The organism is Virgibacillus sp. L01 (genome assembly GCF_052246775.1).
Taxonomy (GTDB): Bacteria; Bacillota; Bacilli; order Bacillales; family Amphibacillaceae; genus Lentibacillus.
Window position 1 is genome coordinate 57,672 of the sequence record NZ_JBQQCP010000004.1, and the last position, 57,671, is coordinate 115,342.

The 57,671-nt window shown below is 36.8% G+C and carries 52 protein-coding genes, 6 tRNA genes and 1 other annotated feature (1 of these 59 only partly in view); of the genes, 56 read left to right on the top strand and 2 right to left on the bottom strand.

What is annotated here, in order from left to right; all coding sequences use genetic code 11:
• The 38 genes from spoIIP to ACTWQM_RS09220 all read left to right on the top strand — a co-directional run.
• Positions 1–1,187 carry the 3' portion of a stage II sporulation protein P gene (gene spoIIP / locus ACTWQM_RS09035; RefSeq protein ID WP_443257861.1) on the top strand. 10 nt of this gene lie to the left of the window's left edge, so only the last 1,187 of its 1,197 coding nucleotides appear in the window; its start codon lies beyond the left edge, outside the window; the stop codon is at positions 1,185–1,187.
• An 11-nt stretch (positions 1,188–1,198) separates the two neighbouring features.
• Positions 1,199–1,501: a hypothetical protein gene (locus ACTWQM_RS09040; protein WP_443257862.1), complete on the top strand. Its 303-nt coding sequence runs from the start codon at positions 1,199–1,201 to the stop codon at positions 1,499–1,501.
• 137 nt (positions 1,502–1,638) lie between these two features.
• Complete coding sequence (lepA, locus tag ACTWQM_RS09045; protein ID WP_443257863.1) at positions 1,639–3,447, top strand: translation elongation factor 4; 1,809 nt, start codon at positions 1,639–1,641, stop codon at positions 3,445–3,447.
• A 229-nt stretch (positions 3,448–3,676) separates the two neighbouring features.
• Positions 3,677–4,837: a radical SAM family heme chaperone HemW gene (gene hemW, locus ACTWQM_RS09050; RefSeq protein WP_443258107.1), complete on the top strand. Its 1,161-nt coding sequence runs from the start codon at positions 3,677–3,679 to the stop codon at positions 4,835–4,837.
• A gap of 76 nt (positions 4,838–4,913) precedes the next feature.
• A complete protein-coding gene (gene hrcA, locus ACTWQM_RS09055) occupies positions 4,914–5,948 on the top strand; it encodes a heat-inducible transcriptional repressor HrcA (protein ID WP_443257864.1) in 1,035 nt (344 codons plus the stop codon).
• Positions 5,949–6,079: 131 nt separating this feature from the next.
• Positions 6,080–6,667 (top strand): nucleotide exchange factor GrpE, encoded by a 588-nt coding sequence (gene grpE / locus ACTWQM_RS09060; RefSeq protein WP_443257865.1) that lies wholly within the window; start codon positions 6,080–6,082, stop codon positions 6,665–6,667.
• A gap of 30 nt (positions 6,668–6,697) precedes the next feature.
• Positions 6,698–8,530, top strand: coding sequence for a molecular chaperone DnaK (gene dnaK / locus ACTWQM_RS09065; RefSeq protein ID WP_443257866.1), 1,833 nt, complete (start codon positions 6,698–6,700; stop codon positions 8,528–8,530).
• 142 nt (positions 8,531–8,672) lie between these two features.
• Complete coding sequence (gene dnaJ, locus ACTWQM_RS09070; RefSeq protein ID WP_443257867.1) at positions 8,673–9,788, top strand: molecular chaperone DnaJ; 1,116 nt, start codon at positions 8,673–8,675, stop codon at positions 9,786–9,788.
• Between the two features lie 638 nt (positions 9,789–10,426).
• Positions 10,427–11,368, top strand: a complete 942-nt coding sequence (prmA, locus tag ACTWQM_RS09075; protein WP_443257868.1) for a 50S ribosomal protein L11 methyltransferase — start codon at positions 10,427–10,429, stop codon at positions 11,366–11,368.
• A gap of 17 nt (positions 11,369–11,385) precedes the next feature.
• Complete coding sequence (locus ACTWQM_RS09080; protein ID WP_443257869.1) at positions 11,386–12,144, top strand: 16S rRNA (uracil(1498)-N(3))-methyltransferase; 759 nt, start codon at positions 11,386–11,388, stop codon at positions 12,142–12,144.
• Positions 12,144–13,496 carry a tRNA (N(6)-L-threonylcarbamoyladenosine(37)-C(2))-methylthiotransferase MtaB gene (mtaB, locus tag ACTWQM_RS09085; RefSeq protein WP_443257870.1) on the top strand — a complete coding sequence of 451 codons (1,353 nt, stop codon included), beginning with the start codon at positions 12,144–12,146 and terminating at the stop codon, positions 13,494–13,496. The genes ACTWQM_RS09080 and mtaB overlap by 1 nt, the downstream gene beginning before the upstream one ends.
• 88 nt (positions 13,497–13,584) lie before the next feature.
• Positions 13,585–14,256, top strand: a complete 672-nt coding sequence (gene deoC, locus ACTWQM_RS09090; protein WP_443257871.1) for a deoxyribose-phosphate aldolase — start codon at positions 13,585–13,587, stop codon at positions 14,254–14,256.
• A gap of 245 nt (positions 14,257–14,501) precedes the next feature.
• On the top strand, positions 14,502–14,678 hold the full coding sequence (gene rpsU / locus ACTWQM_RS09095; protein ID WP_092492519.1) for a 30S ribosomal protein S21: 177 nt from the start codon (positions 14,502–14,504) through the stop codon (positions 14,676–14,678).
• A gap of 15 nt (positions 14,679–14,693) precedes the next feature.
• Positions 14,694–15,140 carry a GatB/YqeY domain-containing protein gene (locus ACTWQM_RS09100; protein ID WP_443257872.1) on the top strand — a complete coding sequence of 149 codons (447 nt, stop codon included), beginning with the start codon at positions 14,694–14,696 and terminating at the stop codon, positions 15,138–15,140.
• A 175-nt stretch (positions 15,141–15,315) separates the two neighbouring features.
• Complete coding sequence (locus tag ACTWQM_RS09105; protein WP_443257873.1) at positions 15,316–16,650, top strand: NfeD family protein; 1,335 nt, start codon at positions 15,316–15,318, stop codon at positions 16,648–16,650.
• Between the two features lie 30 nt (positions 16,651–16,680).
• Positions 16,681–17,676 carry a flotillin-like protein FloA gene (floA, locus tag ACTWQM_RS09110; RefSeq protein ID WP_443257874.1) on the top strand — a complete coding sequence of 332 codons (996 nt, stop codon included), beginning with the start codon at positions 16,681–16,683 and terminating at the stop codon, positions 17,674–17,676.
• Between the two features lie 27 nt (positions 17,677–17,703).
• Positions 17,704–18,177, top strand: a complete 474-nt coding sequence (locus ACTWQM_RS09115) for a hypothetical protein (RefSeq protein ID WP_443257875.1) — start codon at positions 17,704–17,706, stop codon at positions 18,175–18,177.
• Between the two features lie 123 nt (positions 18,178–18,300).
• A complete protein-coding gene (yqfC, locus tag ACTWQM_RS09120; RefSeq protein ID WP_443257876.1) occupies positions 18,301–18,582 on the top strand; it encodes a sporulation protein YqfC in 282 nt (93 codons plus the stop codon).
• A gap of 24 nt (positions 18,583–18,606) precedes the next feature.
• Positions 18,607–19,809: a sporulation protein YqfD gene (yqfD, locus tag ACTWQM_RS09125; RefSeq protein ID WP_443257877.1), complete on the top strand. Its 1,203-nt coding sequence runs from the start codon at positions 18,607–18,609 to the stop codon at positions 19,807–19,809.
• 2 nt (positions 19,810–19,811) lie between these two features.
• Complete coding sequence (locus ACTWQM_RS09130; RefSeq protein WP_443257878.1) at positions 19,812–20,771, top strand: PhoH family protein; 960 nt, start codon at positions 19,812–19,814, stop codon at positions 20,769–20,771.
• 80 nt (positions 20,772–20,851) lie between these two features.
• Entirely contained in the window at positions 20,852–22,996 is a 2,145-nt protein-coding gene (locus ACTWQM_RS09135) for an HD family phosphohydrolase (RefSeq protein ID WP_443257879.1), read from the top strand.
• 1 nt (position 22,997) lies between these two features.
• A complete protein-coding gene (gene ybeY / locus ACTWQM_RS09140; RefSeq protein WP_443257880.1) occupies positions 22,998–23,462 on the top strand; it encodes an rRNA maturation RNase YbeY in 465 nt (154 codons plus the stop codon).
• The gene (locus ACTWQM_RS09145) at positions 23,452–23,820 is read left to right on the top strand and encodes a diacylglycerol kinase family protein (RefSeq protein WP_443257881.1); all 369 of its coding nucleotides are present in this window, start codon (positions 23,452–23,454) and stop codon (positions 23,818–23,820) included. Before ybeY ends, ACTWQM_RS09145 begins: the two co-directional genes overlap by 11 nt.
• A 942-nt stretch (positions 23,821–24,762) precedes the next feature.
• Positions 24,763–25,665, top strand: a complete 903-nt coding sequence (gene era / locus ACTWQM_RS09150) for a GTPase Era (protein WP_443257882.1) — start codon at positions 24,763–24,765, stop codon at positions 25,663–25,665.
• 95 nt (positions 25,666–25,760) lie between these two features.
• Complete coding sequence (locus tag ACTWQM_RS09155) at positions 25,761–25,910, top strand: YqzL family protein (protein ID WP_443257883.1); 150 nt, start codon at positions 25,761–25,763, stop codon at positions 25,908–25,910.
• A gap of 44 nt (positions 25,911–25,954) precedes the next feature.
• A complete protein-coding gene (gene recO, locus ACTWQM_RS09160; RefSeq protein WP_443257884.1) occupies positions 25,955–26,704 on the top strand; it encodes a DNA repair protein RecO in 750 nt (249 codons plus the stop codon).
• A 63-nt stretch (positions 26,705–26,767) separates the two neighbouring features.
• Positions 26,768–26,941 (top strand) — a binding site (T-box leader).
• A 240-nt stretch (positions 26,942–27,181) separates the two neighbouring features.
• Positions 27,182–28,060 carry a glycine--tRNA ligase subunit alpha gene (gene glyQ, locus ACTWQM_RS09165; RefSeq protein WP_443257885.1) on the top strand — a complete coding sequence of 293 codons (879 nt, stop codon included), beginning with the start codon at positions 27,182–27,184 and terminating at the stop codon, positions 28,058–28,060.
• Positions 28,060–30,138 carry a glycine--tRNA ligase subunit beta gene (gene glyS / locus ACTWQM_RS09170; RefSeq protein ID WP_443257886.1) on the top strand — a complete coding sequence of 693 codons (2,079 nt, stop codon included), beginning with the start codon at positions 28,060–28,062 and terminating at the stop codon, positions 30,136–30,138. Before glyQ ends, glyS begins: the two co-directional genes overlap by 1 nt.
• Before the next feature lie 136 nt (positions 30,139–30,274).
• Complete coding sequence (locus ACTWQM_RS09175; RefSeq protein ID WP_443257887.1) at positions 30,275–30,904, top strand: helix-turn-helix transcriptional regulator; 630 nt, start codon at positions 30,275–30,277, stop codon at positions 30,902–30,904.
• 15 nt (positions 30,905–30,919) lie between these two features.
• Positions 30,920–31,723 (top strand): pyruvate, water dikinase regulatory protein, encoded by an 804-nt coding sequence (locus tag ACTWQM_RS09180; protein ID WP_443257888.1) that lies wholly within the window; start codon positions 30,920–30,922, stop codon positions 31,721–31,723.
• Between the two features lie 390 nt (positions 31,724–32,113).
• The gene (gene dnaG / locus ACTWQM_RS09185) at positions 32,114–33,928 is read left to right on the top strand and encodes a DNA primase (protein ID WP_443257889.1); all 1,815 of its coding nucleotides are present in this window, start codon (positions 32,114–32,116) and stop codon (positions 33,926–33,928) included.
• Positions 33,929–33,958: 30 nt separating this feature from the next.
• Positions 33,959–35,080, top strand: coding sequence for an RNA polymerase sigma factor RpoD (gene rpoD, locus ACTWQM_RS09190; RefSeq protein WP_443257890.1), 1,122 nt, complete (start codon positions 33,959–33,961; stop codon positions 35,078–35,080).
• A 156-nt stretch (positions 35,081–35,236) separates the two neighbouring features.
• Complete coding sequence (locus ACTWQM_RS09195; RefSeq protein WP_443257891.1) at positions 35,237–35,797, top strand: hypothetical protein; 561 nt, start codon at positions 35,237–35,239, stop codon at positions 35,795–35,797.
• Positions 35,798–35,878: 81 nt separating this feature from the next.
• A complete protein-coding gene (gene cccA / locus ACTWQM_RS09200) occupies positions 35,879–36,265 on the top strand; it encodes a cytochrome c550 (protein ID WP_443257892.1) in 387 nt (128 codons plus the stop codon).
• 110 nt (positions 36,266–36,375) lie between these two features.
• Positions 36,376–37,098: a tRNA (adenine(22)-N(1))-methyltransferase gene (locus ACTWQM_RS09205; protein ID WP_443257893.1), complete on the top strand. Its 723-nt coding sequence runs from the start codon at positions 36,376–36,378 to the stop codon at positions 37,096–37,098.
• Positions 37,082–38,188, top strand: a complete 1,107-nt coding sequence (locus ACTWQM_RS09210; protein ID WP_443257894.1) for a Nif3-like dinuclear metal center hexameric protein — start codon at positions 37,082–37,084, stop codon at positions 38,186–38,188. Before ACTWQM_RS09205 ends, ACTWQM_RS09210 begins: the two co-directional genes overlap by 17 nt.
• A 358-nt stretch (positions 38,189–38,546) precedes the next feature.
• Positions 38,547–39,860, top strand: coding sequence for a DEAD/DEAH box helicase (locus ACTWQM_RS09215; RefSeq protein WP_443257895.1), 1,314 nt, complete (start codon positions 38,547–38,549; stop codon positions 39,858–39,860).
• Between the two features lie 15 nt (positions 39,861–39,875).
• Positions 39,876–40,769 carry a deoxyribonuclease IV gene (locus tag ACTWQM_RS09220; protein ID WP_443257896.1) on the top strand — a complete coding sequence of 298 codons (894 nt, stop codon included), beginning with the start codon at positions 39,876–39,878 and terminating at the stop codon, positions 40,767–40,769.
• A gap of 488 nt (positions 40,770–41,257) precedes the next feature.
• On the opposite strand, the gene ACTWQM_RS09225 is transcribed toward ACTWQM_RS09220, so the two are convergent.
• Positions 41,258–41,542, bottom strand: a complete 285-nt coding sequence (locus ACTWQM_RS09225; protein WP_443257897.1) for a DUF2624 family protein — start codon at positions 41,540–41,542, stop codon at positions 41,258–41,260.
• An 87-nt stretch (positions 41,543–41,629) separates the two neighbouring features.
• On the opposite strand from ACTWQM_RS09225, the gene ACTWQM_RS09230 reads away from it, so the two are divergent.
• Entirely contained in the window at positions 41,630–42,340 is a 711-nt protein-coding gene (locus ACTWQM_RS09230; protein WP_443257898.1) for a lytic transglycosylase domain-containing protein, read from the top strand.
• Positions 42,341–42,428: 88 nt separating this feature from the next.
• Entirely contained in the window at positions 42,429–42,866 is a 438-nt protein-coding gene (locus ACTWQM_RS09235; protein ID WP_443257899.1) for a hypothetical protein, read from the top strand.
• Positions 42,867–42,885: 19 nt separating this feature from the next.
• Here the strand turns inward: ACTWQM_RS09235 and ACTWQM_RS09240 are convergent, their stop codons facing one another.
• Positions 42,886–43,233, bottom strand: a complete 348-nt coding sequence (locus tag ACTWQM_RS09240) for a LysM peptidoglycan-binding domain-containing protein (RefSeq protein WP_443257900.1) — start codon at positions 43,231–43,233, stop codon at positions 42,886–42,888.
• Between the two features lie 75 nt (positions 43,234–43,308).
• On the opposite strand from ACTWQM_RS09240, the gene ACTWQM_RS09245 reads away from it, so the two are divergent.
• The 16 genes from ACTWQM_RS09245 (at position 43,309) to phoU (ending at position 56,924) form a co-directional block, all read left to right on the top strand.
• A complete protein-coding gene (locus ACTWQM_RS09245; protein WP_443257901.1) occupies positions 43,309–43,944 on the top strand; it encodes an NfeD family protein in 636 nt (211 codons plus the stop codon).
• A gap of 469 nt (positions 43,945–44,413) precedes the next feature.
• The gene (locus ACTWQM_RS09250; protein WP_443257902.1) at positions 44,414–46,039 is read left to right on the top strand and encodes a Na/Pi cotransporter family protein; all 1,626 of its coding nucleotides are present in this window, start codon (positions 44,414–44,416) and stop codon (positions 46,037–46,039) included.
• A 556-nt stretch (positions 46,040–46,595) separates the two neighbouring features.
• Positions 46,596–46,670: transfer RNA gene (locus ACTWQM_RS09255), tRNA-Asn, on the top strand.
• Positions 46,671–46,673: 3 nt separating this feature from the next.
• Positions 46,674–46,750: transfer RNA gene (locus tag ACTWQM_RS09260), tRNA-Met, on the top strand.
• 14 nt (positions 46,751–46,764) lie between these two features.
• Positions 46,765–46,840 (top strand) — tRNA-His (locus tag ACTWQM_RS09265).
• A gap of 15 nt (positions 46,841–46,855) precedes the next feature.
• Positions 46,856–46,932: transfer RNA gene (locus ACTWQM_RS09270), tRNA-Ile, on the top strand.
• Between the two features lie 9 nt (positions 46,933–46,941).
• Positions 46,942–47,034 (top strand) — tRNA-Ser (locus ACTWQM_RS09275).
• Positions 47,035–47,164: 130 nt separating this feature from the next.
• A tRNA-Phe gene (locus ACTWQM_RS09280) sits at positions 47,165–47,237 on the top strand.
• 214 nt (positions 47,238–47,451) lie between these two features.
• On the top strand, positions 47,452–48,063 hold the full coding sequence (locus ACTWQM_RS09285; protein WP_443257903.1) for a superoxide dismutase: 612 nt from the start codon (positions 47,452–47,454) through the stop codon (positions 48,061–48,063).
• A 108-nt stretch (positions 48,064–48,171) separates the two neighbouring features.
• Complete coding sequence (locus ACTWQM_RS09290) at positions 48,172–49,443, top strand: MFS transporter (protein ID WP_443257904.1); 1,272 nt, start codon at positions 48,172–48,174, stop codon at positions 49,441–49,443.
• A gap of 70 nt (positions 49,444–49,513) precedes the next feature.
• Complete coding sequence (locus ACTWQM_RS09295; protein WP_443257905.1) at positions 49,514–51,580, top strand: peptidoglycan D,D-transpeptidase FtsI family protein; 2,067 nt, start codon at positions 49,514–49,516, stop codon at positions 51,578–51,580.
• Positions 51,581–52,489: 909 nt separating this feature from the next.
• Positions 52,490–53,452: a PstS family phosphate ABC transporter substrate-binding protein gene (locus ACTWQM_RS09300; RefSeq protein ID WP_443257906.1), complete on the top strand. Its 963-nt coding sequence runs from the start codon at positions 52,490–52,492 to the stop codon at positions 53,450–53,452.
• A 150-nt stretch (positions 53,453–53,602) separates the two neighbouring features.
• Complete coding sequence (gene pstC, locus ACTWQM_RS09305) at positions 53,603–54,529, top strand: phosphate ABC transporter permease subunit PstC (RefSeq protein WP_443257907.1); 927 nt, start codon at positions 53,603–53,605, stop codon at positions 54,527–54,529.
• Between the two features lies 1 nt (position 54,530).
• A complete protein-coding gene (pstA, locus tag ACTWQM_RS09310) occupies positions 54,531–55,409 on the top strand; it encodes a phosphate ABC transporter permease PstA (protein ID WP_443257908.1) in 879 nt (292 codons plus the stop codon).
• Between the two features lie 12 nt (positions 55,410–55,421).
• Positions 55,422–56,246 (top strand): phosphate ABC transporter ATP-binding protein PstB, encoded by an 825-nt coding sequence (gene pstB, locus ACTWQM_RS09315; protein WP_443257909.1) that lies wholly within the window; start codon positions 55,422–55,424, stop codon positions 56,244–56,246.
• 21 nt (positions 56,247–56,267) lie between these two features.
• On the top strand, positions 56,268–56,924 hold the full coding sequence (gene phoU, locus ACTWQM_RS09320; RefSeq protein WP_443257910.1) for a phosphate signaling complex protein PhoU: 657 nt from the start codon (positions 56,268–56,270) through the stop codon (positions 56,922–56,924).
• Positions 56,925–57,671 lie beyond the last annotated feature (747 nt).

Consider the following 57,671-nt stretch of genomic DNA (forward strand, 5'->3'; position numbering starts at 1 on the left):
GGAATAAACATAATAACGGGAAGAAAAGGGTATTTAATCATTTCTATAAAAAAAGTGGCATTTACCTTATATGTGTAATTATCTTATTTGTTGTTATAGGGTTTTTAACTACAGTAGCACCTGCGTATCGATTCTCTTCTCATACGATAACAACCTGGACTAGTGACCTTGATAGTTCCACCTTTCTCTATCTGATGGGAATGGAGAATAGAGCATTTAAGGAAGCATATCCGGCAGATAAGGATTTGCCTAACTTGTCAAGTGTCGTATTTCAAATGGCAACAAGTATAAAACCTAATGACACACGAAGTTTACTGGGGCGAGAGTTCCCAGGACTCTCAACTTTTGAAAATGAAATAATAATTGCTGGTGAGGGGACTGATTATACCAACTTACCAGTTGAGTCCGCACCCCCTCTTGATGAAATTTTAAAAGATAGAGAAGCGGTTATCGATGAATCAAACGAACCTGAAGATACAAAAAAGGAATCTGAAACAGAAAAAGAAAACCAAGACGACCAGTTGAATACAGGCGATAAAGACGTTGTGTTTATTTATAATACTCATAACAGAGAATCTTTTTTACCACATTTGCCTGATGTCACTGACCCTGATTTGGCACAACATGGTGAAGTGAATATTACCAAAGTCAGTGATAGGCTCGCTAAATCATTAGAATCAAATGGCATAGGGTCAAGCGTTGACAATACAGATATCATGAAAATATTAAACAATAACGGATGGGAATATGGCCAATCGTATACGGCATCAAGGAAAGTCGTGAAAGAAGCCTTTGCATCCAATGAAGCGATTCAATATGTATTTGATTTACATCGTGATTCCCAACGACGGGACAAAACAACGATTGAAATCAACGGAAAATCTTATGCACGAATAGCTTTTGTAGTTGGAGCAGAATATCCAAGTTACGAGAAAAATCTATCATTGGCAAATGACCTTCATAAACTAATTGAGAAAAAATACCCGGGTCTAAGCAGAGCAGTCTTTACAAAAAAGGGCCCTAGAAGTAATGGTGTGTATAATCAGGACCTATCTCAAAACTCTCTTGTGATTGAGTTCGGAGGGGTTGACAATAATCTGAAGGAACTATATCGGACAGCAGATGCGGTTGCGGATGTATTTAGTGAACTGTATTGGGATGCTGAAAAGGTAAATAAGAATCAGTAGGAGGAGATTATATGCGTTCTCTAGTTGTTCTGTTGTTACTTGCATTGTTCTTTCTGGTTGGTATAGTAGTGGGATTAGATCGAGGAAAAAATGCAACTGACACAACCCAAAGTACTGAAAATACTATAATTCAAGAAAAAGTGGATGAAAAACAGGTTATGGCAGTGGAAAAAACAACTAGTGAAGATATAATGACAGCAGAAGCGCCAGTACATTTCACCCAGAAAATGGCTACATTCTTAGAAGCTAGTGTACAAGGATTTTATGAAATTGTCGTAGAAGTTATTTATCAGATTGTTCAAGTCTTTTTTTAAAGGGAATTCTGTTACTCACTCCTTTAGTCCTTGAATGTATGTGATGCAGTTGCTATAATCAATGCTAGTTATTGACGTCTTAAATTTGCACTTTTATTGGTGAAACGGTAAAAGACAAGTAGGAGTGAGCATCACTTATGGTGAAGAAACAAAGTAATGTACGTAATTTTTCGATCATAGCGCATATTGATCACGGAAAATCAACCTTGGCTGATCGAATTCTTGAAAACACAAAAGCACTGACGCAGCGGGAAATGAAAGAACAGTTTCTTGATGCAATGGACTTAGAACGGGAACGTGGTATAACAATCAAATTGAATGCTGTGCAGCTTCATTATGAAAACAAAACAGGTGAAGATTATACATTTCATCTAATAGATACACCTGGACATGTCGATTTTACATATGAAGTATCGAGAAGTCTTGCGGCATGTGAAGGTGCAATACTGGTTGTTGATGCGGCTCAGGGAATTGAAGCCCAGACTTTAGCGAATGTTTACCTTGCATTGGATAATGAATTGGAAATCATACCTGTTATTAACAAAATAGACCTTCCAAATGCTGATCCAGAACGGGTTGCCCAGGAGCTTGAAGATGTCATTGGGATTGATAAGGACGACGTTATTTTAGCTTCTGCGAAAGATAATATTGGGGTTGATGAAATACTGAATCGGATTGTTACAGATATACCTGCTCCTTCCGGTGATCCAGACTCCCCTTTAAAGGCACTTATCTTTGATTCACTGTATGATTCTTATCGCGGTGTGATAGCTTATGTCTGTATTAAGGATGGTTCCGTAAAGGTTGGCGACAAAATTAAAATGATGGCAACCGAAAAGGAATTTGAAGTGAACGAAATTGGTGTCTTTACACCAAAACCAGTAGCAAAAGATGAATTAACTGTTGGTGATGTAGGGTTTCTTACAGCATCTATTAAAAATGTGGGTGATACGCAGGTTGGTGATACCGTTACACATACCAATAACCAGGCTGAAACACCACTACCTGGTTACCGCAGATTAAATCCTATGGTATTTTGCGGACTATTCCCGATAGATTCAAACAAATATAATGATTTACGTGAAGCACTAGAACGATTGGAGTTAAACGACTCATCATTGCAATATGAAGCAGAGACTTCGCAGGCACTAGGGTTCGGATTCCGCTGTGGTTTTCTGGGTTTATTGCATATGGAAATAATTCAGGAAAGAATCGAACGAGAATTTAATATCGACTTAATAACAACAGCACCAAGCGTAATATATGAAGTAGAGCAGACGGATGACACGACGATAGTAGTGGATAATCCATCTGTTATGCCAGACCCGCAAATTATAAAAGAAATTCATGAACCATTCGTAAAGGCGACCATCATGGTTCCAAATGATTTTGTTGGGCCTGTAATGGAAATTGCCCAAAAAAAGCGTGGGCAATTTATCGACATGGAATATTTGGATGATGTACGTGTTAACGTCGTTTATCAAATTCCTCTTTCAGAAATTGTGTATGACTTCTTTGATCAATTAAAATCTCACACAAAAGGCTATGCCTCCTTTGATTATGATTTGATTGGCTATCATCCATCAAACCTTGTGAAGATGGATATATGGCTGAATGGTGAAACGATTGACGCATTATCGTTTATTGTGCACCGCGATTTTGCCTATGAACGAGGGAAGCTGATTGTTGATAAATTGAAAGATCTCATTCCAAGACAGCAATTTGAAGTACCTGTCCAGGCGGCAATCGGAAATAAAATTGTCGCACGGTCGACTATTAAAGCAATGCGTAAGAATGTTTTATCTAAATGTTACGGTGGAGACATAACACGTAAACGTAAATTATTGGAAAAACAAAAAGAAGGTAAAAAGCGTATGAAAATGGTAGGATCGGTTGAGGTTCCACAAGAAGCGTTTATGGCTGTTTTACAAATGGATGATGATTAATTTATTTATTTATTAAGGGATAACTTATGGCATTCCTGCTTAAAGTTCATCCCTTTTCATAATAGTAGGGAAGTGAAAATCTTTTCTTACTGTATATGTGCAATTAAGGCTTAACTGTAATAAAGCTTGTACTCCAGGGATGGAGATAAGGGGTTCTAAGAAAGTGAAATACGCTTTCGTGAGAATCCCTTTAACGTTAATCCTGGTTTTCTAAGTATTGGAGAGGATAATTGTGATTAAATCCGTTTATATTCATATACCGTTTTGTCAGCAAATTTGTCATTATTGTGATTTCACTAAGTTTTTTTATAATGAGAAATTAGCTACAGAATATATAGAGGCACTTTCAAATGAAATAAACACAAATGTTACTGGCACGAAGAACAAAGTAAATACAATATTTATCGGTGGAGGCACGCCTACCTCATTAAATATGGATCAATTACGTTCCTTAATGAAAATGATTGACCAAAAGTTTGATATTGAGAACTGTCAGGAATTCACAATTGAATCAAATCCTGGCGATTTTGATGAAGAGAAAATTAAATTGTTACGAAGTTATGGTGTCAACAGGGTTTCTTTGGGTGTACAAGTGTTTGATGACAAAATGCTGGAAGAATTAGGCCGACTGCATAAGGTGAAAGACGTATATACTACCATTAATCAATTACAGCAGCATGGATTTTATAACATCAGTATTGACCTTATTTATGCACTGCCGAACCAGACAGTCGAACAGTTTAAGAAATCGTTGGATGAAGCAGTATCGTTCGGACTGCCCCATTATTCGACATACGCCCTGCAAATCGAACCCAAAACGGTCTTTTACCAACGTCATAAGAAAGGAAAACTGCACCGACCTCCAGAAGAGTCAGAAGTGCAAATGTATGAGGTTTTAAAAGAAACGATGCGGGCAGAAGGTGTCAACCACTATGAAATAAGTAATTTTGCCAAACCAGGCTACGAAAGTCAGCATAACCTGACTTATTGGAATAATGAACATTATTACGGGTTTGGGGCTGGAGCTCACGGATATCTCCCTGGTAAACGGACAGGAAATATTAGACCGCTACCTGCCTATGTAAAAAAAGCTATGGAAACAGGGAAGCCGGTATTAAATACAGAGGAAATCAGCATTAAAGAAATGATTGAAGAAGAAATGTTTCTTGGGCTAAGGAAAATGGAAGGAATAAACAAGAATCGTTTTCACGAAAGATTCGGTTTTTCCTATGAAAAACTCTATAGAAGTGCTGTGTCATCATTAAAACGTAAAGGTTGGCTGGCTGAGAATGAAACTAATCTTCATTTGACCGACCAAGGAATGTTATTTGGTAATGAGGTTTTTGCACAATTTTTATTAGAAGAAAAAGATTTAATGCTTGTGCGTTGACAAAAAAATAAGGATTTGATAATTTATTATTAGCATTAGCACTCGAGCGGATGGAGTGCTAACAGAGGTGATCATCATGTTAACTGAAAGACAATTACAGATATTACAAGTCATAATTGATGATTTCATAGAGTCAGCGCAACCAGTAGGCTCACGTGCTATATCTAAAAAAGGGGACATAACCTTCAGCTCTGCCACGATACGAAATGTGATGGCTGATTTGGAAGAGATGGGTTTCTTGGAAAAAACACATTCATCATCTGGTCGTATTCCTTCTGAAAAGGGCTACCGCTACTATGTCGATCACCTAGTCTCACCACAAGTAACAGAAGGTGATAAAAAGCTTATAAATAACGTTATACAAGATGGTTTTTTTGAGTTCGAACAGGTTGTACAAAAATCTGCCCAGATATTATCCGATATTACTAATTATACTTCAATAATATTAGGGCCAGAAGTATTTGAGACGAAATTGAAACAATTGCAGATTGTTACATTGTCATCACAAACAGCTGTTGCAATATTAGTCACTAATACGGGGCATGTGGAGCATCGTTCATTTTCTATCCCGGAAGAAATAAGCGCATCAGATTTAGAAAAAATGGTAAACATTTTGAATGATCGGTTGTATGGTGTACCAATTGTAAGGTTACCTGAAAAGTTAAATACGGAAATTCTCGATCTTATGAATAAGTATATAACTGATTTTGAGAAATCGTATGATTATTTGAAGGCTGCCTTTTTTAATGATGATAATCCTGTAAAATTATATTTTGGCGGTAAAACAAATATTCTAATGCAGCCTGAATTCAAGGATGTTGACAAAATACGTTCATTTTATTCCATGATGGAAAAGGAAGATGAAATAGCTAACCTGCTTAAGGACACTACTAATGGCATTAAAGTAAGAATAGGTCATGAGAACAAAGTAGATGCCATCAAAGATTTGAGTCTAATCACGGCTACGTATCAATTAAATGAAGAACAAATGGGTACAATAGCACTACTAGGTCCTACCCGTATGGAGTATAAGAGGGTTGTTAATTTACTAAACACATTATCACATGAAATGTCAGATGCATTGTATATGTGGTATAAAAATAATGAGTGAAGCAAGTCTCTAGAGAGTACATTGAATTGATGGGAGGCTATTCCCATCACTTCTTCATGTATATATGTTTATTTATAAAGCTATTCGTGATATATTCTAACGTGGCAATTTTATACGAGGAGGTGGCAGAAATGGAAGAACAGAATAGGGATACAACGCAAACAACTGAAAAAGTTGAGGGAAATGAGGAAAATATTACTGAGGTAATCGACAATACTGATCAAGATGGAGTGCAGCAAATGGGCTCAGATGAAAGCAAGATGGAAAACCTAAAAGCAGAAGTAGACCAACTCAAACAGGAGAAAGAAGAACTTCATCAGCGAGTGCTTCGAACACAAGCGGAATTTGATAACTTCAAAAAACGTTCGCAAAAAGAAAAAGAGGCAGAACGTAAATATAAAGCAGAAGTTCTCGTGAATGAATTACTTCCTGCAATTGACAATTTTGAGCGAGCATTACAGGTGGAAGTAAACGATGTTGGTGAAGGGTTTGTTGATGGCATATCGATGGTCTACAGACAATTAAAAGACGCATTAAAAGCACAAGGTGTTGAAGAAATAGAATGCGTAGGCGATACATTTGACCCAACTGTACATCACGCTGTTATGCAAGTAGAAGACGAAGATATGGAATCTAATACAGTTACGGAAGAGTTACAAAAAGGGTATATGTTAAAAGATAAAGTTATTCGACCAGCAATGGTTAAAGTAAATAAGTAAATGGATAAGTAGTGAAGGAGGAAGTTTATCATGAGTAAAATAATTGGAATTGATTTAGGTACAACAAATTCATGTGTGTCAGTAATGGAAGGTGGAGAAGCGGTAGTCATCCCGAATCCAGAAGGTAACCGTACTACACCATCAGTAGTAGCATTTAAAAATGGCGAGCGTCAAGTTGGGGAAGTAGCAAAACGTCAAGCAATTACGAACCCTAACACAATTCAATCAATTAAACGTCATATGGGTACAGACTATAAAGTGAAAATTGAAGATAAAGAGTATACACCACAGGAAGTGTCAGCAATTATCTTGCAGCACATCAAATCCTATGCAGAAGATTACTTAGGTGAAGAAGTAGAAAAAGCTGTTATTACTGTTCCTGCATACTTTAATGATGCAGAACGCCAAGCAACAAAAGATGCTGGTAAAATCGCTGGTTTGGAAGTTGAACGTATTATCAACGAACCGACAGCTGCAGCATTAGCATACGGAATTGATAAAGAAGATCAAGATCAAACAATTCTTGTATATGATTTAGGTGGAGGAACATTTGACGTGTCCATCTTGGATATTGGTGATGGTACGTTTGAAGTTGTTTCAACAGCTGGCGATAATCGCTTAGGTGGGGATGACTTTGACGAAGTTATCATGGACCACATGGTTAAAGAATTCAAAAAAGAGAATGGTATTGACCTTTCCCAGGATAAAATGGCTAAACAACGCTTGAAAGATGCAGCAGAAAAGGCTAAAAAAGATTTATCAGGCGTATCACAAACTCAAATTTCACTTCCATTTATCACTGCAGGTGACGCTGGTCCATTGCATATGGAAATGAACTTGACTCGTGCTAAATTCGATGAACTATCTTCTGATTTGGTTGAACGTACAATGAAACCAACTCGTAAAGCACTAAAAGACGCTGATTTATCAGCAGGTAAGATTAATAAAGTAATTCTTGTTGGTGGATCAACACGAATTCCAGCAGTTCAGGACGCAATTAAGCGTGAAATTGGCAGTGAACCATCTAAAGGTGTAAACCCTGATGAAGTTGTTGCACTAGGTGCTGCAATTCAAGGTGGCGTGCTTCAAGGTGATGTAAAAGATGTTGTATTATTGGATGTGACCCCACTTTCATTAGGTATTGAAACAATGGGTTCTGTAACTACCAAGTTAATTGAGCGTAATACAACAATTCCAACAAGTGAGTCACAAGTATTCTCGACTGCTGCAGATAATCAAACTGCCGTAGATATTCATGTACTCCAGGGTGAACGTGAAATGGCCGCAGATAATAAAACATTAGGTCGTTTCCAATTAACAGACATCCCACCAGCACCAAGAGGTGTACCTCAAATCGAAGTGTCATTCGATATTGATGCTAATGGTATCGTAAATGTTCGTGCCAAAGATAAGGGTACAAACAAAGAGCAGTCTATCACAATTAAATCTTCTTCAGGCTTATCTGATGAAGAAGTTGAACAAATGGTCCAAGATGCAGAAGAGAATGCTGAGGAAGATAAGAAACGCCGTGAAGAAATAGAGTTGCGTAATGAAGCAGAACAGCTTATCTTCACTACGGATAAGACAATTAAAGATCTTGGTGAAAAAGTATCTGATGAAGAAAAACAAAGTGCGGAAGACGCAAAAGATGAACTGCAAAAAGCAATAGATGCAGATGATATTGAACAAATTAAAGAAAAGAAAGAAACTTTACAAGAACAAGTACAACAACTTTCTGTTAAATTATATGAACAAATGCAACAAGATGCAGAAGCAGAACAGGGTCAAGAAGAAGGACAAGGTTCTGAAGATGTAGAAGACGCAGATTACAAAGAAGTTGACGACGAAGAGAATAAAAAATAATTAAGCTGAATCAATTGATTAAAGTCAAAGTCAGGAGTCTCTTGGCTTTGACTTTTACTCTTTTAAATGTTTATTTGCTATAAAGGAGCAATTGATGATAAGATAAAATTTATGCAATAGTGTCCGGGAGAGTGATTTACAAGTGAGTAAGCGCGATTATTATGAAGTACTTGGAATTGAAAAAGGTGCTTCCAAAGATGAAATAAAAAAAGCATATCGTAAATTGGCAAGACAGTATCACCCAGATGTAAACAGTGAAGAAGACTCAGCGGAGAAGTTTAAAGAGGCAAAAGAAGCATATGAAGTACTAAGCAATGAACAAAAACGTCAACAATATGATCAATTTGGTCATGCTAGTACACAAGGTCAAGGCTTCGGCGGTGGTGCACAGGACTTTGGTGGTTTTGGAGATATTTTCGATATGTTCTTTGGTGGCGGTGGTCGCAGACGTGACCCAAATGCTCCGCAACAAGGTGCTGATTTACAATATTCTATGATTTTAGAATTTGAAGAAGCTATCTTTGGCAAAGAGACAGATGTCAGTATACCAAAAGAAGAAGAATGTGATACGTGTGATGGATCTGGAGCTAAACCTGGTACAAAGACAAAAACATGTTCACATTGCGAGGGGTCAGGCCAATTAAATACGGAACAAAATACTCCATTTGGCCGTGTTGTTAACCGACGTGTATGTCATCATTGTAATGGTACAGGTAGAATTATTCCTGAAAAGTGTAATACGTGTGGTGGAGCAGGTAAGGTAAGAAAGCAAAATAAAATCCATATCTCTATCCCTGCAGGAATTGATGAGGGACAGCAAATTCGTGTCTCTGGCAAAGGCGAAGCTGGCGTTAACGGTGGACCACCAGGAGATTTGTATGTTGTGATTCAAGTTAAAACACATGAATTCTTTGAGCGTGAAGGGGATCATATATTCTGTGAATTACCTGTAACCTTCGTTCAGGCAGCACTTGGTGATGAAATAGAAGTGCCAACTGTACATGGTAATGTTATGCTGAAAATAACAGCCGGAACACAAACAGGTAAAGTCTTTCGACTGAAGGGCAAAGGTGCGCCAAATGTTAGAGGAACTGGTCACGGTGATCAACATGTACAGGTACGAGTAATTACACCAAATAAATTAACAGATCGTCAAAAAGAATTATTACGTGAATTTAATGATATTAGTGGAAACGAAGCAACAGATGAACAAGAAGGTTCCTTTTTCCAACGGTTTAAGAACGCATTTAAAAGCTAAATGATTGTTACACTTTTTCTATAAATTGCGAAGTAGTGAAAAACTTTTTTAGGCTGCTTTCCCTTTTTTTTAATGAAGTTGAGTGCTTCGATTCGTTCCGGCAGAATACCTGGCTTTCCATGGGCACGATCTCATTTAGTTGCTTCTTCCGAGGTCTTCGGAACGTGCTGTTCCCATAGGATAAGGAAAGCTTCGGCAGCATTACATCGCACGAAGAAAATTGGTTTTTATTTTCGAGGAGTCTACGTATTCTGCCACCACTGGAAGAGGCTTCTTGATTAGAAGTTGAATTGTTCCCTATGGCTAAGAAACAACGTCACAATAAGCATTGATAAATTTACAGGACAAAGTGAGAATAACCCAGCGGAGGAAATACACGGAGACTCCTGGGGGAGAAGAGTCCTAGATGAGACATCTGAGTGCGTCAGCACGAAGAGGGCTCAACAGCCGCCCCCGGATAGCGAAGTGTATTTTCGAAGCGGTGTTACTGCACCTAACCACTGTGACGCATTTTATATCAACTGCGAAGATTTTATAGGAGCAAAACTTATGAAAAGATACAAGAATTAAGAGCGGTGTTACTGCAACACCGCATACATAAACGATATTTTATTTTCTAAAGAAATGAGTGGATTGATTTGAAATGGTCAGAAATATGCATTCATACGACTAATGAGGCTATTGAACCAATTTCTAATATTCTACATGAAACCGGATCAAGCGGTGTTGTTATTGAAGACCCACTTGATCTGACAGCTGAACGTGATGATTTTTTTGGTGAGATTTATGAATTAAATGCGGATGAATACCCAGAAGAGGGTGTCTATATAAAGGCGTACTTACCAGTGAACAGTTTTTTAGGTGAAACAGTTAACGAAATTAAGCAAGCTATTAATAACTTATTACTCTACGATATTAATTTAGGCAGAAACCAGATAACCTTAAGCGAAATACATGAAGAAGAATGGGCAACAGCATGGAAAAAATACTACAAACCAGTTAAAATATCAAAAAAGATTACGATCATCCCAACCTGGGAAGATTATGAAGCTGTATCGAGTGATGAAGTCATTATCGAGCTTGATCCAGGTATGGCCTTTGGTACTGGAACACACCCGACAACTGTTTTAAGTATTCAGGGTATAGAACGTTATATAGAGGAAAATGATAATGTAATAGATGTGGGTTGTGGTTCCGGGGTATTAAGCATTGCTTCAGGCTTATTGGGTGCCAAGGAAGTTTATGCATTTGATTTGGATGATATAGCAGTAAAGAGCACCAAATTAAACGCAAAACTGAATAAGGCAGATAAAAAAATTATTACGAAACAGAATAATTTGCTTGATCGTGTTAATATGAATGCGGATATGATTGTTTCCAATATTTTAGCTGAGATAATCGTAAGGTTTGTGGAGGATGCATGGAATAATCTGAAACCGAACGGTATATTTATTACATCTGGCATTATCCAAGCAAAGAAACAAATGGTGATTGATAAACTGAACCAACAGGGTTTTCGTATTTTGGAAATAAATGAAATGGAAGATTGGGTTTCTATAATAGCTAGAAAGAATCAATAGAAAAGTGGTGCTTAGCTTTGCAACGCTATTTTGTTCCCGAAACTAATTGGGGAAAAGAAGAAGTTATTATTAAGGCAGATGATGCACATCATATTAATCGCGTGATGAGATTACAAGCCGGGGACGAAATTATATGTAATCACCCGGATGGTAAAGCAGCACTATGTGAAATAACATCCTTAGATAATGATGGTGTCCAGTTGGATATAATGGAATGGTTGGACGAGTCGTCCGAACTTCCACTTGAGGTTACAATTGCTCAGGGATTGCCCAAAAGTGATAAGTTTGAATTAGTATTGCAAAAAGGTACAGAACTTGGTGCAACTGCATTTACACCGTTACAAGCAGAACGTTCTGTAGTCATTTGGGATGCTAAAAAAGCTGAAAAGAAACTCAAACGTTATTCTAAAATTGTCAAAGAAGCAAGTGAACAAAGTCACCGAACCAAAATACCACAAATTAATAGCGTCACAACCATAGAAAAGTTAGTTGAAGAAAGTTCTGTGTATGATATAAAATTGTTTGCGTATGAAGAAGAAGCTAAAACTTCGGAATTCCAATCATTTGGAGCGATTATAAGTGACATGGAGCCCGGGAATCGAGTATTAGTGTGTATTGGCCCAGAAGGTGGTTTCTCAGAAAAAGAGGCAGATCAATTAAAACAGCATGGTTTTACTTCCGTTCGGTTAGGACCACGTATATTACGAACTGAAACAGCTCCTTTATATGTGTTAGCGAGTATTTCTTACCAATTTGAAGAGTTGAGGTGTAAATAATGCCGACAGTAGCATTTCATACTTTAGGATGCAAAGTGAATCACTATGAGACTGAAGGAATTTGGAACATGTTTAAAGATAATGGCTATGAGCGTGTTGATTTTAATAATCAGTCTGACGTATATGTAATTAATACATGTACAGTAACAAACACAGGAGACAAAAAAAGTAGACAAGTAATCAGAAGGGCTGTCCGAAAAAACCCTGAAGCGGTTATTTGTGTAACAGGCTGCTATGCCCAAACTTCTCCAGGCGAGATAATGGAGATACCGGGTGTTGACGTTATTGTCGGGACACAAAACAGAAAACAAATGATTAACTACATTGAAGAACACCAAAAAACACGTGAACCGATTAATGGTGTAACAAACATAATGAAAAACCGCGTATTTGAGGAAATGGATGTACCTGAATTTACTGATCGGACACGTGCATCGCTAAAAATTCAAGAGGGTTGCAACAATTTTTGTACATTCTGTATTATTCCTTGGTCAAGAGGATTGTTACGGTCAAGAGACCCTGAAAATGTCGTATCACAAGCTCAGAAATTAGTTGACGCAGGGTATAAGGAAATTGTTCTAACCGGTATTCATACTGCAGGGTATGGGGAAGATATGAATGACTATAATTTTGCAAAACTACTTCATGAATTAGAAGCAAATGTTGATGGACTTAAACGGATTCGTATTTCATCTATCGAAGCAAGCCAGATTACAGATGAAGTGATCGATGTACTTGATAAATCAACTAAAATTGTCCGTCACTTGCACATTCCTCTGCAATCAGGTTCTGACTCAGTACTAAATCGTATGAGGAGAAAGTATTCCAGCGCATTTTATAAACAGAAGGTAGACAAAATCCGTAAAGCTCTACCAGGCTTGGCAATCACATCAGATGTAATTGTTGGCTTTCCAGGCGAAACAGATGAAGAGTTTATGGAAACTTACCACTTTATTAAAGATGTTGGCTATTCAGAGCTGCACGTCTTTCCATTTTCGAGAAGGACAGGTACACCCGCAGCACGCATGAAAGATCAAGTTGACGAGGACGTAAAAAACCACCGTGTACACCAAATGATTGAACTTTCAAACCAATTAGCAAAAGAATATGCTTCAGACTATGAAAATGAAGTACTGGAAGTTATACCGGAAGAACGTGTATCTGAAGAGGAAACAGACTATTTGGTTGGCTATACAGATAACTATTTAAAAGTGCGTTTCAAGGGTACACAAGATCTAATTGGAAAAATCGTTCGAATAAAAATAACAAAATCTGGCTATCCGTATAACGACGGTATATTTGTCCGTGTTATGGACAGTGCCACAAACTCAAATATTAAAGCAACTTCTTAAGACCGAACACTTTTTCGCGTTTTATAAATGCTATGCAAGATAAATAGGATCTAGTGCCGTATATACCATACATGAAAGGAAGATATACATGAATATGGATTTAGCGAAATATATTGATCACACCCAATTAAAACCAGACACAAAAAAAGAAAAGATTGCCCAGATTGTAAAAGAAGCAAGTGAAAACGGTTTTGCTTCAGTTTGTGTTAATCCGTATTGGGTACCTTTTTGTTATGAGAATTTAAAGAATACTGAAGTTAAAGTATGTACTGTTATTGGTTTTCCGTTAGGAGCTACATCTACTGAAACAAAAGTGTTTGAAACAAAGCAAGCTATTAAAGATGGGGCAACAGAAGTGGATATGGTTATTAATGTTGGGGAACTGAAGTCGAACAATGATGAAGCAGTCAAAAATGATATTGAAGCTGTAGTTAAAGCAGCAGAAGGGAATGCACTAACAAAGGTTATCATAGAGACTTCTTTGTTGAACGATGATGAAAAAGTACGAGCTTGTAAACTTGCTAAACAAGTTGGAGCAGATTTTGTGAAAACTTCCACAGGATTTTCCGGTGGTGGTGCATCTGTTCATGATATTAAGCTTATGCGTGAAACTGTTGGAAGTGAAATGGGTGTTAAGGCTTCAGGTGGCGTACGTGACCTTGAATCTACAAAAGCCATGATCAATGCTGGTGCCACAAGAATTGGTGCTAGCGCAGGTGTCGATATTATTGCTGGAAATAAAGGGACAGATAACTATTAAAAACTAAATTCTAAAGGTTTATTGTTGATATCCCGTGGAAATCAAAAAGATTTTCAGTAGTGGATTAAACAACCGAAGAAAGTCAACTCTTAATAAAAGAGCCTCTTTAAAAACAGGTTAACAAGTGATAAAGTATTATTTTTAAGTTGACCTGTAATTAGGGTTATATTATAATTAGCAGAGACATGAGATATTATTCATGTTTGTACATTTTTGTTTTTTGCTTCGGAGGGAGGGAAATTAGCATGTCAAATACAACTCGCATTCGTAAAAACGAGAATCTTGAGGATGCTCTTCGTCGCTTTAAGCGTAGTGTGTCAAAAAGTGGTACACTACAAGAATATCGTAAGCGTGAACACTATGAAAAGCCTAGTGTTAAACGCAAGAAGAAGTCTGAAGCTGCTAGAAAGCGTAAATTCTAAAGAGGGTGCAAGAGCATGACAATATTAGAACAGCTGAACCAAGATATGAAGCAAGCCATGAAAAACAAAGATAAAGATACCCTTAGTGTTGTTAGAATGGTGAAAGCTTCAATCCAAAATGAATCGATTAAACTTGGTAACAAAGAACTTTCTGAGGAAGAAGAAATAACGGTTCTCTCTAGAGAGTTAAAGCAAAGGAAAGATTCCCTCCAAGAATTTAAATCAGCTGGACGCGATGATCTTGTTAAAAAACTTGAAATTGAAATCAATATTTTACAAGAATATATGCCAGAACAGATATCAGAAACTGAGTTAGAGGCATTAGTTCAGTCTACGATTCAGGAAGTTAATGCAACTTCCAAAAAAGATATGGGGAAAGTTATGAGTGCAATTATGCCTAAAGTAAAGGGTCAGGCTGATGGAGCACAGATTAACAGGCTTGTTCAAAAAAACTTAAATTAACTAATGATTCAAAAAGCCTTGTCAGATTTGACGAGGCTTTTTCATTTATTTTTTTAGAAAAGTATCATCTTTTTATCTGTTTGTGATACTATTTAACTAATATGGCTAAAATGAAACCATTTACATATATAAATCGTATGTAAACTGATTGGGTAATAGAAAGGGGGGATGCTGTGTGCCTGGTAGCAGATTTAGACCATACATAATTTCAGCACTTGTATTATTAATTTCGGTTTCATTGTTTACTACTATTCCAATGGTTAATGCACAGGATAGTGGCGATGGAAAACTAGTTTATATCATTCCAATAGAAAATGAAGTTGAAGCTGGACTGGAGGCTTTCCTTTCGCGAACGACAAAAGAGGCAGAGGCAGCTGGCGCCGATCATATAATATTTGAAATCGACACCCCTGGGGGAAGGGTTGATTCCGCCAGACAAATTGCGGAACTATTACAAGACCTTGAACTTACAACTACTTCCTTTATCGTTAATCAGGCATTATCAGCAGGTTCTTATATAGCATTAAACACAGATAATATCTATATGAAACCACAGGCCAATATGGGAGCGAGTGGTGTCATAAATCAGGATGGAACTGCGGCTAATAAGAAGGCACAGTCCGCATGGCTAAGTGCAATGAAAAGCGCAGCTGAATCAAAGGGAAGAGATAAATTGTATGCAGCTGCAATGGCAGACCCAAGTATAGATCTTCCGAAATATGGTGCTGGGGAAGGAAAGTATCTTACTCTGGATCCAGACTCAGCTGTAGAGGTCGGTTATTCAAATGCCACTGTTGAAGACAGAACAGAATTGTTAAATGAACTTGGATTAAACAATGCGACTATTGTTGAGAAAGAACCCACAATAGCTGAAAATATAGCCCGGTTTATAACTAACCCGGTTGTAGTTCCGATATTATTGTCAGTTGCAAGTCTTGGGTTGATTGTAGAGTTGTATTCTCCCGGTTTTGGAATTCCAGGTATAATGGGCTTGTTATCGTTAATTTTGTTTTTCTATGGACATGTCGTTGCAGGTTTGGCTGGGATGGAAGCCATTATCTTACTAATCTTAGGTTTGGTATTAATCATAGCAGAGTTTTTTGTCCCCGGAGGAATAGTCGGTTTACTTGGAGTTGGATCTGTGGTTGGGTCATTGCTTATATCAGGTCAGGATATCGGCCACATGTCAATGAGTATTGGTATAGCTTTCATAGTAGCCATAATAGCTGCTATTATACTGTTTAAGTCAATGGGGATGGAAAAAGGATTTTTTCGCCATATTATATTAAAGGATCAGACATCAACTGAACTTGGATATGTTTCTTCTGTTAATCGGTTGGAGTTAATAGGGTTGGAAGGTGTAACAGTAACTCAGTTACGTCCATCAGGTACAGCGATATTCGATGATGAACGATTAGATGTTGTATCAGAAGGAGGGTTTATTCAAAGTAATAAACCTGTCAAGGTGGTTAAGGTAGAAGGGGTTCGTGTGGTAGTAAGAGAAGTATAATTTTGAGATGAATATATAGGAGGAATTTACATGGATTTAGAACAACTTATGCCGGTCATAATAATAGCGGTAATATTAATTGTTGTAGCAGTATTATTTACATTTATTCCAGTAATGCTATGGATTAGCGCTTTGGCTGCAGGTGTTAAAGTAGGTATCTTCACACTTGTTGGGATGCGATTACGTAGGGTTGTGCCTTCAAGGGTAATTAATCCGTTAATTAAGGCACATAAAGCAGGATTGGAATTAACCACAAATCAGCTGGAAAGTCATTACTTAGCGGGTGGTAATGTAGATAGAGTGGTCAACGCACTTATCGCTGCACATAGAGCAAATATCGAACTATCCTTTGAACGAGGAGCAGCGATTGACTTAGCTGGTCGTGACGTTTTAGAAGCTGTTCAAATGAGTGTTAATCCAAAAGTTATTGAAACGCCATTTATTGCAGGTATCGCGATGGATGGTATTGAAGTGAAAGCAAAGGCACGAATTACTGTACGTGCTAACATTGACCGCCTTGTCGGTGGTGCTGGAGAAGAAACAGTAATTGCCCGTGTAGGTGAAGGTGTTGTTAGTACGATTGGTAGTTCAGAAGCACATACAAAAGTACTGGAAAACCCTGATTCAATCTCACAAAATGTTTTAAGCAAAGGGTTGGATGCGGGAACAGCATTTGAAATTCTCTCAATTGACATTGCTGATGTGGATATTGGTAAAAATATCGGGGCAATCCTGCAAACCGATCAGGCTGAAGCAGATAAAAATATTGCTCAAGCTAAGGCGGAAGAAAGAAGAGCAATGGCTGTTGCACAGGAACAGGAAATGGTCGCACGAGTTGAAGAAATGCGTGCAAAAGTTGTCGAAGCAGAAGCAGATGTTCCACTTGCACTTGCTGAGGCACTACGATCAGGAAATCTTGGCGTAATGGATTATATGAACTATAAAAATATAGATGCTGATACAGATATGCGTGATACTATTGGGAAATTGTCAGATAATGATAAAGAAGACAATGACAATAAATAATGTATTAGCCTGTACAGGAGGGTTATTATGGATGTCATTCTCATAATCCTTGCAATTATTGGGGGACTTGCAGGTTTTTTAAAAGATAAGTCTGATAAAGATACCAATAAACAGAAACGAACAGTTAATTCGCCTAACCCCTCACCAACTCCTTCCGGGGGTGGTGGAATGGCGAGAAGTGATTACCAAACGCAAGTTTCAGAAGAAAAAACCTCAATTGAGGAACAGCAGCAGGAACAACGTGAACGTCTTGCCGATCGCATGAATACAGCTACCCAAAAGGCAATCGAAGAACGCAAGCATGATGCAATCATTAATGAAAATGATAACATCAACCAAACTGGTAATAAGTTATCAGTTGAACAAAAACGATTTAAAAGACGGATAAAAAATAATTTAAATCAACAAGGTCTGGTAAACGGCGTTATCATGGCAGAAGTTTTAGGGTCGCCGAGAGCTAAGGAACCATATCAAAGTATTGTGAAACAGCGAAGAAAATAACTAATTCAAATAAAGAACCACTACTTATTGAGCTATAGATGCTTAACTGGGTAGTGGTTCTTTTTTCTTGTTCTTATCCTGTCGTTAATTTCATAAATATGAATGTGAGAGGGGGCCACATCAGTGAAAAAATGGCAACAACGAATCGGTCCATGGTTTATGAAACATTTTGCACTTCCAACTGATGTCATGTTGGAGTTGCCGAGAATAACAATGATTGGCCAAATACATGTCTATATTGAGAATCATAAAGGACTGATTGTTTATTCAGATACCGAATTAAAGCTTAAAACCAATAAGGGGTATGTACAGATATCAGGATCATCATTTGTGTTGAAAATGATGGTACCTGAAGAGATTTTACTGGAAGGTTTGATAACTGAAGTTAGATTTATTCCAGATTAAATAAGATAATAAAAGGAGGAGGACATGAAACATATACAGGGGTCGTTTTTTACTGGTTTTGTAACAATTTTAATAAAGGGTCAAAATCCTGAACTTTTCTTTCAATATTGTATTGATCAAGGTATTACAGTGTGGGATATTAAAAAGGAATCTGAAACAGCGTGTAAAGGTAATGTTAAACTAAGTGATATTGATATACTAAAGGATATTAAACGTCGGACAAGTTATAAAGTGACCTTTTTAAATAAAAAAGGTTTGCCATTTTTATTTAAGCAATTCACCCGTAAAAAAGAAGTTGTGCTTGGCTTGTTGTTTAGTGTTATGCTAATTTTTTTTCTGTCGAATATTATTTGGGAAGTTAGAATAATAGGCGTGCCAAAAGATATAGAGGAAAAAATAAACAAACAGCTGACGGAATATGGTATTCATCAAGGTGCATGGACTTTTACACTGGATTCACCTAGCGAAGTACAACAACAATTAGTAAATGATGTACCTGAATTACTGTGGGTTGGCGTGCATCAAAAAGGGACATCCTATGTTCTTGAAGGAGTAGAAAAAACGATAGTAAAAGAAAAAGAGGTACAGGGACCCAGAAATTTAGTAGCTACAAAAAAAGGTGTCATTCAGAAAATGTATGTATCTAAAGGGCTCCCTAAGGTTAGAGTCAATGATTATGTTGAACCTGGACAAGTTCTTGTTTCCGGAAAGCTCAACTTTGATGATAGCGAAGAGGACAAAAAATATGACTTAATAGCCGCCGAGGGAGAAATAATTGCGAAAACATGGTATGAAACAGAGGTGACCATTCCGCTAGAAGCAAGTCATGAACTATTGACCGGAAATCGTGAACGTAAATACCATTTAAGTATCAATGATTTCGAGGTGCCTGTATGGGGATTCAGTTCACCTGATTATAATGAAATACATCGGGAAAGAATTGAAAAAGACCTGTATTTTTTGAAATGGAAGCTTCCGGTACAAATAATTGAAACTATTTTAAGTGAAAAAAGGTATAATAAAGTAGAGAGAAGTAAGAAAGATGCAATTAATATTGGAATTGAACAGGCAAAAAACGAGTTAATGCTACGACTGGGACCTGATGCGAAGATTGTTTCTGAAAAAATTTTGCATGAAACAATTGAGAATGGTAAAGTTAAACTAATCTTATATATGGCTGTGGAAGAAAATATTGTTAAAGAAGAATCAATAGATCAAGGAGATTGATTATGTCAGAAAACTTGAAAACAATTGAGTTACAATTAACCAATCCTAATGAAGCATTAGCTTTGTTTGGTACAAATGATAAATATTTGAAACAAATAGAACAGCAATTAAATGTATCGATTGTTACAAGAGGAGAGCAAGTAGGTGTTTCTGGCACAAATGAAGAAATTGAACTTGTAGAAGAGATTTTGTCTACTCTTCTTACAATAGTGAGAAAAGGATTGGATATAACGGAACGAGATGTTGTCTATTCAGTCGATCTCGCAAAAAAAGGAAAAATTAACCAATTTGAAACTCTTTTTGAAGATGAAATAACCAAAAATGTTAAGGGAAAATCAATCAGGGTAAAAACATTAGGACAAAAAAATTATGTGTCAGCAATTAAGTCTCATGACCTTGTATTTGGTATTGGTCCCGCTGGTACAGGAAAAACGTATTTAGCTGTCGTAATGGCTGTTCATGCTTTAAAAAACGGCGAAGTGAAAAGAATTGTTTTAACACGCCCTGCAGTAGAAGCTGGTGAAAGCCTTGGATTTTTACCTGGTGATCTAAAAGAAAAGGTTGATCCGTATTTGAGGCCATTATATGATGCATTACATGATGTTCTTGGAGCGGAGCATACGATGCGCTTAATCGAGAGGGATACAATTGAAATTGCTCCATTAGCTTACATGCGTGGACGTACACTTGATGATGCATTTGTTATATTGGATGAGGCGCAGAATACTACACCAGAACAAATGAAAATGTTTCTGACACGTCTAGGTTTCGGCTCCAAAATGATAATTACCGGTGACATCACTCAGATTGATTTACCTAAAGGTGTGAAATCAGGGTTACAGGTAGCAAATCAACTATTGTCATCTGTCCACGGAATTTCAATTATTCATTTAAATCAAACTGATGTTGTAAGACATCCACTGGTACAAAAAATTATTGATGCCTATGAAAAAATAAATTAACTCATAGTGTAAGACCCCCAAAAGCGGGTCTTATTTCTGTATTACATAGCTAATTGCTTATCAGTTATGAGGTGAAAATTATGACTAAGTTGCTGCAAAACTTTGTAAAGACACTATTTAAGATCCGGATAAAATGGGTAACAGTTGTTTTGCCGGTGGTTATTTTAGGTGTCTTTTTTTTCCTTGTAACTGTTAACAACGTATTTACAGAAACATATGATATTGAACGGTTTTCCAGTGCTAAGGAAACAATTCATTCGCCAATTACTATTGAAAATGAACAGGAAACACAACGAAAAACCCGGGAAACTGTTCAAGCTGTTGAAGATAGATTTGACATATCAACTGAAACTACTGAAGAACAAGTAGAATATGTGGAAGAAATATTTGATGCAATTGAAAAATTGGAAGCAGAAGAGGTAAAAAATTTACCAGAGTCGCCTAGTGAGAATAATGCAGGTGTAATGCCGAGCCAGGTGAAAGTACAGCGATTAAAGCAGATATTGTCGCCTGAGATAACTGAAGAAGTCAATGATGGAGTATTTTATGAACTTGTTGAAGTAAGTCCACAAGTACGTATAGAAGGCAAAGAAATGTTTGTTGCTTCACTGAAAGAGGTATTAAGGAATGGTGTCCGTGTTGAAAATATCCAAAGCGGTATTGCCAAGATGGAACAAGATATAAAGTATTCCAATATATCAGACAGTTTAAAAGAAGCCCTCGTAAAATTAAGCGAGTTTGCAGTAGTGGAAAATTCATTTTTTGATGTTGAAAAAACAATGGATGCACGAAAGGATGCAGCAAGCAGCGTCGAGCCTGTTGTAATTCGAGCAGGTGAAATAATTGTCAGAGAAGGCCAAGTAATTACTAATGAATACTACCAGGACCTAAAGTTAGCTGGTTTGTTGGATAAAGAACGAAATGTTTATCCAGTCATAGGATTGGCTTTATTAATATTTTTAATAATCTCGGTTGTTGGTTATGAGATGAACCTGCTTTCCAAAGGTAATCACTTAGATAAAGGTAAAATTGCTTCCATAATATTAATAAGTTTTATAGTTGTAGCACTAATGAAAGTGGTAAGTATGATAACCGTTCCGGTAAGCCAGTTATTTTTTGCAGTTCCAGTTGCATTAGGAGCCTTACTTGTAAAACAATTACTCAGTGAAAGGTTTGCAATCGTTCTCTCAATATTATATGCAATTTTGGGAAGCATAATTTTTAACGAACAAATCCCGGGTGCATTAAATATAGAGGCCGGTATTTACTTCTTCTTCTCGCAAATGGCTGGTATTATTTTCCTTTCGGACGTTAAGGATCGGTTGGCTATTCTTAAGGCAGGCGCAGGTGTTACTGCAATTAATATTATTATTGTAGTATTGTTTCTTTTCCTCTCATTTGAAAAGTATTCGTTAGGAGATTTATTAATCCATTCTGGTTTTGGAGTTGCTTCTGCCTTTCTTTCAGCAGTTTTAGCTATTGGCTTATTACCAATCTTCGAGACCGGATTAGGTATCTTATCAGATATAAAATTACTTTCATTAGCAAGCCCTAATCAGCCATTGCTTCGAAAAATTCTAACTGAGTCACCAGGTACGTATCATCATTCCGTAATGGTGGCCAATCTTAGTGAATCAGCCTGTGAGGTTATCGGTGCAAATGGTCTTCTAGCAAGGGTTGGTGCGTATTATCATGATATTGGTAAGACAGTAAGGCCACATTATTTTATTGAGAATCAGTTATCGATTTCTAATCCTCATGATATAATTGAGCCAAGACAAAGTGCAGAAATTATTATTAACCATCCATATGATGGAGCAGCGATGCTTAAAAAACATAAACTTCCAAAAGAAATTATAAATATTGCGATGCAGCATCATGGAACTACTTTATTAAAATATTTTTATTATAAAGAAAAGGAAAGTAACCGCTATGTGAAGGAAAATAACTTCAGGTATCCTGGTCCAAAGCCGCAAACGAAAGAAGCTGCAATAATATGTATATGTGATTCTGTGGAGGCTGCAGTAAGGTCATTGAATGAGCCTACAGAGGAAAAGATTGAAGAAATAGTATCCTCCATTGTAAATGATCGTCTTATGGATGGACAATTAAATGAATGTCCACTTACATTAATGGAATTGGATAAAGTTCACCAAACTATCTGTAAATCATTAAAAGGGATTTTTCATTCAAGAATCCAGTACCCTATGAAGGAGGCAAAATAAAATGTATATCGATTTTCATGACCAAACTAATTCTGTACCTACCGATTATATTGATATGTTGCAACGATTACTTATTTTCACTGCAAAAAAAGAAGCAATCTCCATGGAAGCTGAAGTATCGATAAATTTTGTCAATAACAGTGAAATTCAGGAAATTAACCGGAATTACCGACAGCTTAACAAACCTACTGATGTATTATCGTTTGCAATGCAGGAACAAACTGATGATGAACTGGACATTGTTGGCGAAGATATTCCGTTAGTTCTTGGTGATATTGTGATATCTGTCGAAAAAGCGGAGGAGCAGGCGAAAGATTATGACCATTCGCTTGAGAGGGAACTGGGATTTTTAACGGTACATGGCTTCTTGCATTTACTTGGTTATGACCACATGGATAAAGAGGATGAACTGAAAATGTTTAAAAGGCAAGAAGAAATTCTGGGTGAATTCGGCATTGAACGATAATAAAAGTAAAAGGGCAATTGGTTTCTTACATGCGTGGAATGGAATTAAAGAAGTCACCAAAACAGAGCGAAATTTTAGGATACATTTAATTGCAACAATAACAGTTATTATAGCAGGCACGATAATACACTTAACTTTAATAGAGTGGGCAATCCTTATGCTTGCAATTGGATTAGTATTAGTTGCTGAAGCCACTAATGCAGCGGTTGAAAAGCTAATTGACTATGTGAAACCTGAAGCGAATCCGTTAGCTAAGACAATTAAAGATGTTGCTGCAAGTGCAGTTTTACTGGCTGCCTTAATTTCGTTAGTCGTAGGATTATTAATTTTTTTACCGAAAATATACGGATTGTTTTAACAAAACCTTCAATGAACGAAGGTTTTTTTGGCAGCGAAGTCAATTCCTTAAGCACTTCCTTGCTGTATAAGTGCAACTAAGGCCCTTTCAATTGGGGATTGCACTCCAAAGCATAGGGGGTTCTAAGAAAAATTTTTAATACTACTCAACTTTCGCATCTATAGAATAAGCTCAAACAGCTATCTTGATAATCTCAGAACGTTTTTAATAGTTGCCTTGACAACATTTGATAAAGTTTTTTGTACACATAAGATATAAACTGCGAATTAGTGAAGATTTTCTTTTGTTCTATAATGGTTGAGTGCTTACATTCGTTCCGGCAGAATACTTCGCTTTCCATGGGCACGACCTCAGCCTCCTTGCCCCGGCAAGGGGTATGCCGACGTTGTCCGCAAAGGACGGTTTTAGTCGGCCTTCATTTAGTCACTTCTTCCGGGGTCTTCGGAACGTGCTGCTCCCATAGGAGCCTGCGTATTCTGCCTCCACTGGAAGAGGCTTCTTGATTAGAAGTTGAAGTGTTCCCTATGGCTAAGAAAATCAAGGTAAACAGTCCCAGCGTAGGAAATACACGGAGACTCCTGTGGGGAGTTGAGGCCTAGATGAGACTACGCAGCGACGTAGGAGCAAGGAGGCTCATCAGCCACCCTTGGTGCGCAAAGTGTATTTCCGAAGCGGTATCATAGCACTCAGCATGTTACTTCGCATTTTATATCAACTACGTACTGTTGATCCAATGTCAACTCAAGTACTATATCTTCAGCCTTTCTTATTCCTTCAAGGTTTATGCGTTTATTTTACGCTGCGAAAGTTGAAATACTACTTATGTCATTTTATGAGGATTTACAGAAACTTTTTAAAGGTTTTGTCGGATACATGAAACTAGCTGCATTTTGTAGTATGATGATTATATCAAATAGAAATAACTGCTTCGGAGGACATAATATGGATACTAAATTTAAATCAGGGTTCCTAGCAATTATTGGTAGACCTAACGTAGGAAAGTCAACATTTATGAACAATGTAATAGGGCAAAAAATAGCGATTATGAGTGATAAGGCTCAAACGACACGAAATAAAATTCAAGGCGTTCTAACGGAAGAAGATTCACAGCTAGTATTCATTGATACACCGGGAATCCATAAACCCAAGCATCGTTTGGGTGATTTCATGGTGAAAATAGCAGAAGATACTTTGAATGAAGTGGATGCAATTCTTTTTATGATTAACGCTAATGAAGGTTATGGAAAAGGTGATCAATATATAATTGAACGGCTGCAGCAAGTAAAGCGTCCGGTTTTCCTGATCATCAATAAAGTGGACTTAATTCATCCAGATGAATTGTTCCCTTTGATAGAACGTTATAAAAATAAGTACAATTTTGAAGAAATTATTCCAATTTCAGCGCTGCATGGAAACAATGTTTCACATTTGCTTAATATATTAAAAACACATTTACCTGAGGGTCCACAATATTATCCTGAAGATCAAATAACAGACCATCCTGAACGGTTCATTATTGGCGAGTTAATACGGGAAAAAGTATTGCAGTTAACCCGGGAAGAGGTACCACATTCAATAGCAGTTGTAATCGAGAATATTGAGACAAGAGAATCAGATGCAGTTTTTATTCAGGCAGCAATTGTTACAGAACGGAAAACCCAAAAAGGAATTATTATCGGTAAGCAAGGAAGTATGTTAAAAGATATCGGTAAAAAAGCCCGAAAAGATATTGAAGCATTATTAGGGTCAAAAGTTTACTTGGAGCTTTGGGTGAAAGTTCAAAAAGACTGGCGCAACAAGCAATCACAGTTGCGTGAATTTGGTTTCCGCAGTGATGAATATTAAACATGGTAAAATTTAAAACTCATTGAATGAACATGTATGGTAATTCTAAGTAGTAAGTACTTTTCAATATGCTATAAAGGAAGGTGGGGTTTCTTGTGATCGACTTAACCTGGAGATTATTTAGTCAGACAGGAAACATTGAAACCTATTTATTATTGAAAGAGTTAGAAGAAAGAGAACACGGTACAGGTGATTCGATTCAACAGGAAGATGAAGAAGTATCATCGATTGAACCTAAATTATAGTACATGGGGATTTTCAATGGTTTGACCTAAGAAGGTGATACTATTTGCTTGAAAAGACGAGAGGTATTGTCATTAAAACGCAAGATTACAGTGAATCACATAAAATAGTTACGATTTACAGTAACAAACTAGGTAAAATCACTGCTATTGCGAGGGGAGCCAAAAAACCAAAAAGCAGAATGGCTGCTGTTACGCAGCCATTCATACTTGGTGAATTTTTCATCTATATCAATTCGGGATTAAGTACGATTCAACAGGGAGATGTTGTTGATTCGCTCCGTTTTATCCGGGAAGATATAATTAAGACAGCATATGCTGCATATATAGTTGAACTAACCGATAAATTAGTTGATTCAAATCTACCGGATAACTATTTGTTTGACCAGCTATACCAGACATTATCCTGGATTGCCGAACATGATGATGCAGATGCAGAAATTCCAATGATGATGTATGAGTTAAAATTATTTGCAAAAGGCGGATTTGCACCGACAGTTAGTAATTGCGTGAGCTGTGGCAGGAGAGATACGCCGTTATATTTTTCAATAGCTGAAGGTGGTTTACTTTGTTCGCGATGTAATCATATTGATTCTGAAGCAACTATGCTGCCAGATAATGTAGCCAAGTTGTTGCATATTTTTATGAGTGTAGAACTGGAAAGAGTCGGTACAATTTCAGTAAAATCAGCAAATAAAGATTTATTGCGTCAGCTGATTGATGCCTATTATGAACAGTATGGTGGCTATTATTTAAAATCAAAACGATTTTTAAATCAATTGGATAAATTAAAATAAGTCTTTTTGTTGACAGTTCTGGTGGTAATACAGTATTATTTGTACATATTTTAAATAGAACATTTAATTGCATTGATGGAGAATAGTACTTATTGGTTGCTATTTTGAGCGAGTCCAGAATAGTGAAAGCTGGATAATAGGACGATAAGGAACGGCACTCCTGAGCAATTGGTATAAAGTGGCTCTTTTATAATAGGGCAAGTAGGGTGGAACCGCGGAATGATATCCGTCCCTATGTCATTTAAGTGACATAGGGATGGATTTTTTTTAGTGTTAAGAAAGTGAATCAATTTCATTATTAATAAATAAAGCAGTAATCTACCTATTTGTTAATGTGTTACTCTTGATTTAGACTGCAGGCGGACACTTTGCGCGGTAACGTCGCCCCACTCGCTATTCGTGAGCGTGTTCCATACGGCGCTGTACAGACCTTGCGCTTTCATTATTCAATAAATTAAATATGGAGGTTTATAAAAAATGACTATACAGGAAATGATTTTAACTTTACAAAAACATTGGTCAGATCAAAATTGTATTTTAATGCAAGCTTATGACGTTGAAAAGGGTGCGGGAACAATGTCTCCAATGACCCTGTTAAGAAGTCTTGGACCAGAACCGTGGAATGTAGCTTATGTTGAGCCTTCAAGAAGACCGGCGGATGGTCGATACGGGCAAAACCCTAATCGGCTTTATCAGCATCACCAATTTCAGGTAATTATGAAGCCATCCCCAGATAATATCCAGGAATTATATTTAGATTCATTAAAAGCACTTGGTATTAATCCGTTGGAACATGATATACGCTTTGTAGAGGATAATTGGGAAAATCCGACTTTGGGTGCTGCAGGACTAGGATGGGAAGTGTGGCTGGACGGAATGGAAATAACTCAATTTACATACTTTCAGCAAATTGGCGGTCTTGAAGCAAATCCAGTAACAGTTGAACTCACTTATGGAATTGAACGTTTAGCGTCGTATATTCAAGATAAAGAAAACGTGTTTGATTTGGAGTGGACACAAGGTGTAACGGTTAAGGATATCTTTTTCCAGCCTGAATACGAACATTCAAAATATACGTTTGAAGAATCTAATACTGACATGTTATTTGAGTTATTCTCTATGTATGAAAAAGAGGCTGAAGTTACAATGGAAAAGGGATTGGTTTTTCCATCCTACGATTACGTATTAAAGTGCTCGCATACATTTAATTTACTCGATGCTAAGGGTGTCATTTCAGTAACTGAACGTACAGGATATATTTCCAGGATACGAAACCTTGCCAGGAGTATTGCTAAAGCATATGTAGCAGAACGTGAACGGTTAGAATTTCCTATGTTAACAGAGGAGGCAGAATAATGGCTAAAGATGTATTGTTTGAAATAGGGCTGGAAGAATTGCCAGCGCGTTTTATTGATAAAGCGGAAAGTCAACTTATTAGTAAAACAAAAGATTGGCTTGATGACTTACGTATTTCATATGATTCGATAACTTCATTTTCAACACCAAGAAGACTTGCCGTTTTAATAAAAGATGTTGCCGAAACCCAATCATCACTTGAAGAGGAAGTAAAAGGGCCAGCTGTTAACATAGCCAAAGATGATGAGGAAAGTTGGACAAAAGCAGCAATTGGTTTTACAAAAGGCCAAGGGAAGACTGTTGAAGACATCTATACAAATGATGTAAAAGGGACAACCTATATTTTCGTAAAAAGACATATTATCGGTAAAGATACGTTTGAATTGCTTCCTTCGTTCAAGGAAATTATCGAATCTATTCAGTTTCCTAAAAATATGCGCTGGGCCGAACAAAGCCTTCGATATGCACGCCCAATACGTTGGATTGCTGCATTGTATGAGGACCAGGTTATACCTTTCGAAATTGCTGATGTTTCAACCAGTAATTTCACGTTCGGTCATCGGTTTCTAGGAAGAAGGATTACTTTAACATCGCCATCAGACTACCAATTTGAACTGAAGGATAATTACGTTATAGCAGATCCGAATGAACGTGAACATTTAATAACCAATGGGATTAAATTGATAGAAACAGAATACGGATTTCAAGTACCAATTGATAATAGTTTGCTGAATGAGGTTCGTAATCTTGTTGAGTATCCAACGGTGTTTATTGGATCATACGAAGAGTCGTTTTTAAAATTACCATCAGATGTGTTAATAATATCTATGAAAGAACACCAGCGGTATTTCCCTGTGAAATCAAAGGATGGAGAATTGTTGTCTTACTTTGTCGGCGTACGAAACGGTGATGACAAAGCGCTAAATACTGTAGTGAAAGGCAACGAAAAGGTATTACACGCGAGATTATCTGATGCCCAATTCTTTTTTGAAGAAGATCAAAAACATTCAATAGATTATTATTTGGAGAAGTTGGAGCGAGTTGTTTTTCAGGAAAAACTAGGAACAATAAGTGATAAAGTATCGCGAGTTGTCAGGATTACAGATCAATTGGCGCAACAACTTAATCTTGATGAAAAAACGAAAGAAAAGGCAATTAGGACTGCTGAAATTTGTAAGTTTGATTTACCTACAAATATGGTGGATGAATTCACAGAGCTTCAAGGGATTATCGGGCAAACATATGCGATAAATTTTGGCGAAGAGAAAGAAGTTGCAAGAGGGGTTGCAGATCATTATTTACCGGTTCATGCTGATGATCGTCTACCTGAAACAATAGAAGGTGCTATTGTTAGTGTTGCAGATAAACTGGACACAATTGTCGGTTGTATTTCAGTAGGATTAATTCCGACTGGTTCTCAGGATCCGTATGGTCTTAGACGTCAATCAGTGGGTATCTTGAAAATATTAAAAGAAAACAAGTGGAATATTACGGTTGAATCTTTATTGGATTTAACACAGCAGTTTTATCATAACCTGGCAATTAACGACACGAACAAAGTCAGAAGTGAATTAGAACATTTCTTTGGCTTGCGTGCCACATATATATTTAGAGAAGTGAAGCTTGAGCAAGATGTTATTCAATCAGTATTGCATAAACAAATAGGTGTTATTTCTTATACGTTAGCGAAAGCAATTATTTTATCCAAAAAACGAAATGATCACGATTTTAAATCTGTTCAGGAGGCTCTTGTCAGAGTGATTAACCTGTCCAGGAAAACGGATATAGCTACAGTTAATCCAGAGCTTTTTGAAACACCATCTGAAAAGGAATTGTACCAAGTTTATTTAGAAGTAAGGGATTCTTACAACGACGCGAATAACAACCAGCAAGCTGAGGATGCGTTGTTATACTTAGGGAAATTGGCAGAACCGATTCATAGCTTTTTTGAACATAATATGGTTATGGCAAAGGACGATAAAGTCCGTAATAATCGGTTGTCACTGGTAAACTTAATAGCGGCGTTAACTTACGACTATGCGGATCTTTCTATAATCGAATGGAAGCAGCAATTCTAATACGAATAAATAGAAGGGCATTTAAACCAGACACTTTTAAATCTTATTTTAAGGTAACATTATTTCTTTTTTACTCTATATAGTCTATAATATTGAATAAATAGTATGTCACATTGAGCCGTTAGGTGGTGAAAAAGTGGAGTTATCAAATAGACAAGAGCAAATTATTGTAATTGTTAAAGAAAATGGCCCAATTACCGGTGAAAATATTGCTGAACATTTAGGCTTAACAAGAGCCACATTACGACCGGATTTAGCTATTTTGACCATGGCTGGTTTCCTTGATGCAAGACCACGGGTTGGATATTTTTATACAGGTAAGACCGGAACCGAACTACTGACCGAAAAGATAAAACAATTTAAAGTTCAGGAATATCAGTCAGTCCCTATAGTTGTTAAAGAAGATGCTTCTGTTTATGACGCTATTTCAACAATGTTTTTAGAAGATGTCGGGACGCTTTTTGTAGTAGATGACAACGCATGTTTAATAGGTGTTTTATCAAGAAAAGACTTATTGAGAGCGAGCATTGGAAATCAGGACTTAAACGCTGTACCAGTACATATTATTATGACGAGAATGCCTAATATTACTGTATGTTACCGTGAGGATTTAATGATAGATGCTGCAAAGAAGCTAATTGAAAAACAAATTGATGGACTGCCTGTTATTAAAGATACTGAAAGTGGCTTGGAAATTGTGGGGCGTATCACGAAAACCACGATAACGAAGGCGTTTGTGGAGTTAATAATGGATGAGCATTTATAAGAGAGGAGCCGGACCATGGGTGTTAAACCACTAGTTTATGTTTTGTCGGATTCCGTTGGAGAAACTGCAGAATTAGTAATCAAAGCGGGGTTGAGTCAATTTAATAATGGTGAATATAATATACAGCGAGTGCCATATGTAGAAGATAAGAAAACAATTGATGAAACCATTCAGATTGCCCAGGAGAAGCAGGGGATCATCGGTTTTACACTTGTAGATCCTACTTTACGAAAATATCTAAATTCAAAAGCAAACGAGAAAGACGTTGAAGCAATTGATATAATGGGGCCAATGATGGATGCAATGGAAAAATTCTTTGATCATAACCCGCGTCTTGAGCCTGGACTAGTCCATAAATTAGATGAGGACTATTTTAAACGTGTAGAAGCAATCGAATTTGCGGTTAAATACGACGATGGCAGGGACCCACGCGGAATTGCAAGAGCTGATATAATATTAATCGGTGTTTCTCGTACTTCTAAGACTCCTTTATCACAGTACCTGGCACATAAGAGATTAAAGGTCGCCAATGTACCAATTGTTCCTGAAGTTGATCCACCTGAAGAATTATATGAAGTAGATCCTAAAAAATGTATTGGATTGCAAATAAGCCCCGAGAAACTTAATGAAATAAGAAGAGAACGATTAAAGGCATTAGGACTTGGTGATCAGGCTACATATGCGAATATGGAAAGAATTCATCAAGAGCTTGATTGTTTTCATGACTTAGTTAATAAACTTGGGTGCAGGGTTGTGGACGTATCCAATAAAGCAGTTGAAGAGACAGCAAATATTATTTCTCATATGGTTAAAAAATAAAGAAAATTATCCAAAAAACATTCTGCATAACAAGTAGAATGTTTTTTGATGGTAATTTTAACGTTTTTGTATTATAATTATTTTTTGTGTCAAAATAAAATAATAAGCATGTATTGTAACCTATTGACGTATTCAGAAAAATAAAACATTAAGATATAGGAAGGAATACTACTCAATCATGTAGAATTACAGTATATGGGCATTTGAATAGTTCGATTAAAAGGTTTACAGAAGCCCGTCAAGAGGTACAATAATACAACAAGTTAAACAAATCCTTCTAAGTCTTATACTGCATGGAAGGAAATTTTTTCGACTTTCTAAAAAAATATTGTCGAATCATGAAGGATTTTCTTAACAAGTATCGAATTATATTAAAGCATGGTGGTAAAAATGCCAAATCAAGTACCGGAAGAGGTAATTGAAGAAGTACGTAAGTCTAATGATATTGTTGATGTCATTGGAGAATATGTTCAATTAAAGAAACAAGGAAGAAACTTTTTTGGGCTTTGTCCATTTCATGGTGAAAACACTCCATCCTTTTCGGTAACCCAAGAGAAGCAGATATTTCATTGTTTTGGTTGTGGTAAAGGTGGAAATGTACTGACGTTTTTGATGGAGATAGAGGACTATTCTTTTTATGAGGCACTAAAGTTTCTTGCCAGCAGAAGTGGAGTAGACTTACCCGAGACAGGAATGAATAAAGAATCTTCCATGTCGGAGGAAAATCAGAATATATTATCTGCTTACGAATGGATAACGAAACTTTACCATCACTTATTACGCTACACGAAAGATGGAAAAGAAGGGTATCAATATTTTAAAGACCGAGGAATCACTGACGAAACGATTGATGTTTTCCAGCTGGGGTTCGCACCTAATGTAAAAGATTTTACAGCTGAGTTTCTTCAGAAAAAAGGATTTCATCAACAAATACTCGTTAAAGCTGGTTTACTTTCTCTAAATGAGGACAATAGTGTAACAGACCGGTTTCGAGGCAGAGTTATCTTTCCAATTCGGAACCATTTAGGAAAGGCTATCGGTTTTGGTGGTCGGACAATTGGAGATCAGGAGCCAAAATATTTGAATAGCTCCGAAAGCGAATTGTTTCAAAAAGGACGCATCTTATACAATTTTGATTTAGCAAAGAAACACATACGTAAACAAAATGAAGCTGTTTTGTTTGAAGGATATATGGATGTTATCTCTGCATATCAGGCGGGGGTTAAGAATGCTGTCGCGACTTTAGGAACTTCGCTTACAGAGTCACAAGCAAAACTTTTAAGGCGTTATGTAGACACAGTGACTATCTGTTATGACGCTGATAATGCGGGAACTGAAGCAACATACAAAGCTGCAGTTTTGTTACAGAAGGTAGGATGTCATGTAAAAATTGCAAATTTAAGAGAAAACATGGATCCTGATAGTTTTATTCACGAATTTGGTGCTGTTGCATTTAAAGATGAAGTTATTAAAGCAAGTCATACGTTTACGAGTTTTTATATGCGTTACCTCAAGAAAGACTTTAACCTTAGTCTTGAAGGAGATCGCATTCAATATATAGAAAGTGTTCTTAAACAGCTTGCAATGATTGACAGCTCCGTTGAACGGGAATATTACCTAAAGGAAATAAGTAATGAATATAATGTAACAATGGAATCCTTAACACAAGAAATCCAAAGTCATCGGCAAAAGATGGGCAATGGTAAGGATAAGAGAGAAAAGAACAGATATACTAATAGGGCATCACAATTTCAACAAACAAAAAAATTACTACCGGCTTTTCATAATGCAGAAAGACAGCTTATTGCATATATGTTGCAAGACACTTCTATTACTGATAAAGTGCAGGAGGAAATAGGTGCATCCTTTAATATTGATAAGCATAAAATAATTGCTACACATTTATATGCATTTTATGAGGAAGGGCATCAAGCTGATGTCAGCATGTTTATTGAGATGTTGAATGATGACGATCTAAAGCGTTTGGTTACAGAGGTTGCAATGATTCCTGTAGTTGATGATATTAGTGATCAGGAAATCAATGATTATATTCGGATAATTCGTGCTGAAAATAGCAGTAAAAATAGTATTCAGACACTTAAAGAAGAGCAAAAGTTAGCCGAACAACAAAATGATCCAATCAAGGCTGCAAAAATTGCAATGGAAATCATTGAATTGCAAAGGCAGCTTAAGAAATCAAATTGAAATTGAATGTAGTTGGAAGGAGGGGGACTCATGGCCGAAAATAAGCCTTCACAAACAAAAGAAAATGAAAATGAACAAACACTGGATCAAGCGAAAGATCAATTGCTTGAAATAGGGAAAAAGCGCGGAGCACTGGCTTATGAAGAAGTTGCTGATCGTTTATCTAACTTCGAGATTGAATCTGAGCAGATGGATGAATTTTATGGGTACCTAGCAGAGCAGGGTGTAGAGGTTATCGGTGATTCAGAAGAAGATCCTAAAATGCAGCAAATCGCAAAAGAAGAAGAATTCGACTTAAATGATTTAAGCGTACCGCTCGGTATTAAGATAAATGACCCTGTAAGAATGTATTTAAAAGAAATAGGGAGAGTCGATTTACTTTCAGCTGCAGAAGAAATTGATCTAGCTCATCGAATCGAAAATAGTGAAGAAGAAGCAAAAAGACGCCTGGCTGAGGCTAACTTGCGACTGGTAGTTAGTATTGCAAAACGGTATGTTGGTCGAGGTATGCTATTTCTTGATTTAATTCAGGAAGGTAATATGGGTCTTATCAAGGCTGTCGAAAAGTTTGATTATCGTAAAGGGTTTAAGTTTAGTACGTATGCGACATGGTGGATTCGTCAAGCAATCACAAGAGCGATTGCGGACCAAGCGAGAACAATTCGTATTCCTGTCCATATGGTGGAAACAATTAACAAACTAATTCGCGTCCAACGTCAGCTACTACAGGATTTAGGAAGAGAACCAACGCCAGAAGAAATTGGCAAAGAAATGGAACTTTCTCCTGACAAGGTTCGTGACATCCTAAAGATAGCTCAGGAACCAGTTTCACTTGAAACACCAATTGGGGAAGAAGATGATTCCCATCTGGGTGATTTTATTGAAGATCAAGAGGCGGTTTCACCGTCAGATCATGCTGCATATGAACTATTAAAGGAACAACTGGAAGATGTTCTGGATACACTTACTGACCGAGAAGAGAATGTGTTGCGTTTACGTTTTGGTTTAGATGATGGACGAACCAGGACACTTGAGGAAGTTGGTAAAGTGTTTGGTGTGACAAGAGAGAGAATTCGTCAAATTGAAGCAAAAGCCCTACGGAAGCTAAGACATCCTAGTCGCAGTAAACGATTAAAAGATTTCCTGGAATAAGTCGTTTCAGTCATTAAGCACAATTGGTTGGCAGTTAAGAAAGTATTAACACTTTCTTACTGCATACGTGCAACTAAGATATTCTAATTTACAATGACTGTGTGCACTTTTATGTATGGATAAGTTGTAGGTTATAACTGCACCGGGGTGATCCTTATGTCCGAAAGACGAATCGCAACAGTTGTTGAAGAAATCCACTATTGGAAAGAGCATAAATTACTACCCGATGTGTACTGTGATTTTCTTTTGGCTTTATATACAAATGGTGAGGCTACTGGTAAAGAAGATATAACCAGGGAAAATAATATAAATATTATAAGTGCAATTCAAGTGACTTTGCTAAGTTTATTGTTGCCATTTGCTTTCTTAGTTTTTTATTTTACCGAATATCCTATAATACTACAAGTAAGTACTTTACTTTTGTTTGTAGCATTTTCTTATTGGATGACTAGAGTCTATAGCCAGAAGAGTTCAATCTATTATCATCTTTCAATAGTTATATTTCTGTTGCTGCTGCTTTTAATGTCAGTATATATAAGTACACTATTAACAGCTAATCAATGGCTGCTTCAACTTGTGATTATTTTAAATGTAGTTTCATGGTATTTTTTCAGTCGGCATCACAACATAAAATATCTGAAAAATGTTAGCATATTTGGTATAGTTTTTGTCATTTTATATATTGTTTTTCAAAAATTTCACGTCTTATCCCTTTAAACTATTTTGTTTTTCGAGTAAAATATATATAGCTTTTGAAATTAAATAGAGATTAAGGGGATTACATAAGGAGGAACTACGATGAAGAAAAACCCTGTCATCCCTTATGCAACTATTGCTGTAATAGGGATACTCTTAGTAGTTGTCATATCGTTTGTTGGCCTGGATCAACGTCAAACTATTGAAGAAAAAGAGAAAAATGGTGGCGAAAATACAGAAGAGCAGTCACAAGAGGGAGAGACTACCAGTGACCCTTCCAAAATTTTTGAGAACAATTGTGCCAGCTGTCATGGTGCAGATCTTTCCGGAGGAGCTGGACCAGCATTAAATAAAGTTGGAAGTAAGTATTCCCAAGAAGAAATCAGAGAAATTATCAAAACAGGGTTTCCTGATTCTGGAATGCCTGGTGGTTTATTACAAGGTGAAAAAGCCGATGCTGTTGCAAAATGGCTTTCAAAACAAAAGTAGCTATTTAAGATACTTATAGTTTATTATGCTAAAAGAGTAAGCTTACTGATTTCATGCAGAAGGCTTGCTCTTTTATGCTATTAGACGTGTCAATAATGAAGGAGAAAATAATGAACAACACAATTAAACTTTCTGAACGATTGAGAACCGTTGCAACGTTTATTACGGAAGGTGCTGTTTTTGCAGATATTGGATCTGATCATGCCTACTTACCATGCTACGTTTGTTTAAATGACGGCAATGCACATGCAATTGCAGGTGAAGTTAAAGAAGGCCCCTTTAAAAGTGCTCTTGAGACAGTTAATAAACATGAGTTAGCAGCCAGAGTAGAAGTGCGGTTAGGTGACGGTTTACACATCTTACACGACGGGGAAGTAAATCAGCTTGTTATTGCGGGCATGGGTGGATCACTAATAAGATCCATTCTTGAAGATGGAAAGGACAGATTAAGTGGTGTGCAACGAATTATCACACAGCCAAATGTAAATGAACGAAATGTTCGAAAATGGTTTTATGAGAACAATTACACGATTATTTGTGAAAAAATACTTGAGGAAAGTGGACACATCTATGAAATTATTGTAGCAGATAAACAAGTTGACAAAAGTCCCTATACAGCAGAACTATTACAAGAACAGCTATTATTCGGACCACTGTTATTAGAGCATAAAACAGAAACATTTATTAAAAAATGGAAAAAAGAGCTTTCGAAGCGCATCAGAGTTATCGATGAAATGAAAAAGGCAAAAGAACAAAATCAGAATAAAATAAGCGAATTTGAAAAAGAATTGTCTTGGGTACAGGAGGTTTTAAAAAATGGCAGTGAACAGTGATATTTTTCAACTAATGGAGAAATGGGCACCAAAGCATCTGGCATACGATTGGGATAATGTTGGATTGCAGATCGGATCATTCAATAATCAAGTATCCAAGATAATGGTAACATTGGATGTCCTGGAATCTGTAGTGGATGAAGCAATCGAAAATCATGTTAGCTTAATAATTGCACATCATCCGTTACTATTTAAACAGGTGAAACAAGTAAATGTAGACACATCTCAAGGCAGAATAATTCAGAAATTAATACAGCATAATATTTCTGTCTATGCCTCCCATACAAATCTTGATACCGCTGATGGTGGCGTAAATGACATGCTTTGTGATCTGCTTAATATAAAAGGAACAAAAGTATTACAGCAGACCTATCAGGAGGATCTGGTAAAAATAGCTGTATTTGTCCCAAAGACACATTTGAACGAAGTGCGAGATGCCATGAGTGAAAATGGAGCCGGACATATTGGCGACTATAGTCATTGTACATTTCAGTCAGAAGGTCAAGGAACATTTATGCCACAGGAAGGGACAAACCCTTATATTGGTTCAGCCAATAATTTAGCATATGTGGATGAAGTTAAGGTTGAATCAATTATACAACTGCCCAAATTAGCACATGTGATTGAGGCAATGAAAAATGCACATCCATATGAAGAAGCTGCCTACGATGTAATGCCTCTTCATAATCCAGGACAAACGTACGGTATTGGACGTATTGGAACATTAGAGAAAGAAGTAACCTTACACGATTTTGCGGAGCAAGTAAAACATGCACTTAAAGTTCCATCGCTGCGCGTAACCGGTGATTTAACTAAAGAGGTTAAAAAAGTAGCTGTGTTGGGTGGTAGTGGTGAAAAATTTATTCATACTGCTAAGAAAATGGGGGCTGATCTATATATTACAGGTGATATGACATTCCATATAGCCCAGGATGCCTGGCAAATGGGGTTATCGGTTATCGATCCTGGACATCATGTAGAAAAAGTAATGAAAAAAGGAACCAAGGAATATCTGGATAATCACCTTAATAATAAGAATATAGAAGTTATTCTGTCCAACTCCAATACTGAACCATTTCAGTTTATATAGTGTATAAAAGTATTAACTACATTATATTTCGTGAAAGCCGTGTTGCTGGCAGTTGAATCAACTTCATCATTCAAATGTAAAGCAGTAAATCCAAACTATTTGGAAATGTGCTAAATCTGTTGATTTCCACTGCAGGCACTTTTCGTGGTCATGGCTTGGGCCTCCTCGCACTATCGCGCTCCGAGGTCTTAAGAATTATGCTAATTCCTCGGAGTCGTATCGTAGTAACTTTTAACTAGTTAAGTCCTGCACTGTAACTTATTAAGGTGTCACCAAGCAAAATAAGCTTTCATACACGATAAAGCCAAGTTTTTTAGCTATTGGATGATTGAATATCATCAAAAAGGAGTACTATTATATGGAAAATAATTTTAAACAGTTTGCATTTCACCCAGTTTTGTCAGACGTAATCGATCACTTAGGATTTAAACAACCGACTGAAATACAACAAAAGGTGGTGCCAGCAATTCTTAAAGGTACAAGTGTTGTAGGACAGTCACATACAGGATCTGGAAAGACACATGCATATTTATTACCTTTGTTTAATCAGATTGATGCTAGCAAACGTGAAGTACAGTTTGTTATTACTGCACCGACCCGAGAACTGGCAATGCAGATACATGAAGAAGTTAAAAAGATAATTCATTATGCAGGAAAGAAAGAAATATGGAATGCCAAGTTGTTGGTTGGTGGGACTGATAAGCAGAAAATGATGGAGAAACTAAAGGTACCACCACATATTGTCATAGGTACACCAGGTAGAATATTGGATTTAGTCAAAGAGGATGCCCTTTCATTATATTCTGCAAATTCGTTTGTCATTGATGAAGCAGACCTTATGCTTGATTTAGGGTTTATTAATGATGTTGACCAATTACTGATACGTGCAAGAAAGGAAGTTCAGTTACTTGTATTTTCTGCAACTATTCCGCAGCGATTGGAGCATTTTTTCAAAAAGTACCTGGAGAATCCCTTACATGTAAAAATTGATGATCAACTTTCTCCTGAAACGATGGAGCATCGGTTAATTGCATTAAAACATAGGGATGAATCCGATGTTATTATAGAAATTTCCAAAACAATACAACCCTACCTGGCAATTATTTTTACGAATGGTAAAGAAATTGCTAATACACTTGCAGCTTCTTTGCAGCAAAAAGGACTTGATGTTGGGCTCATACATGGCGGATTAAAGCCCAGAGAACGTAAACGAGTACTAAAAGACATCCAAAACCTTCGATACCAATATATTGTTGCAACCGATTTAGCTTCACGCGGGATTGATATAAAAGGGGTAAGTCATGTTATAAATGCTCAATTGCCTAAGGAAGAGGATTTTTATGTTCACCGTGTAGGACGGACAGCCCGTGCGGGGATGGAAGGCACCGCAATCAGTTTATACGCTGAACAGGATCTGAAGTTGATTCAAAAGCTGGAGCAAAAAGGCCTGACGTTCACATTTTTTGACATAAAGAATGGAGAATGGAAAGAAGCGAAATCCTGGAATGAGCGTGAACTACGCACCAAGACTAATACAGATATTGATTCACAAGCATGGAAGCAAGTGAAAAAGACTAAAGAGGTCAAACCTGGATATAAGAAAAAAATGAAGAGACAACAGGAAAATATAAAAAAACAAATGGTAAGAAAAACCAATAAAAAGAAAAAGTAAATTGAGGTGGAGTAATTGTTAAAAATTGGATCACACGTATCGATGAGTGGGAAGAATATGTTATTAGGCTCAAGTGAACAAGCAGTATCATATGGTTCGAATACTTTTATGATTTATACTGGTGCACCACAGAATACTAGAAGAAAAGCTATTGAAGAGCTAAATATTACAGCTGGAAGAGAACACATGAAGGAAAATGGAATAGAGGACATCGTTGTTCACGCTCCATATATTATTAATATAGGGAATACAGTTAAAAAGGAAACATTTGAACTAGGTGTGACGTTTTTGCGAAGTGAAATAGATCGTACCGCAGCAATTGGGGCCAAGCAAATCGTCCTTCACCCAGGGTCACATGTTGGTGAAGGAGCTGATAAAGGTATAGAAAGAATAATTGAAGGGTTAAATGAAGTCCTGGAAAAGAATAAAGATGTGCAAATTGCATTAGAAACAATGGCCGGTAAAGGATCAGAGGTTGGTCGTACCTTTGACGAATTAGCTCGGATTTTCGATGGTGTTACACATAATGAAAAGCTATCTGTCTGTATGGATACATGTCACATACATGATGCAGGATACAATGTTGTGAATGACTTTGATGGTGTTTTAGATGAATTTGATAAGATAATAGGTATTGATCGATTAAAGGTGATCCATGTCAATGACAGTAAGAATGAACAAGGTGCACATAAAGATCGTCATGAAAATATAGGCTTTGGGCATATAGGATTTGAAGCATTGCAACATGTTATTCATCATCCGCAATTGAAACAGTTACCTAAGATATTGGAAACGCCTTTTGTCGGTGAGGACAAGAAGAATAAAAAACCTCCATATAAGTTTGAAATTGACATGATTAAAGAAGATAAATTTATTTCCGATTTAAAAGAAAAAATAATTAACCAGTAAACTGAGAGGGAAAGACGTTCTAAGCGTCCTTCCCTTATTTTGTTGAGGCTGTTTTAGTAAATAATATTGGTGTTGTTGACATAAAAGATATAAAGTAAGACGTAATGTGGAAAGGATTAAATGCTATGATACCGCTTCGGAAACACTCTTCACGCACCTTAGGGCAACACTTCAGCTTCCTCGGAAGCGAAAACCGCTTCCTCCTGGATCTTTAGCTGTTGCTTCGACGAACAGGACGTTCTAGTACCGGCGTTGGTCACAGGACGTGACTGGTTTTAGCCGGTGATCCACAGGAGTCTTCGTTGGATTTCCACCGCAGAAAATGTTTTTACCTTAATTTTCTTAGCCATAGAGTATACTTCATGTTCTAATCAAGAAGCCTCTTCCAGTCGAGGAAAATCTTCACTAATTATATCAACTGGGAAGGCTTATAGATAAATATAAATTTATAGAAAAGAGCCTTTGTTTAGGAAACAATAATTAGGGTATTAATTAAATAAGTATTCAAGCCCATAAGCCCTGATAAGCTGATGAAAGAGTTTTTCGGACTTTTTTGCTGTTTCCTGATCGGTGATTCGTGACAACTCCAGTAACATTTTATGCCTTCCTGATTCATTAAATGGATCCACAGAATGGTTTTGTAAATAGGATATAATTTGTTTAGCCTGTGTACGCGTAATAGTTATCCCATTTTGATCACTGTAATGGAGCAGTTCCTCTGGTGAAAGCTGCTTCATTTTTTTGATGGCTAAATCTTTAATAATCTTTGACATTTTTATACTCCTTATAAAGAATACTGGTTTACTATATGCAAACACATTAAAAAAATTTACTTTATCAATAAACGATAGGAGGCAATTATGCATCAACAACATTCGCAATTATTCAAACAACTTATTGTGTTCATATGTATTAGCACTATTTTTACTGTAATATCTTTTTCATACCTACAAGAAAATAAGCGATTGGTTTCCCAAAATAGCCATCTGGATGCACAGAATCAGAAATTGACTATAGAAAACGATTACTTGAATTCAGAGCAGTTACTTGATGCTAAAAAAAATAGTTATTATGCATGGACAAACGTAAATGAAAAAGCTAATAAATTGGTAAAAGACAGTGACGGCAAATTTAAGAAGTCCTGGGCTATTTACTTAGTACAGGAGGCTAAATCATTTGATATAAGTCCATATATAGCTTATGAATTATTAAAAGTAGAAACAGGAAATACATTTGATCCTGATCTTGTGGGTCCTAAAACTAAATATGGTAAAGCATATGGAATGGGGCAATTTATGAAGAATACTGCTCCTTGGATTGCTGAAATGTCTGGGATACCATACAGTGAAAAATTACTATTCAATCCATATTATTCCATCCACTTAACCTTTGTATATCTGGATTTTCTAAAAAAGGAATACGGTGATTGGGATAAAGCACTAACTGCATACCATCGTGGTATAGGTGGACTTGAAAATTATATGGATAAAAACGGAAATGCAAAGAGCTGGTATTCCCGTGAAATCAAGAATAATGCTAAAGACTATAAACAATTTACAAGTGCCAAATAACCGTTACCATCAACTACCATCTTTATAATACTTTAATTATCCATAAACTATGAACGCACCTCATTTACAGGAAAGAGAGGTCTAAATTATGGATGAATTTACCCGTCAGAACAACGTGGAAGATAGCTTAAACAAGGAAGAACAGCCGGACACACGTAATATGGATATGGTTGGAACAAATTTAAGCGGCCAGCCTCCGCATACAACAACTGAACCAGAAGCACCAGGTGCAGACAGTAAAAGGGATGACGAGGAATTTGCTGCTGAAATGACAGCAGATGATATAGGTGATACAGTTAAAAATGATGAAAATACAGAAGGCGATCAGGCTAACAGTGCCTTCGGATGGGTAGCTTTAGCACTATCCATTATCTCATTCTTTATCATGCCAATCATTCTTGGCGGCGCCGGGATTATAGTAGGCTTTATATCAAGAAACCGCGATGCAGAAACACTTGGTAACACTGCAATAATTGCAGGTGCTGCTTCCATTCTTATTACGCTTTTTGTTCTTCCATATGTTTAAAAAAGGAAGAGGCTGGCTATTAGCCAGCCTCTTTTTCGTATATGGGAAAAAAATAAAATTCACCTGGTTGTAATTCAACAGGGTCTGTTGTGGGGTTTAAGGCTTTAAAGTCCTCTACAATTTTATTGACATTTAAATTATTGGTCACCTGCGGATTTATCTTCTCAGCTATTGTAAGAAGTGTATCACCTTGATGTACTTTCACTTCCATTGCAGTAATATTTTCGGTTTTTACCATATTTTCAACTTGCGGTTGCTTTATATTATTTTCCGGTGTTAAAGTAGTTCCAACACTTAAATCCTTATATATACTTATAAAAAATAATGCAATTAAAATGTATGATAATATTTTCATTAAATTTTTCATGCTTTTTTGCTCCTTTTTGAAACAATTTATACCATTAAAACGTACAATAATTGACGGGGAAAAGGAGGCTTGCACATGGATATTTTTTCATTAGATTGGATAGGCTTCATTATCACCGGATTTGGGACTTTATTCCTTATCGGTGAAATGCTAGTTAATATGCGTGGATTTTTTGGACTGATGGGATTAGGATTTATAATTGTTTATTTCGCAGTTTATCTGGAAACAGGCTCCTTTATTATTATGCTTATTGTATATTTAATTGGATTATTACTCATAATTATTGATGGCAAAATTATAAATGATGGTACACTGGCAACAATCGGTTTTGCTTGTATGCTTACAGCTGTAGCATTAACTGCACCAAATCTCTATGCAGGCATGTATGCAGTTATTGGCGTTCTTTTAGGTGGTTTTTCATCATTATTCTTCTTAAAAGTATTTAAAAAGCGGGATATGTGGTCAAAGCTAACGTTAGTAGATCAATTAACCAAAGAAGCTGGGTATAACTCGATGAATGAGGAATACGAGCAGTTATTGAATGAAGAGGGTAAAACAGTAAGCAATTTACGGCCTGTAGGTACAGTACAAATCAAAAATAAAAATTATAGCGCTATCTCAAATGGTCAATGGATCCCGGAGAACGCCTCTATTAAGGTTGTTGATGTTGATGGTACGAGAATTCTTGTAGAAAAAGTAAATAATGTATAAAAAGTAGTACTCATTGAATTTATTTGTTCATGGGTATTTTTTTTGATAAATAAATTAATTTCAGAGTATCCTCGTGCTACGCGCCTTGGCCAAGGCCATACTATTCTCGCATTGTCGACCCTTCCGTTATTAGCTCGGATGAATGATGAATATAAGTATTTATGAAATTGACTTAATTAACAAAATAAATTTATTGGAATTTTAGTTTTGTTGTTTGAGCTTCTTCCAAAGTAAATTCTTGATCAGAACTCATTTATTGATTTACGATTCTTCCATAATTAAGAATGAAAATCCTTGAGTTAGGGTAGTTAATAAAGTATAGCATTATTTTAAGTGTACAAATGAAGAACATATGAATGTAAATTTTATGTTAAGTTTTAAATAATTACTTTACAAACGATGAAATTATCTTTAATAATGGACAAGGTATATGACAGATTTCAACATGATTTGAAGGGTGGAATTATTTTTGGATATCGATGTGCAGCAACTGATATTTGAGTTTGTCGGTGGATTAGGTATTTTCCTGTTAGGTATTAAGTTTATGGGGGAAGGCTTGCAAAAATCTGCTGGTGACAGGCTTCGAAATATACTTGACAAAACAACCAGCAATCCCTTCCTAGGTGTATTGGCTGGGATAGTGGTAACGATTCTAATTCAAAGCAGTTCCGGGACAACCGTATTAACTGTCGGGTTGGTTAATGCCGGATTTATGACATTAAGGCAGGCTATTGGCGTTATTATGGGTGCTAACATAGGTACTACTGTAACTGCCTTTATTATAGGTATCGACCTAGAAGCCTATGCATTGCCAATTATAGCCGTTGGTTGTTTTCTGCTATTTTTCTTTAAAAATCAAAAGGTTCAAAATGTGGGTCAAGCCATTTTTGGTTTTGGAGCGTTATTTTTAGGTTTGAGGTTCATGGGTGATGCGATGTCACCGTTGGAAGGCCTTCAGACATTTAAGGATTTAACCTTAAGTATGAGTGAAAACCCTATTTTAGGTGTTGTTATTGGTACGCTATTTACTGTCGTTGTACAAAGTTCCAGTGCTACAATCGGCATCCTGCAAGGTTTATTTTCTGAAGGTGCAATAGGGTTGAAAGCGGCAGTACCAGTCCTGTTTGGTGATAACATTGGGACTACCATAACGGCTGTTTTTGCATCGTTTGGAACCAGTATCGCTGCTAAACGTGCAGCATTTGTACATGTTATATTTAACCTGGTAGGGACAACCGTATTTCTAATTCTATTGGGAGCATTCACACAATATGTCTTATATTTACAATCAAGCCTGAATTTAAATCCAGAAATGACAATTGCCTTTGCACATGGTAGCTTTAACCTGGCAAATACGCTAGTTCAATTTCCATTTATTGCTGGTTTAGCATGGCTTGTAACTAAAATTATTCCAGGGGAAGATACCATTGTTGAGTACAAGCCAAAACATTTAGATCCTATATTTATCCAACAATCATCTTCATTAGCTCTGGACCAAGCTAAAGCAGAAGTCATCCACATGGGTGAATATGCTTACAAGGGTCTTGAGGAAACAAATTTATATTTAACAACACAAAATCAGAAACATTCAGAAATGGCAATGCAGTTAGAAGGAGCATTAAATAATTTAGATCGCAGAATAACGGATTATTTAGTTGAAATATCTGGGGAGTCCATGTCTGAATTGGAAAGCGCAACGCACACCGCATTAATTGATTCTGTACGTGATATTGAACGAGTTGGTGATCATTTTGAAAATATAATTGAATTAATTGACTATAAAATATCAAATAAAGTTCATCTAACGGAGCAAGCGGAAGAAGATTTAAATAATATGTTTGATTTAACCATTTTAACAATTAAACAAGCAGTGGAAGCACTTGATAAAATGGATCGTGAAGAGGCACTAGCGGTAGTTCAAAAAGAGGATCAGATTGACAAAATGGAAAGAACTTATCGCAAAAAGCATATTATTCGTATGAATGAGGGCTTATGCAGTGGCTCAGCTGGTATCGTATTTGTCGATATAATCAGTAACCTTGAACGAATTGGTGATCACGCAGTAAATATTGCTGAGGAAGTATTAGGAGAGTAATATTATAGTTGAAGAGGCTCAAGTATAACTAAAAAACTCTACTTTAAAGACATAATAACAAGATAGGTTGTTTAGTACGTTCATTATCAATGACTGATTCTAACCAAAAATCCGAACTAATTCGAATTCTATTTCAAGAATTTTGAATCATAGTTCGGATTTTACTTTTACTAAATACATTTGTTTGTCCCAGTCTCTTTATTTTTTATTGAAAACCTCTTAATAAAATGCTATAGTGTTTATTGGTGCTTCTAATAGATGCTTGTACAAAAGATTTGATTCATGAATAAAAATTATTGCTTAAGTTATTGACAGATTCTGTCGTACATGGTAAATTATATTTCGTCGCTAATAAATTGTAAAACTCGACGAGCACAAAAAATAAGGTTGTAATACCTTGATCATACTTAAGATTATTCCACAGTAGCTGACCGCAAACATCACTGAAAAAGCTACCAAGTGCAGGTCTGCGAGGAGTGGAACTTCACGAATAATCATCTAACACGACGAGCACAAAAAATAAGGTTGTAATACCTTGATCAATACTTAAGATTATTCCACAGTAGCTCAGCGGTAGAGCAATCGGCTGTTAACCGATCGGTCGTAGGTTCGATTCCTACCTGTGGAGCCATATGGCGGTGTAGCTCAGCTGGCGAGAGCGTACGGTTCATACCCGTGAGGTCGGGGGTTCGATCCCCTCCGCCGCTACCAATAAAACTATTACGGCGATCGTGGTGAAGTGGTTAACACACCGGATTGTGGTTCCGGCATGCGTGGGTTCGAAACCCATCGATCGCCCCATTAAAAATAATAGAAGGACCCTTAGCTCAGCTGGTTAGAGCTATCGGCTCATAACCGATCGGTCGCAGGTTCGAGTCCTGCAGGGTCCACCACTAAAACTCGGAGGAATACCCAAGTCTGGCTGAAGGGATCGGTCTTGAAAACCGACAGGGGTGTCAAAGCCCGCGGGGGTTCGAATCCCTCTTCCTCCTCCATACATACTTACAAAATGTTTTAAAAGTTATCTAATATGAGATGGAAGCATTACAAGTTTCTGCGGAGTGCAACATTACCGAAAAAACGTATAATACACAATGACAATTGATTAATTCTACAATCTCATACGGCTCTGTAGCTCAGTCGGTAGAGCAAAGGACTGAAAATCCTTGTGTCGGCGGTTCGATTCCGTCCGGAGCCATCTCTAAACAAGCAAATCGCTTGTTTTTTTGTTTCTGAAAATATGTTTCACATTTAATAATTCGGGAACATAGTAAGTGTGGATGATTTTCACTATCCACATGTAAAAATATGCATATAATTTGCATGTGTGTGATAGCTTTGATAATCTTGAATTTAAAGGGTGAATATTCAAACCTTTTAATAACATTTATTATTAAGGGAGGAAATTAATAATGGCAAAATTTGAACTACCAGAACTACCTTATGCATACGATGCTTTAGAACCAACAATCGATAAAGAAACGATGAACATTCACCATACGAAGCATCACAATACTTATGTTACAAAATTAAACGGTGCATTAGATGGACACGCAGACCTTCAGGACAAATCAATTGAAGACCTTGTGAGCAATCTTGATGCGGTACCTGAAAATATCCGCACCGCTGTACGAAACAATGGCGGAGGTCATGCAAACCATAGCTTATTCTGGAAAGTTATGTCACCTAATGGTGGCGGCGAGCCTTCTGGAGAATTAGCTGATAAATTAAAAGCTAAATTTGGCAGCTTTGATAAGTTTAAAGAAGAATTTGAAACAGCTGCAAAAGGTCGTTTCGGTTCTGGTTGGGCATGGCTAGTAGTAAACAATGGTGAGCTTGAAGTAACTAGCACTCCAAACCAGGATAATCCATTATCAGAAGGTAAAACACCAATTTTGGGTCTTGATGTTTGGGAGCATGCTTATTACCTTAAATATCAAAACAAGCGCCCAGACTATGCAGCAGCTTTCTGGAATGTAGTAAACTGGGATGAAGTAGCTAAAAATTATAACAACGCTAAGTAATTAGTTTTTAAGGCATGGGAACAGTTCCCGTGTCTTTTTTTGTGGAATTAAATTGTATATCTAATCCCTATTTGCTCAAACTATTAACGATAAAAAGGAGCAAAAGATATGCATAAAATCTTTCAAAATATAGCTGGAAAAGTAGATATAAATAAAGATCTCGTTTTTTTGCTGGTTATAGGGGGACTTTATTCACTGGGGATATTTCTCTCTAACACTTTCGTAAACATATATTTATGGAAGCAATCCGGTGAATACATTACAATTGCTATGTATAACTTAGGGATTTATTTATTTCAGCCAGTTACATTTATATTGGCAGGAAAAATAGCTAAAAAGGTTGACCGGATAATTGTGCTGCGATTAGGGGTAATATTTTTATCTCTATTTTTTTTGAGTGTATTAATTATTGCTGAAAAAGCTGCAACCTTTAACTTCTTGCTAGGTGGTTTATTGGGCATTGGTTTTGGATTTTACTGGTTAGCGTTTAATGTACTTACATTTGAAATCACGGAACCCGAATCCAGGGATTTTTTCAATGGATTCTTAGGTGTTCTTCAATCTTTTAGTGGGATGATTGGACCATTATTAGCTGGAACAATAATAGCAAACATGGAAGCAAATATCGGGTATACTACAATTTTTACAATTTCCTTCTGTTTGTTTATAGGTGCTGTTGGATGCAGTTTTATATTGAAACGTCGTCAGGCTGAAGGTGCTTTTCACTTTAAACGGGTATTAGCTGAAAGAAGACACAATAATAATTGGAGGAGAATCCTTTATGCCCATGTGTTTCAGGGATTACGGGAAGGTATATTCCTGTTTGTTATTGCAATCTGGGTATTCATTACAACACAGAGTGAATTTGCTTTAGGTATGTTTAATTTATTCCTATCCGGACTTTCTTTTATTTTCTACTTTATTGTAACAAAGTGGATCAAACAATCTATGCGTAAAAAGGCAATACTTACTGGCGGGTTAATTCTTTATTTTTCTATCTACATTATTCTGTTCAGCATTAGCTATACCCAACTTATCATTTACGCCGTAATCATAGGTATTGCATATCCAATTATTAATGTACCTTATGTGTCCATGACATATGATGTTATTGGTAAAGCATGGAAGGCAAAGGAATTTCGGGTCGAATATATTGTCGTACGAGAACTGTTTGTCAATGTCGGGAGAGTAACAGCTATCGTCACCTTTATATTAGCAATTACATTATTTGAAGCTGAAACAGTAATTCCAATCCTATTAGCAGCTTTTGGTCTGGGACATTTACTAATTTATGTATTTGTTAAAGATATATATTTGGGGAGTCCGCGTAAGAAAGAGGTTATGATTAAAGAACAATTAACAGATGAAAAAAATCGTTAAAAGCTGTTAGAATTTAATGAGATAAATGCTATAATAGGTGAAACTAACTTCATCTATGAGGGGGAGAAACATGGTTCAAAAAAAGAAGAAAAAGAGAAAGTCTCAGCTTCCCTTTCGTTTAAATATACTATTCTTTATTGTATTTTTATTGTTTTCGGTTTTGATTTTGCAGCTGGGTGTTGTGCAGATATTGAATGGGGAAGAATTCCAGGCGGAAATCGATGAAACTGAAAATAACTATACACAAAAACCAGTACCACGGGGGAGAATGTTTGATCGAAATTATAACCTGATTCTTGATAATAATCCTTTATATTCGATTACTTATACACCGGCAAAAGGAATTCAAGCGATAGATAGGCTGGAAGTAGCCGAGAAGTTGGCTAAATATATTTCGATGGATCCACAAGAAGATAAAGATTATGGTGTTACAACACGAAATAAAAAAGAATACTGGTACTTGAAGAATACAGAAGAGGCCAAATCTCGACTTACAGATAAAGAAATTGAGGAAATGGATAATGGTGAAGAGTATGACACGATGCTTGACCGGATAACGGAAGAAGAGATTAGTGGTTACTCAAACCAGCAGCTTGAGGTAATGGCCATCAAAAAAGAAATGGATAAGGCGATGACATTAACACCACAAGTTGTTAAGAATGAAAAAGTAACACCTAAAGAATTTGCTCGTGTAGCTGAACATTTGGATGTATTACCTGGGGTTAATGCTACCACCGATTGGAATCGCGAAAAACCATATGGGGAAACTTTTAGCACCTTTTTAGGTGACATAACATCTCAGTCACAAGGTATTTTAGCTGAAAAAGAAGAGTATTACCTTACAAGAGGTTACAGCAGGAATGACCGAGTAGGCAGAAGTGGACTGGAACAACAGTATGAAGATATTTTAAGAGGTCGTAAGGAAAAAATTGAGTATACGACTAATAGCAATGGAAAAGTAATTGATTCGGAGGTTGTAGTCGAAGGCCAGCGTGGTAAAGACTTAGTACTAACGATTGACATGAAACTACAAAAAGAGGTAAATAAGATATTGCGTAAAGAACTGAAAACGGCTATTCAAAAGGCTCCTACTAGAAATCGCTATATGAAGGATGCTCTTGCCGTTGTCATGAACCCCCAAACAGGAGAGTTACTGGCTGTCGCCGGACAACATTATAACCGGGAAAAGAATAAATTCGAAAATGCGGGATGGAAAGCATTATATGCCGGACATGAAGCCGGGTCTGCTGTTAAAGGCGCCACAGTCCTATCCGGATATCAATCAGGCGTTATAAAGCCAGGGAAGACATTTTACGATTCACCAATCAAAATTGCAGGGACGCCTGAAAAAAGTTCGTACCAAAACCTTAGGTCAGTTGATGACCTTGATGCATTGAGACGGTCTTCCAACGTATATATGTTTTATATAGCAATGCGAATGGGTGGAGATTTTAATTATCAACGAAATGATAAGCTGAACTACGACCCAGCGGCATTTCAGGAGATGCGCAACTACTTTAGCCAGTTTGGACTTGGAGTGAAAACAGGAGTTGATTTTCCGAATGAATCAACTGGCTATGAGGGTCCAGAACCACAGGCAGGTAATCTATTGGACTTTGCAATCGGTCAGTACGATACGTATACAACATTGCAGCTAGCACAATACGTTTCCACAATTGCTAATGATGGCTATCGTGTACGGCCGCATTTTATGAAGGAAATTAGGATGCCTGTTCCTCATGAAGATAAGTTAGGACCGGTCTACCGAAGTAACAATACAGATGTTTTAAATAAAATTGTAATGGATGACAATTATATTGAGCGTGTACAAAAAGGATTTTATCAGGTATACCAGCAATCTGGTGGGACAGCTGCAAGTTACTTTGCGGATAAAAAATATACTGCTGCTGGTAAAACAGGGACAGCTGAGAAAGATCAATTTGATGATGGCAAAAAAACAGCAGAGGGAGAAAACCATACGCTTGTTGGATATGCACCGTATGATAATCCAGAGGTTGCATTTGCCGTTATTGTACCAGAAGCAGGTGTCCCGAATGCCCACCCGACTAGTAAGCTAATCGGCGAACAGATTTTAGATACGTATTTTGGCTTGAAAGATGAGGAAAAAGAAGAATAAGTCTATACCATTAAAAGCCTAAACCTTAACGAAGGTTTGGGCTTTTTTATTGCAGTTGAGTCAATATCATAATACTTTTAATCATCAATTACCCGAAAAATTATATGAACTAATGATGATTTCAGATTGATAATTCAAAGTACTACTATCGTTGATTGAAACGGAAAGCTTCCGCCTGCAGTGAAAATTAACAGATCTAGCACATGTTGGATTTAGCTTTATTTTTGAATTATGAAACTGATTCAGTAAGAAACCAACATGCCTGCCGAATGCGCAGCAACAATCTATCAATAAAATAAATTTGTGATCGAATTAGAGCTTACACATAACCAATTTAAGGTTTTGCGGACACCAGGGGCCTTATTTGGCATAATGCCCTTTACTAGCCATGATAAAGTCAAATAAGAGCTTCTGTGACTGGATAAGTTCAAGAGGTCACTTATTTATAGAAAATAACGCTTCCTGTGTGTGTCGCTAAAAAAATTCTTAGATTCCGTTAACCTTTTATAGATGTTAAAGAATAAACCGTTCGTCCACCATTTATTATGAAATTGAATATGTAATCAAGTTAGGGAGGTATTTTTACACAAAATGTTATACATAAGAGTAACTAAGACATTTAATATTAGATACTTATTAATAAGCTAAGTTTACTATATTATCTCTCATAATTATATTCGTATACCGGTGTGAAAAAGTGTCATTAATAAAATTTCTTTTGATGCCACTTTTAGTAGTTCAGTGTCGATAGTAATAATGAATTAAAAATTAATTTCAGTTAATCTACTAACTTTACATTATTTTTACAACTAATTAATAGGCAGTTAATACTAGTGATTTATGATTGCATTGTAGGGAGGAAATAGAAAGTTCCTTTTCTAACAAACTACCATAAATAGGGGGATTAAAATGAAATCAAGGTTTCTAATTTTAACATTGGGAATGTCATTGCTGTTAATGATGTTAACCGCGTGCGGTAATGCAGAAGGCAGTGAGAATTCGGAAGATAACGGTGCCGGAGAAGAAAGCACAACAGAAATAATGGTTGATGGGTCGTCAACTGTTTTCCCGATTATGGAAGCTGTTGCTGAGGAGTATCAGGCAGCGAACCCGGATGCAAGAGTCAATATAGGCGTATCCGGAAGCGGTGGCGGTTTTGAAAAGTTCATCGCAGGTGAGACGCATATTTCAAATGCTTCCCGTCCTATTAAAGAAGAAGAAAAAGCACTACTTGAGGAAAATGGAATTGAGTATACGGAATTTGAGGTAGCTCTTGATGGATTATCAATTGTAGTAAATAAAGAAAATGATTGGGTAGATCAGTTAACAGTTGAAGAACTGACTAAAATGTGGAGTGAAGATGGTGGAGTAAAGACTTGGGCTGATGTACGAGAGGGCTGGCCTGAAGAAGATATTGAGTTCTATAGCCCAGGAGCAGATTCTGGTACATTTGATTATTTCAGTGAAGTAGTATTAGGCGATGCGCAAATTCGCCAGGACGTATCACTATCAGAAGATGATAATGTCCTTGTTCAAGGTGTTGCTGGATCACCAAATGGTATTAGTTACTTCGGCTATGCATATTACGCGGAGAACAAAGAAAATTTGAAGGTTGTACCAATTGTAAACAGTGAAGGGGAAGCAGTAAAACCGAGTCAGGAAACAATTCAGTCAGGTGAATATAATCCGTTTTCCAGACCACTGTTTATCTATGTTAAAAATGAAGCATTACAAAATGATTCAGTATATGAATTCACCAAATATACACTCGAAAATGCTGGTGAGATGGCAGAAGCTGTAGGTTATGTTGCCAAACCGGAAAGTAAGTATGAAGAAGCATTACAAAAGGTCAATGAACTAGCAGGTAAATAATATAAATCACACAATAAAATAATGCGGGATTAAAATGTGTGAGGGAAGTTAAATCAGAACAGGCTTCTCCTCACTTTCCTGCGTTAAAATAGCTCAAGGTTATTGCTATTGTCAGACAGCAACTAAACGATTTTACAGAGGAGTATTAATATGGCAGTCAACGTTAAAGACATGATGAAAGAAAAAAAATCAAATCGTATCTTGCTCCGTTTTTCAGAAAAAGCGGCACCAACGATTTTCTTGCTGTGTGCAATAATATCTGTACTGACTACAATTGGCATCACACTCACGTTATTAGTAGAAACAATCACTTTCTTTAATCGTGTATCTTTTATTGACTTCATAACAGGAACGAAATGGTGGCCATTTGGGGAAAATCCAAGTTTTGGAATTCTTCCATTAATATCAGGAACGCTATTAATCACTGTTATTGCAATGGCTGTCGCGATTCCAATTGGTCTTGCTTCGGCAATTTATCTAAGTGAATTTGCTTCACCAAATATACGAAAATTCGTCAAACCTATTTTGGAAATATTGGCAGGGATTCCAACAATTGTTTATGGTTTTTTTGCATTAACTTTTGTTACACCGATGCTGCAAAACGTAATTCAAAGTCTGCCAATTTTTAATGCGTTAAGTCCCGGAATTGTTGTAGGGGTTATGATTATTCCGATGATTGCATCATTATCTGAAGATGCAATGAGTTCTGTTCCGAATGAGATGAGGGAAGGGGCTCTAGCAATGGGTTCTACCAGACTTGAAGTCGCGTTAAAGGTAGTAGTTCCGGCTGCTTTATCTGGAATCATTGCTTCATTTGTATTAGGTATATCACGCGCTATTGGCGAGACGATGATTGTAGCTGTCGCAGCTGGAGCAACACCAAAGCTTTCATTAGATGTTACGGAGTCTATCCAGACCATGACAGGTTATATTGTACAGGTAAGTTTAGGTGATGCATCTTATGGATCAACCACATACTACAGTATTTATGCGGTTGGTATGACGTTGTTTGTTTTCACGTTATTAATGAATCTGTTGTCGCAATATATCTCCCGTCGTTTCAAGGAGGAATACTAATATGAATTTGGTCGATAAACAGGTTATTCAGAATAAAATGAGTAAGCGATTAGTTAAAAACCAATTTATGAATCAGTTATTCTTTTTGGCTACTGCTTTTGGAATAGTTGTTTTAATAGTATTGTTATACCGGGTTTATACAGAAGGTATCGGTCATTTAGATTGGGGTTTTTTAACAAACTTTGCATCAAGATTTCCAGAAGAAGCTGGTATCAAAGCAGCAATTGTCGGTTCACTATGGTTAATGGCTGTCACAGCACCGGTCTCTCTTTTATTAGGGGTTGGAACGGCTATTTATTTAGAGGAATATGCAAGTAAGAACAAATTTACGCGCTTTATTCAAATGAACATTTCGAATCTTGCCGGAGTACCATCTATCGTATTTGGTTTATTGGGTCTTACAGTTTTTGTACGATTATTAGAAATGGGAAGAAGTATTATGGCTGGAGGATTGACAATGAGTTTGTTGATTCTGCCGATAATTGTTGTATCTTCTCAGGAAGCAATAAGGGCTATACCAAAGGATCAATATGAGGCATCATTTGCGATGGGCGCTACGAAATGGCAGACTGTTCGTCGTGTTGTGTTACCTGCAGCAATACCAGGGATTCTTACTGGTGGTATATTAGCTTTATCACGAGCAATAGGGGAAACGGCACCACTACTAATGATAGGTGCATTATCATTTATCGCTTATTTACCGGAAGATGTCTGGAGCGGTTTTACTGTCTTACCAATTCAAATCTTTAATTGGACTGGAAGACCACAAGAGGAATTTCACTTAGTGGCTTCAACAGGGATTATTGTATTGTTAGTCATATTGCTAATTATGAACTCGATTGCCGTCATTATACGAAATAAGTTTTCAAAGCGATTTTAGGAGGTTTTTAAGATGAATAGTGCAGCTGAGACCGAACATGTATCAGTTTCGAATACAACGGTTAAACCAAATAGTAAAGGTTCAAAATCGATTTATTCCATTCAGGACTTTAGTCTGTGGTATGGAAACGACCAAGCACTATATGATGTTCAATTTGATATCCCGGCTAATAATGTAACAGCCATAATTGGGCCGTCCGGATGTGGTAAATCGACATTCATAAAGGCGCTAAATCGTATGGTGGAATTAGTCCCATCCGTAAAGATGTCGGGAAGTATTAACTATAATGGAAAAAATATTTTCAGTCCTAAGTATAAAGTTGAAGAATTAAGGACAAATGTTGGTATGGTTTTTCAAAACCCAAATCCTTTTCCGAAATCTATTTATGAAAATGTTGCATATGGACCAAAAATTCATGGAATTAAAAAGAAAAAGGTGCTTGATGAGATTGTTGAAAAAAGTCTTAAAGGTGCAGCGCTATGGGATGAGGTGAAAGACCGCTTGCAGGAGAATGCTTTCGGTTTGTCTGGTGGTCAGCAGCAAAGACTTTGTATTGCCAGATGTTTAGCAATTGAACCGGATGTTATTTTAATGGATGAGCCAACGTCTGCATTAGATCCGATATCAACAGCTAAAATTGAGGAACTGGTACAAACGTTAAAGAAAGATTACAGTATTGTTATTGTTACGCATAACATGCAACAGGCAGCCAGGATATCGGATAAAACTGCTTTTTTCCTAAATGGGGAAGTAATAGAATACAGTAACACAGATGAACTTTTCTCCAATCCTGAAGATAAGCGTACTGAGGACTATATCACCGGCCGTTTCGGGTAATATTTATAGAGGAGGAGTTTTATGGTTGCCAGAGAACAATTTGAAAATGACTTAAATAATATTAAAGAGGAAATTGTGGCATTAGCAAAAAATACTGAAAATGCTTTGTGTGAAGCTGTAGATGCGTTGTATAACCAGGATATTAAATTAGCAAATCAGATTATTGACCGAGATAAAGAAATAGATAAACAGGAGCATACAATTAACGATAAAACGATTTTATTGATTGCAAAACAACAGCCAGTAGCAACTGATCTACGTCGTTTAATAATTGCATTAAGGATTACTACTGATTTAGAACGGATGGGAGATAACGCTAAAAATATCGCGAAATCAACAATCCATTTAGGAGAGAATCATCGTTTGACAATCCATCATGAAATAAAACTGATGCGTGATATGGCTGTAGAAATGATTCACACTGCTATGTTTGCTTTCCAGTATGAAGATATTTCTATAGCTGGTAAGTTATCTGAGATGGATGACCAAGTTGACAAATTGTACGAACGAATTATTCACGAACTATTGACCGAAACAGCTACAAATTCAGAAAAAATTCAATTTGTTATGCAAATGGCTTTCAGTGCAAGGTATATTGAGAGATTTGCAGATCATATTACCAATATTGGAGAAAGTATTTTGTTCCTGGTAAAGGGTGAATCATATAAACTTAACTAGGTGATAGATTAGGGAGGAACAAAGGAGTTTTATCAAAGTGAAATCCGAACTATGATTCAAAATTCTTGAAATAGAATTCGAATTAGTTCGGATTTATTTTGTAGTTAAGATACTACTTTCTTACTGTATAAGTGCAACTACGCGTTTATCAAAAGGCTTGCACTCCAGAGTTAAAGGGGTTCTTAAGAAAGCAAAATACGCTTTCTTAAGAACCCCTTTAACGTATGTCTAGTTTTCTAATGTTGCTGATCACATATAAACTGCGAAGTACTTTTTAAAAAGTTTGAGTGCTATTATACCGCTCCGGAAATACACTTCGCGCACCTAGGGCGGCTGATGAGCCTTCTTGCTCCTACGTCGCTGCGTAGTCTTATCTAGGCCACTGCTCCCACAGGAGTCTACGTGTATTTCCACCGCTGTTGACTGGTATAGGAATTGCTATAGAATAATTGTGTGACACCATACACTAGTGCCAGTAAAAACTACCATCTTTTTAGCCAAGTAAAAATCAATTCCCAATTTTCATGCAATATTTACCTTATAGTGGAGAGTAACATATCATTTTACCTGTTATTCACTATATAAAGTGGGAATTAAATTTTCCAAAATATGTTTCTCAGCAGCCTCTACACTAGTCCGGGTGAGCGGAGGGCGGTGACTCCAGCGGGAATAGCACGTGTTCTAAGACCCAGCAGAGTGGTTTTCTCGAGGAGGCTTAGGCCGTGCCCGCGGAAAGCATCCGCCCGT

Excerpts from the sequence above, each read along its gene's own strand:
- ACTWQM_RS09040 (WP_443257862.1), top strand. The coding sequence starts at position 1,199 with ATGCGTTCTCTAGTTGTTCTGTTGTTACTTGCATTGTTCTTTCTGGTT.
- lepA (WP_443257863.1), top strand. The coding sequence starts at position 1,639 with ATGGTGAAGAAACAAAGTAATGTACGTAATTTTTCGATCATAGCGCAT.
- hrcA (WP_443257864.1), top strand. The coding sequence starts at position 4,914 with ATGTTAACTGAAAGACAATTACAGATATTACAAGTCATAATTGATGAT.
- grpE (WP_443257865.1), top strand. The coding sequence starts at position 6,080 with ATGGAAGAACAGAATAGGGATACAACGCAAACAACTGAAAAAGTTGAG.
- dnaK (WP_443257866.1), top strand. The coding sequence starts at position 6,698 with ATGAGTAAAATAATTGGAATTGATTTAGGTACAACAAATTCATGTGTG.
- mtaB (WP_443257870.1), top strand. The coding sequence starts at position 12,144 with ATGCCGACAGTAGCATTTCATACTTTAGGATGCAAAGTGAATCACTAT.
- deoC (WP_443257871.1), top strand. The coding sequence starts at position 13,585 with ATGAATATGGATTTAGCGAAATATATTGATCACACCCAATTAAAACCA.
- rpsU (WP_092492519.1), top strand. The coding sequence starts at position 14,502 with ATGTCAAATACAACTCGCATTCGTAAAAACGAGAATCTTGAGGATGCT.
- ACTWQM_RS09100 (WP_443257872.1), top strand. The coding sequence starts at position 14,694 with ATGACAATATTAGAACAGCTGAACCAAGATATGAAGCAAGCCATGAAA.
- floA (WP_443257874.1), top strand. The coding sequence starts at position 16,681 with ATGGATTTAGAACAACTTATGCCGGTCATAATAATAGCGGTAATATTA.
- ACTWQM_RS09115 (WP_443257875.1), top strand. The coding sequence starts at position 17,704 with ATGGATGTCATTCTCATAATCCTTGCAATTATTGGGGGACTTGCAGGT.
- yqfD (WP_443257877.1), top strand. The coding sequence starts at position 18,607 with ATGAAACATATACAGGGGTCGTTTTTTACTGGTTTTGTAACAATTTTA.
- ACTWQM_RS09130 (WP_443257878.1), top strand. The coding sequence starts at position 19,812 with ATGTCAGAAAACTTGAAAACAATTGAGTTACAATTAACCAATCCTAAT.
- ACTWQM_RS09135 (WP_443257879.1), top strand. The coding sequence starts at position 20,852 with ATGACTAAGTTGCTGCAAAACTTTGTAAAGACACTATTTAAGATCCGG.
- ybeY (WP_443257880.1), top strand. The coding sequence starts at position 22,998 with ATGTATATCGATTTTCATGACCAAACTAATTCTGTACCTACCGATTAT.
- era (WP_443257882.1), top strand. The coding sequence starts at position 24,763 with ATGGATACTAAATTTAAATCAGGGTTCCTAGCAATTATTGGTAGACCT.
- glyQ (WP_443257885.1), top strand. The coding sequence starts at position 27,182 with ATGACTATACAGGAAATGATTTTAACTTTACAAAAACATTGGTCAGAT.
- glyS (WP_443257886.1), top strand. The coding sequence starts at position 28,060 with ATGGCTAAAGATGTATTGTTTGAAATAGGGCTGGAAGAATTGCCAGCG.
- ACTWQM_RS09180 (WP_443257888.1), top strand. The coding sequence starts at position 30,920 with ATGGGTGTTAAACCACTAGTTTATGTTTTGTCGGATTCCGTTGGAGAA.
- dnaG (WP_443257889.1), top strand. The coding sequence starts at position 32,114 with ATGCCAAATCAAGTACCGGAAGAGGTAATTGAAGAAGTACGTAAGTCT.
- rpoD (WP_443257890.1), top strand. The coding sequence starts at position 33,959 with ATGGCCGAAAATAAGCCTTCACAAACAAAAGAAAATGAAAATGAACAA.
- ACTWQM_RS09195 (WP_443257891.1), top strand. The coding sequence starts at position 35,237 with ATGTCCGAAAGACGAATCGCAACAGTTGTTGAAGAAATCCACTATTGG.
- cccA (WP_443257892.1), top strand. The coding sequence starts at position 35,879 with ATGAAGAAAAACCCTGTCATCCCTTATGCAACTATTGCTGTAATAGGG.
- ACTWQM_RS09205 (WP_443257893.1), top strand. The coding sequence starts at position 36,376 with ATGAACAACACAATTAAACTTTCTGAACGATTGAGAACCGTTGCAACG.
- ACTWQM_RS09210 (WP_443257894.1), top strand. The coding sequence starts at position 37,082 with ATGGCAGTGAACAGTGATATTTTTCAACTAATGGAGAAATGGGCACCA.
- ACTWQM_RS09215 (WP_443257895.1), top strand. The coding sequence starts at position 38,547 with ATGGAAAATAATTTTAAACAGTTTGCATTTCACCCAGTTTTGTCAGAC.
- ACTWQM_RS09225 (WP_443257897.1), bottom strand. The coding sequence starts at position 41,542 with ATGTCAAAGATTATTAAAGATTTAGCCATCAAAAAAATGAAGCAGCTT.
- ACTWQM_RS09230 (WP_443257898.1), top strand. The coding sequence starts at position 41,630 with ATGCATCAACAACATTCGCAATTATTCAAACAACTTATTGTGTTCATA.
- ACTWQM_RS09235 (WP_443257899.1), top strand. The coding sequence starts at position 42,429 with ATGGATGAATTTACCCGTCAGAACAACGTGGAAGATAGCTTAAACAAG.
- ACTWQM_RS09240 (WP_443257900.1), bottom strand. The coding sequence starts at position 43,233 with ATGAAAAATTTAATGAAAATATTATCATACATTTTAATTGCATTATTT.
- ACTWQM_RS09245 (WP_443257901.1), top strand. The coding sequence starts at position 43,309 with ATGGATATTTTTTCATTAGATTGGATAGGCTTCATTATCACCGGATTT.
- ACTWQM_RS09285 (WP_443257903.1), top strand. The coding sequence starts at position 47,452 with ATGGCAAAATTTGAACTACCAGAACTACCTTATGCATACGATGCTTTA.
- ACTWQM_RS09290 (WP_443257904.1), top strand. The coding sequence starts at position 48,172 with ATGCATAAAATCTTTCAAAATATAGCTGGAAAAGTAGATATAAATAAA.
- ACTWQM_RS09295 (WP_443257905.1), top strand. The coding sequence starts at position 49,514 with ATGGTTCAAAAAAAGAAGAAAAAGAGAAAGTCTCAGCTTCCCTTTCGT.
- ACTWQM_RS09300 (WP_443257906.1), top strand. The coding sequence starts at position 52,490 with ATGAAATCAAGGTTTCTAATTTTAACATTGGGAATGTCATTGCTGTTA.
- pstC (WP_443257907.1), top strand. The coding sequence starts at position 53,603 with ATGGCAGTCAACGTTAAAGACATGATGAAAGAAAAAAAATCAAATCGT.
- pstA (WP_443257908.1), top strand. The coding sequence starts at position 54,531 with ATGAATTTGGTCGATAAACAGGTTATTCAGAATAAAATGAGTAAGCGA.
- pstB (WP_443257909.1), top strand. The coding sequence starts at position 55,422 with ATGAATAGTGCAGCTGAGACCGAACATGTATCAGTTTCGAATACAACG.
- phoU (WP_443257910.1), top strand. The coding sequence starts at position 56,268 with ATGGTTGCCAGAGAACAATTTGAAAATGACTTAAATAATATTAAAGAG.